The sequence below is a fragment of the Kineosporia sp. R_H_3 genome (genome assembly GCF_002198675.1).
Classification (GTDB): Bacteria; Actinomycetota; Actinomycetes; order Actinomycetales; family Kineosporiaceae; genus R-H-3.
This window is the reverse complement of sequence record NZ_MWLL01000084.1, coordinates 1-52728: the sequence shown is the minus strand read 5'-3', so window position 1 is coordinate 52728 and position 52728 is coordinate 1. Positions and strand designations below refer to the sequence as shown.

The following is a 52728-nucleotide window of genomic DNA, read 5'->3' as shown; positions in this document are numbered from 1 at the left end:
AGGAGAGCAGCTCGACGTGCGACGGCCGCTGCTGCGAACGCGTCACCGCGGCGATCGAGGCCCTCACCCGCCCGTCGCGTGGCCCGTCGGCGCTCCCACCCGCACAGCGGTCGGCGTCCGACGCGTACGTCGGACTCTCGGGCGCGGAGCAGATCACGGCAGCACACCCCGCCTGACCAGGCCTGATAACACTCCGATCATCATGTGTCACACATGAAGTCACTCTAGATACTCGAACAGACACGCTGAGTGAGATTCATCAGTAGAGTTCGACCGTGAACTCCGCCGCGCCGTACGACGTCTCGATCGTCACCGCAGTCCATGACGTGGCCCGCTACCTGCCGGACTTCTTCGCCTCCCTCGAGGCCCAGCGGGACGTGGACCTCACCCGGGTCGAGATCGTCGCAGTGGACGACGGCTCGAACGACGACTCCCTCGCCGTCCTCGAGCGGTACCGGGGCAGGTTCGCGGAGCGCGGGATCCTGCCGATGCAGGTGATCCACCAGGCGAACGCCGGCCAGGGGCCCGCCCGCAACAACGGGATCGACCACGCCCTCGGCGAGTGGCTGACGTTCACCGACCCCGACGACATGCTCGACCCCGGGTACCTCGCGAGCGTGCTCCGGTTCGTCGCGGCGCACCCCGAGGTCGAGATGGTCGCGACGAACCGCGTCGTCTACCTCGAGGTCACCGGCGAGACCACCGACACCCACGCGCTGCGCGGCATGTTCGCCGGGCCGGACCGGGTCGTCGACCTCGACCGGGCGCCGACGTACTTCCACGGGCACGTCGGGGCCGGCTTCGTCCGGCGCGACCGGCTCGCCGCCCTCGGGCTGAGGTTCGACGGCCGGGTCCGGCCCAACTTCGAGGACGGCCACTTCTGCACGAAGTACCTCCTCGGCTGCCCGGCGCCCACCCTCGGCCTCGTCGGCTCGGCGAAGTACGTCTACCGCCAGCGGGCCGACGGGTCCTCGACGATGCAGCGCAGCTTCATGCAGCCCGAGCGCTACGTCGTCGTCCCGCGCCGCGGGTACCTCGACGTCCTCGAGCACGCCCGCGCCGTCCACGGCCGCGTGCCCGAGTGGGTGCAGAACTTCGTGCTGTACGAGCTGTCCTGGCTCTTCAGCGCCGAGGCCGGCCACGGCGGGACGGCGACCGCCGCGGTCGGTGACGTGGCCCGTGAGTTCGTCGGGCTGCTCCGCGAGATCCGCGCCCTGCTCGACCCGCACGTCATCGACGGGTTCCGGGTGCGGTGGCTGGACGCCGCCTGGCGGCAGATCCTCCTGCACGGCCTCGGGGAGGAGCCGTGGCGGGCGGCCTACGCCGTGGCCGACGAGGTCGACGTGCGGCAGAACCTCGCACGGGTCGTCGTCCGCTGGACCGGGCCCGAACCGGCCGTCGAGTACCTGTGCGAGGGCGCCGTGGTCGAGCCCACGCACACCAAGGTGCGGTCCGTCGTCTTCTTCGACCACGCCCTGCTCCACGAGCGGGTCTCCTGGCTGCCGGCGGACACCACGAACCGGGTCCGGGTCGACGGTCGCTACCTCGAGCTGCGGCCGTGGTGGACCGGCGCGGCGCCCACGACCTTCGAGACCGACCCGCCGCCGCGACGCGCGCCCGACGCCCCGCCCACCGGCCGGTCGTCCGTGTGGCACGCGACCCGGCGGCGAGCCGTCGAGGCACGGCGCGGTCACGAGTTCGACGGCGCCTGGGTCCTCATGGACCGCATCACCGACGCGGACGACAACGCCGAGCGGCTCTTCGAGTACCTGCGCGAGAACCGGCCCGACATCAACGCCTGGTTCACCGTCGCCGCGGGGACGCCGGACCACGCCCGGCTCGCCGCCGGCCGGCACGGCGACCGGGTCGTCGCCCACGGCTCCCCGGAGTGGGAGGTGCTCATGCTGCACTGCCGGCACCTCGTGTCGTCGCACATCGACGTCCCGGTGCACCGCCCGCCGCAGATCCTCCGGCTGCTCGGCACGACCGTCCCGCCCTGGCGCTTCACGTTCCTCCAGCACGGGGTCATCAAGGACGACCTGTCCGGCTGGCTGAACCCCAAGAAGGTCGACCTGTTCGTCACGAGCACCCAGGACGAGTACGACTCCGTCGCCGGCGACGGGACCTCGTACGTCTACACCGGACGCGAGGTGCGCCTCACCGGCCTGCCCCGCTTCGACCGGCTCCGCCGGATCGCCCGCTCGGTCGCGCCGCAGGACCGCACCATGGTCCTCGTCGCCCCGACCTGGCGGCAGTGGCTGCAGAAGCCACGCGGCGCGGACCTGGCCGTGCGCGTGGTGGACGACTTCTTCACGAGCGAGTACGTCGAGCAGTGGTTCGGTCTCCTGCGCTCCCCGGAGCTCGCCGACACGCTCGCCCGCAACGGCCTCCAGCTCGGCTTCCTGCCGCACCCCAACCTGCAGCACGTGCTCCCGCGGATGGAGCTGCCCGCCCACGTCACCCCGCTGACGTTCGAGGGCGCGGGTGTGCAGCGGCTCTTCGCCTCGGCGGCGGCCCTGGTCACCGACTACTCGTCGATGGCGTTCAACGCCGCCTACGTCGACCGCCCGGTGCTCTACTTCCAGTTCGACCACGACCGGGTCATGGCCGGCGGCCACCTCGGCCGGGCCGGCTACTTCACGTACCCGACGCACGGGTTCGGCCCGGTCACCCGGACGCTCCCCGACGCCGTGGCGGCGCTCACCGGCATCATCGGCGCAGGCTGCGTGCCCGCCCCGCAGTACGCCGACCGGATCGGCAGGGCGTTCCCGGCCCGCGACGGCCGCTGCTGCGAGCGGGTCACGGCCGAGATCGAACGGCTCGACCAGGCCGCCCCGCGGGCGCCGCGGCGGGCGTCCGACCGCCCCGTGGTCCCGCTGAGGCAGCGTTCGGCGGTAGAACGGACCCTGCAGCCCACCCGATGAGCGCCCCGCGCCGACGTGAGAAGACTAGAGACGTGGACACCTCCCGCACCGCCCCTGCCCTGACGACCGCTCACGACGTCTCGATCGTCGCCGCGGTGCACGACGTCGCGGAGCACCTGCCGCAGTTCCTCGCCTCGCTCGACGCGCAGACCGGGGTCGAGCACTCCCGCGTGCAGGTCGTGCTCGTCGACGACGGCTCGAGCGACGCGTCGCTGTCCGTGGCGCGGGCCTGGGAGCAGGGGACGGCGTTCGACGTCACCGTCCTCACCCGGCTCGAGGGCGGCCGGGCCGCGGCCCGCACGCTCGGCCTCGCGCAGGCGACCGGCACGTGGGTGACCTTCCCCGACCCGGCGGACGTGCTCGCCCCGGACTACCTCGACCGGGTGCTCTCGTTCGTCCGGGCGCACCCGGCGGTCGAGCTGGTCATGACGAACGCGGTCCTGCGGGACGGCGACGGCACCACCCGGGACAGCCACCCGCTGCGCGGCCGGTTCGGCGCCGGCGACCGGGTGCTCGACCTGGGCGGCAGCCCGGACGTCTTCTGCACGGGGGTGCGCAGCACGTTCTTCCGGCGCGAACGGATCGAGCGCGGCGGCGTCCGGTTCGACCCTGCCGTCCGCCCGGGGTTCGGCTCGGCGCACTTCGCCGCCGTCTACCTCATGTCCTGCCCGGAGCCGGTGGCCGGTCTCGTCGCCTCGGCCCGCTACGAGGAGCGCGACCTGCGCGGCCGCTCGGTCCCCGCGGTCTACGCCGACCCCGACCAGTACCTCGTCGTGCCCCGCGCCGGCTACCTCGACCTGCTCGACCTGGCCCGCGAGCGCTACGGCGAGGTCCCGGAGTGGATCCAGGCACTCGTCGTCCACGAGCTCGCGGGCTTCCTCGCGGCGGCGTCCGCGGCGAGCGGCGCACCCGCACCGGAGGAGGCCGTCGCGCGGGAGTTCCTCGAGTCGCTCCGCGACATCCGCTCCCGGCTCGACGACCACGTCATCGCGGGGTACCAGGCGTCGGCGCTCGACGGCACGGCGCGGCAGGTGCTCCGCTGGGGCCTGCTCGACACCCCGTGGCGCAGCGGCTGCGCCGTCGTCGAGAAGGTGGACGACGCCCAGCGGCTCGTGCGGATCGCGACCCGGTTCACAGGCCCGGAACCGGCGTACGAGTACGTCGTCGACGGGGTCGCGGTGCCGCCCAGGCACACCAAGCTGCGGTCGCTGCGCTACTTCGGTGCCGACCTCGTCCACGAGCGGATCGTCTGGGTCCCGTCCGGGGCGGCCGTCCGGGTGCGGTGCGAGGGCACGCTCGTCGAGATCCGGGACAGCTGGCCGGGTGCCGCCCCGACCTTCGTCGACCCGATCACCCGGGTGCGCACCCCGAAGGCCCGCGAGACCCTCCTCGGTGTCGCGACGAGGCAGCCGCGCCGGGCCGCCGTCGCGGCCCGGCGGCGCGCGCTCCGCAAGCTCGCCGCCTCGCCCGCCGTCCGGCGCCGCTACGGCAAGGCGTGGGTGCTCATGGACCGGGTCCAGAACGCCGACGACAACGCCGAGCACCTGTTCACGTACCTGCGGGACAACCGCCCGGAGATCAACGCCTGGTTCACCGTCGAGGCGGGTTCGCCCGACTACAAGCGGCTGCGCTCCGGGCCGCACGGCAACCGCGTCGTCGCGCACGGGTCGACGCAGTGGCTGCTCCTCATGCTCAACTGCAAGCACCTCGTCTCGTCGCACATCGACGTGCCGGTGCACCGGCCGCCCGCCGTGCTCGAGCTGCTCAAGCCGGGCCGCCCGAAGTGGCGCTTCACGTTCCTCCAGCACGGCGTCATCAAGGACGACATCTCCGCCTGGCTCAACCCCAAGCTCGTCGACCTCTTCGTGACGAGCACGCCGGGCGAGTACGCGTCGATCGTCGGCGACGGGTCGCCGTACGTCTACACCGACAAGGAGACCGTCCTCACCGGGCTGCCGCGGTTCGACCGGCTGCAGCGCACGAGCGAGGCCCTCTCCCCGCAGGACCGCACCCTCGTGCTCCTCGCACCGACCTGGCGGGAGTGGCTCCAGGCGCCGCGGACGTCGTTCGCGGACCCCCGCCGGCAGGTCCGGGCCGACTTCCTCGAGACCGACTACGCGAAGGCCTGGCTCGGGCTGCTCAGATCCCCCGACCTCGCGGCCCTCGCGGCGGAGCACGGGCTGCGCATCGGGTTCCTCCCGCACCCGAACCTCCAGCCGCTGCTCCCGACGCTCGACCTGCCGGCGCACGTCGAGGCGCTCACCTTCGAAGGGGCGGGCGCGCAGCGGCTCTTCGCCTCCGCCGCGACGCTCGTCACCGACTACTCCTCGATGGCGTTCAACGCCGCGTACGTCGACCGGCCGGTCGTGTACTTCCAGTTCGACCGCGAGCTCGTCGCGGCCGGCGGGCACCTCGGCCGGGCCGGCTACTTCGACTACGAGCGGGACGGCTTCGGCCCGGTGACGCGCACCGTCGAGGAGACGGTCGCGGCGGTCCGCGCGGACGTCGAGCGCGGCCGCACCCCGGCCCCGGAGTACCTGCAACGCATCGCGTCGACGTTCGTGCTGCGCGACGGCCGGTGCTGCGAGCGCGTCACGGCGGCGATCGAGGCGCTGTCCCTTCCAGCGGGCCGCCCGGCCCGCCGGGTCGACCTCGACGTCGCGGAGCAGGTCCCGACCGCCTGACCACGCCGCCGGGCCGACGGACCGGCCCGGTCGGCCGAGCACCCGGACGATGCACGCGTCGAAAGCGGGCAGGACCTAGGTCTGGTACCCCGGGGGGTACCCTGGATCCATGGCTGATCGCATCATGAAGGTCGTCGTCGTCGGCGGCGTCGCAGGCGGCATGAGCTTCGCGGCCCGGGCCCGCCGGCTGTCGGAGGAGGCCGAGATCGTCGTCCTCGAGCGGGACGAGTACGTCTCGTTCGCCAACTGCGGCCTTCCGTACCACCTCGCCGGCGAGATCCCCGACCGTGCGTCGCTGCTCCTGCACACCCCCGCCTCGCTCGCCGCGAGCCTCGCGCTCGACGTCCGCACCGGGCACGAGGTGGTGTCCGTCGACACCGCGAACCGGTCGGTCCGGGTGCTGCGGCGTGCCGACGGCACCGAGTACGACGAGGCCTACGACGCGCTCGTGCTCTCGACGGGAGCCACCCCGCTCGTGCCGCCGATCCCCGGTGTCGACCTGCCGCAGGTCCGCGTGCTGCGGACCGTCCCGGACGTCGACGGCCTCCGCGCCCTCGTCGAGGCCGGCGCCCGGCGCGCGGTCGTCGCGGGTGCGGGCTTCATCGGGCTCGAGGTCGCCGAGGCGCTGCGCCACCGCGGGCTCGAGGTCGCCGTCGTCGACCTCGCGGACCAGGTGCTCCCGCCCCTCGACCCGGAGATGGCGGTCGCCGTCGAGCAGGCCCTCGTCGGGGCCGGCGTCGACGTCCGGACGAGCACGTCCGTGACGGCGGTCGAGCCGGACGACGGCACGCCCGCGGACGGTACGGCGGACGACGGCCCGCGGGGCGCCGTCCGGGTGCGGCTGTCCGACGGCGCGGTGCTGCCCGCCGACCTCGTGCTCCTGTCGGTCGGGGTCCGCCCCGAGACGACGCTCGCCCGGGCCGCCGGGCTCACGCTCGGCGAGCGCGGCACGGTTCACGTCGACGAGCACCTGCGCACGTCCGACCCGCACGTCTACGCCGTCGGTGACGCCGTCGAGGTCGTCGACGCCGTGACCGGCGCCCCGGCCGCCGTCCCGCTCGCCGGGCCGGCGAACCGGCAGGGCCGGGCCGCGGCCAACCACCTCTTCGGCCGCCGGGGCGGGCGCACGCCCGTCCTCGGGACGGCGATCGTCCGGGTATTCGACACCGTGGCCGCCTCGACCGGCCGCAGCGAGAAGGCGCTGCGGCAGGCCGGGATCGCGCACCACGTCGTCCACCTGCACCCCGGGCACCACGCCGGCTACTACCCCGGCGCCCGGGCGCTCCACCTCAAGCTCGTGTTCGCCCCCGACGGGCGGGTCCTCGGCGCGCAGGCGACCGGCAGCGAGGGCGTCGACAAGCGGATCGACGTCGTCGCGACCGCGATCCGCGCCGGAATGACCGTCGAGGACCTCGCCGAGCTCGAGCTCGCGTACGCACCGCCGTTCGGCTCCGCCAAGGACCCGGTGAACATGGCCGGCTTCATGGCGTCCAACGTGCTCGCGGGCGACCTCACGGTCTGGCGCGGCCGTGACCTCGGCACGCTGCCCGGCGGCGCCGTCCTGCTCGACGCCCGCTCCCCGAAGGAGTTCGCGGCGGGTCACCTGCCCGGGGCGCTGAACATCCCGCACACCGACCTGCGGGCCCGGCTCGCGGAGGTGCCCGCCGGCGTCCCGGTCCGGGTCTACTGCGCGTCCGGCTTCCGGTCCTACCTCGCCCTGCGCGTGCTGCGGCAGAGCGGCTGGGACGACGTCGCCTCGCTCTCCGGCGGCCTGGCGACCTTCCGCCTCGAGCGCCCCGACGTCACGCTCGAGACCGGCGCACCGGATCGTCCTCTGGTGGGTTCGGCACCGCACTCGCGCTGAGAAGCGTCTGCGACCCACCAGAGGACGCCCGGCAGTCGGACGGGTCCGCACGACCTCCGCCCGGCCTGGGACGATCGAGGTGATGCTCAAGTCTGCGCCCGGGCCGCTCGACCCGGCCCACCGTCGCGCCCTCGTCGTCGTCCTCGGGGCCCTCGCCGGGCTCGCGCCGCTGTGCACCGACCTGTACCTGCCGGTGCTGCCGCAGCTCGCGAAGGACCTCGCCGCCCCGACGTCGCAGGCCCAGCTGACGATCACCGCCGTCCTGCTCGGGCTGGCGACGGGGCAGGTCGTCGCCGGGCCGCTCAGCGACCGGTTCGGACGGCGCCCGCTCCTGCTCGGCGGCCTGCTCGCGTTCGTCGTCGCGAACCTCGTGAGTGCCGTCGTGGACGACGTGACGGTGCTCGTCGTCGTCCGGCTCCTCGCCGGGCTCGCCGCGTCCGCGACGGTCGTCACGACGCGCGCGGTCATCGCGGACGCGTTCCCCGCCGCCGAGGCCGCCCGTGGCTACGCGGCGCTCGCGGCGGTCATGGGCATCGCCCCGATCGCGGCCCCGTTGGCGGGCGGGCTGCTCACCTACGTCACCGGCTGGCGCGGGATGTTCGTCGTCCTCGCCGCGATCGGCGCGCTGCTCGCCGCCGTCGCGCACGTGCGGATCCCGGAGACGCTCGCCGTCGGTGACCGGCGACCGGCCCGGCCGCGGGACGTCGCGGCCGGCCTCGTCGACTGTTTGCGCTCCCGGCGGTTCGTCGCCTACATGGCCGCGATCGGGTTCTCCGGCGGGCTGCTCTTCACGTACATCGCGTCGTCCTCGTTCGTCCTCCAGGACCTGCACGGTCTCTCGGCGCGGCAGTACAGCCTCGACTTCGCGGCCAACGCGACGGGCATCCTCGCCCTCGTCTTCGTCAGCCGCCACCTCGTCACCCGGACCGGGCCCGGCCCGCTGCTGCGCGCGGGGCAGGCCGTCGCGGCCGCCGGGGCGCTCGTGCTGCTCGCGAGCGAGCTGCTCGGCGGCAGCCTCATCGGCGTCCTCGTCGGGTTCTTCCTCGCCGTCTCGAGCGTCGGCCTCATCCACTCCAACGCGACGGCGCTCGGGATGGCCGCGGCCCCCGGCGGTGCCGGCGCGGCGTCGGGGATGCTCGGCATCATGGGCTTCGCCGTCGGCTCGCTCGTCGCACCGCTCGGCGGGCTCGGCGGCTCGGGCCTCGCGATGGCGGTCGTCATGGCCGCGTGCGCCCTCCTCGCCCCGACGGTGACGACGGTGCTCCTGCGCCGGCCCGCCTGATCAGCGCAGCCCGAGCGCGCGGATCGCGTTCTCCTTGAGGATCAGCGGCCGCACGTCGTCCTTGATCTGCAGCGTCTCGAAGTCGGCGAGCCAGCGGTCCGGGGTGACCACCGGGAAGTCCGACCCGAAGAGCACCTTGTGCTTGAGCAGACTGTTGGCGTACTGCACGAGCTGCGGCGGGAAGTACTTCGGCGACCAGCCCGACAGGTCGATGTAGACGTTCGCCTTGTGCGTCGCGACCGAGAGCGCCTCGTCCTGCCAGGGGAACGACGGGTGGGCGATGATGACGGTCATGCCCGGGAAGTCGGCGGCGACGTCGTCGAGGCACAGCGGGTTGGAGTACTTGAGCCGGATCCCGCCGCCACCAGGGGTTCCCGCGCCGATCCCGGTCTGCCCGCTGTGGAAGAGCGCCGGCACGCCGAGCTCCTCGATCACCTCGTAGAGCGGGTACGCGAGCCGGTCGTCGGGGAAGAACCCCTGCAGGCTCGGGTGGAACTTGAACCCGCGGGCCCCGTGCTCCTTGACGAGCCGGCGCGCGGCCCGGACCCCGGCCGCACCGCGGTGCGGGTCGATGCTCGCGAACGGGACGAGCACGTCCGGGTGCCGGGCCGCGGCGGCGGCGACGTCCTCGTTGGCGATCGGCGGGTGCCCGAGCACGGACTCGGCGTCGACGGTGAAGACGACGGCCGCCATCCGCCGCTCGCGGTAGTAGGCCGCGAGGTCGTCGACCGACGGGGTGCGGCCGTCGGCCATCGCCCCCTTGAAGTACTTCGCGGACGCCGCCATGAGCTCCGGCGGCAGGCTCTCGTGGCCGTGGTCGTCGATCTCGGCGTGGGTGTGGACGTCGATCGCCACGAGGGCGTCGAGGTCCAGGGTGGTCGGGGCGGTCACGGGAGTCCCTCCTCGGAGTCCTTCGCGGCGAGCAGGCCGACGACGAGCCGGTCCCGGGCCGCGGCGACGTCGGCGTCGTCCCGCCCGGCGAGCTCGGCCTCGACACCGGCGACGAGCAGGTCGACGAGCGCCGGCGTGAGCTCGGGGGTGCCGAGGTCGTCCCACAGTCTCGCGGTGCCGGGGCCGAGGTGCCGCAGCACGTGGCCGAGGCCGCCCGCGCCGATCCCGGACAGGTGCTGGTTGACGAACGGCCCGAGCACGGCCCAGCGCAGCCCCGGCCCGTTGGACAGCGCCACGTCGACGTCGGTGACGGACGCGACGCCGCTCTCCACGAGCGAGTAGGCCTCCCGCCACAGCGCCGCCTGGAGCCGGTTCGCGAGATGCCCGGGCACCTCGCGGCGCACGTGCACCGGCCGCTTCCCGAGCCACGTGTACACGGCCATCGCGGTGTCGACCGCGCCCGCCGAGGTCCGCGCCCCGGGGACGACCTCGACGAGCGGCACGACGTGGACCGGGTTGAACGGGTGCCCGACGAGCACCCGTTCCGGGTGCACCGTGCACAGCTCCTGGATGCTGCTCGGCGTGAGGTTCGACGAGCTGCTCGCGAGCACGGCGTGCGCGGGGGCGGCGGCGTCGAGGTCGGCGAAGAGCCGCTGCTTCAGCGCGAGGTCCTCGGGGCCGTTCTCCTGCACGAGGTCCGCGCCGTCGACGGCCTCGAGCGGGTCGGTCGTGAAGGTCAGCAGGTCGAGGTCCGGCTCGTCCGGTGCGCCGAGCAGGCGCATCGTCGGCCAGTGCGCGGCGACGGCGTCGAGCAGCCGCCGCCGGGCGCCGTCCGCCGGGTCGGTCGCCGCGACCCGGACGCCACGGGCGAGCAACGTCGCGACCCAGCCGGCCCCGATGACCCCGGTCCCGACGACCGCCGCCCGCCGCAGCGGGCGGCCGTCCACGCCGGCGGTCACGCGCCGGCCCGCCGGCGGTGCGCCTCGTCGACGTACGGGGCGAGGGCGTCCGGGTCGGCGAGCGCGTCGCGGCTGGCGACCGTGTCCGGGTCGACCCCCTGGAGGATCCGCTTGACGGGCAGCTCGAGCTTCTTGCCCGTGCGGCTGCGGGGGACCGCGGCCACCCCGACGACGGAGTCCGGGACGTGCCGCGGGGACAGGTTCGTCCGCAGCGCGTCGACGACGCGCCGGCGCAGCCCGTCGTCGAGTCCCTGACCGTCGCGGGGCACGACGAAGAGCACGAGGTCGCCGGGGCCGCCGTCGGGGTCCTCGAGGTGGACGACGAGGCTGTCGACGATCTCGGGGAGCTCCTCGACCACGGCGTAGAAGTCCGCCGTGCCGAGGCGGACGCCACCGCGGTTGAGGGTGGCGTCGGACCGGCCGGTGATGACGCAGCTGCCGGTGGCGGTGAAGCGGATCCAGTCCCCGTGCCGCCACACGCCCGGGATGTCCTCGAAGTACGTCGCGTGGTACCGCGAGCCGTCGGGGTCGCCCCAGAACCCGACCGGCATGGACGGCATCGGGGCGGTGATGACGAGCTCGCCGAGCTCGCCGACGACCGGGGCGTCGTCGAGGTCGAAGGCCGCGGCCGCGACGCCGAGCGCCGCCCCGGACATCTGCCCCGCGACGACCGGCTGCAGCGGGCCGGCCTGGACGATGCCCGTGCAGACGTCGGTCCCGCCGCTGCCGACGTTGAGCAGCACCTGCGGCCCGAACCCGTTCTGCAGCCAGGCGAAACCCTCGAGGGGCAGCGGCGAGCCGGCGCAGCCGATCTGGCGGACAGCCGACAGGTCGACCTCGGCCCAGGGCTCGAGCCCCTCCTTGCGGCAGGCCATGACGTAGCCGGGGCTCACCCCGACGAGGGTCGCGCCCGTCTCGGCGGCGAGCCGCCACTGCGCCATGAGGTCCGGGAACAGCGGGTTGCCGTCGATCATCACCGGGACCGCCCGGGTGAGCAGCGCCGAGACCAGCGCGTTCCACATCATCCACGCGGTCGTCGTGAACCACAGGAGCCGGTCGCCGGGGCGCAGGTCCCAGTGCAGCGCGTGGTTCTTGAGGTGCTCGACGAGGATCCCGCCGTGGCCGTGGACGATCGCCTTCGGCCGGCCGGTCGTCCCGGAGGAGAAGAGGACGTAGAGCGGGTGGTCGAACGGCACCGGGTCGAAGACGAGCGGCGCGGGCCCGTCCGCCGGCGGTGCGAGCAGGTCGTCCCAGCCGACGAGCAGCGGGCCCCCGCCTCCCGGGGCACCGAGCGACGCCGGGTCGAGGGCGCCGTCCCAGTACGGCACCTCGACGACGTGGGTGAGCGTCGGCAGCCCGGCGACGACCTCCGCGACCTCGCCGCACCGTTCGACCGGCTTGGTGCCGTAGACGTACCCCGGCACGGTGAGGAGCACGGCGGGCTCCACCTGGGAGAACCGGTCGACGACGCTGCGCGGGCCGAACTCCGGTGCGCACGAGGCCCACACCGCGCCGAGGCTCGCGGCGGCGAGGAAGGCCACGAGCGTCTCCGGCACGTTCGGCAGGTAGGCGACGACGCGGTCCCCGCGACCGACGCCGAGCCGCTGCAGCCCGGCCCGGGCCCGGGCGACCTGGTCGCGCAGGTCGCCCCACGTGAGCCGCATCGGCTCGCGGGTCTGCGAGTACGCGAGCAGCGCGAGCGCGTCGGCGTCCGCGGCCGGGTCGTCGAGGAGACCGACCATGTGCTCGGCGTAGTTGAGCGTGGAGCCGGTGAACCACTGCGCACCGAAGACCCCGGTCGAGGAGAGGACGCGCTCGTAGGGCGTCCGGAAGCGCACCCCGAAGTACTCGGCCACGGCGCCCCAGAAGCCCTCCAGGTCCTCGACCGACCAGCGCTGCAGCGCGTCGTAGTCGTCGAGGGCCCGGCCGCGGTGCTCCTCGAGCCAGGTGAGGAAGGCCCCGGCCTCGCTCGTCGACCGGGCGTCGTCCGGGACGGGGCGGAGCACGGCGCCCTCGGTGAGCGGACCGGTCGTCGACGGGCCCTGCGAGGTCTGCGCCGTCATCGGGCCCCTCCCACGGCAGGCGTGTCGGTGACCTTCGTCGCGCGGCCGGCGAGGAACGCCTGCATGCGTTCCTTGGCCTCGTCGCTGCCCTGCGCGACCGCGGCCATGAGCGACTCGAGGAGGTAGCCCTCCTGCGGACCGGCGTCCGCGATGCGCGGCAGCGCCTGGAGGACGGCGAACAGCGTCACGGGGGCGACCGTCGCCGCCCGCCGGGCCAGCTCGAGCCCCGTGGTCATCCCCTCCCCCTCGGCGACGAGGTACTGGGTGAGTCCCGCGGCGTGCCCCTCGGCGGCGTCGTAGACGCGACCGGTGAGCATGAGATCGGTCATCCGCGCGACACCGATGAGGCGGGGCAGCCGGACCGAGCCACCGCCGCCGACGAAGATGCCGCGCTGCCCCTCGGGCAGCGCGTAGAACGCCGAAGGCTCCGCGACCCGCAGGTGGGTGGCGGACGCCAGCTCGAGGCCGCCGCCGATGACCGCGCCCTTGAGCACGCTGACGACCGGCAGCCGACCGAGCTGGATCGCCTGGGTGACGCGGTGCCACATCCGCGAGTGGTGGACGCCCTCGACGACGGAGGTCTCGCCGAGCGAGGAGAGATCCAGCCCGGCGCAGAAGTGGTCACCGGTGCCGGCGAGCACGGCCGCGCGGACGCCGTCCGGCGGGTCGAGGAACACCCGCTCCAGGCCGAGGATGGTCTCGTCGTCGATCGCGTTGCGCTTGTGCGGCCGGTCGACGAGGACGACGAGGACCTCACCGTCGACCTCGACCCGCACGGAGGCGGGCAGGCCCGCGACGCTGGTCATGCTTCGACGTTAGACAGTGACTTGACTGCCGTCAACAGATAGTCACACGTTGGGTCGGCGCCCTACAGTGCTCGGGTGAGCGAGGTGCGGGCCGTGAGCGCCGACCCGGCCGGGAGCGGCGAGGCGACCGCCGAGGCCTCGCTGCGGCCGCAGTCGGTGCTCCTCGTGTACTTCGGCGACTTCGTCGCCGACGAGGGGGTGCTCGTCGCGAGCAGCAGCCTCGTCGACCTGCTCGACCGGGTCGGCGTCGGCGAGGCCGCCGCCCGCGCGACGCTCTCCCGGATGACCCGCCGCGGGCTGCTCCGGCGCGAGCTGCGCGGCCGCCGGGCGTACTTCGGGCTCACCGAGCACGGTCTGCGGACCGTCGTCGGCGGTCGTACCCGGGTCCGCGACGACGGCGTGACGACGACGTCGCGCTGGGACGGCGCGTGGACCGTCGTCGCCTTCTCCATGCCGGAGACCTGGCAGCGCGAGCGGCACGACCTGCGCGCCCGGCTCGGCTGGGCCGGGTTCGGCATGGTGCAGGCCGGGCTCTGGGTCGTCCCGCGCCGGGTGGACGTGACGGCGGTCGTGGACGGGCTCGGTCTCGACGACCACCTCCGGGTCTTCGAGGGGACCCCGGCCGGCCCGACGGACGCCGGCCGCCTCGTCGCCGAGGCCTACGACCTCGACGCGCTGGCGCGGCGGTACACCGGGTTCCTCGGGCGCTGGACGGACACCGACGGGGCGCGGACCGGGGCCGACCCGCTGGTGCGCTTCGTCGTCCTCGGGACCGACTGGCTGCAGGTCGTCCGCGACGACCCGAGGCTGCCGCTGGACTTCCTCCCCGACGACTGGCCGGCCGTGCCCGCCGAGACGCTCTACCGCTCCCTGATCGACCGCCTCGCCGCGCCCGCGCTCGACCGGTTCCGGCTCGAGACCGACGTCATCCCCGACCCCGACCGGGCCTGACCGCCGGACGGCGTCAGGACAGCACGACCGCCAGCGTGAGCCCGACGACGAGCACGCTCTGGGCGCTGTGCACGACGATGCCGAACCACGCGCTACGGAAACGGCGCGACGGCAGCGCGAGGAGCACCGTGTCGGCGAGCGCCGCAGGCATCGACCACGGCTGGTGCACGTGGTAGAGCGCGAAGAGCACCCCGTTGACGACCCAGTCGTCGCGGCCGAACGCGGTCTGCATCCGCGGCAGCAGGAAGCCGCGGAACAGCAGCTCCTCACCGAGCACCGTGTTGAAGACGGCGAGGACGACGACCACGGCGAACCAGCCCCAGGCGCCACGCAGCAGCGCCTCGCCCTCCGCGCCGGACAGCAGCAGCCCGAGGTCCCGGTCGGCCGGGACGGGCAACGAGGGCACGAGCTGGAAGAGCGCGGTCCCGGCGAGCAGCGGGAGCAGCCACCACCAGGCCCGCGGCAGCCGCCGACCGGTGCGCTCGTCCGTCGGCCCGCGCAGCCACAGCGCGTCCCGCAGGCCCGCGACGGACCCACCACGCCGCTCCCGCGCGACGAGCAGGACCACCAGGACGAACTGCCACACCAGTCCTGCCGTCATGAGCAGCAGCAACGCCTGGGCGAGCGGGGCCGGGCCGTCGAGCCGGTCGGCGAGCCACGGCGCCGCGACCCAGGAGAGCAGCCCCATCGGGACGGCGGCCGCGGCCCACACGGCGAGCACACCGCCGCGCGTGTACTGGGGGATCCCTTGTGCCGCAGCAGGTCTGCGCAGACCGGAGGTCGTCATCCGTCCAGTGCAGCGGACGGCGGCCGGGCCGGACATCCGGCCGGCCACCGCCCGTACCGGGGGCTGGCCCCACCTCCGACCGGAGGGGCGGGGCCGGAGCCGCTACCGCTTCTTGTTCTTCTTGTCCGGCTCGAAGGTCAGCTTCTGACTGTCGACCCTGCGGAACTTCTTGCCCTTGTCGGTCTTACCGGTCACGTACGAGCCGACGAACAGCCCTTCGTGGACCTCCGTGGCGACGAACTTCGTGCCCTGGTCGGCATCGGCGGTCCGCTCGTTGAAGAACCCCTTGTCCCCGGGTCCGTGCTTCTTCGCCATCCCCGTCGTCCCTTCCCCGTGCACCCCGTGCGGCAGGTGCGACGCACCGGCCACTCTCATGATCAGTCGGGGTTCGGTGCACCGGAAGGGCCGGACGGCGCCGCGCTGTCAACCGGTGTCAACCTGGCCCGGGTCGACGTCCCGGGCGCCTCAGGCGTCGCCGAGCGACCAGTACCGCGCCATGAGCTCGTGCGACCAGGCCGGCTGGCGGATCTCGCCACGCGGGGCGAACTCGCTCATGTACGGCTTGACGTCGAGCACCGGGGTGCCGTTGATCGCGTCGAGGCCCTCGACCGACAGCCGGAGCCCGTCGACGGCGAGCAGCCGGCACCGGGACAGGCCCAGCCGGTTGCGCCGGTTGCGGGCGCGCTGAGCGATGATCCCGACCCGCGGCCAGTCCTCCCGGCCGCGCGGGTGCCGGGAGCCGGTCTCGACGATCTCCTCGTCGACGAGGTGGAACACGAAGACCACCTCGATGTGCGAGAACTCGGCCAGCCCGAGGGTCGCGTCCGGGTCGAACCGGGTGGCGTCCAGCTCGATCACCGCACGCTCACCGCCCCAGTCGTCGTCGATCGCTGCCGTGCGGCCGCCGCGCACGTGGCCGATCGGGGTCATGACGAACTGCTCCTCGCTCATGCCGCCATCCTGCCGCGTGCGAGCAGCCCGGCGGCGCAGGTCGCGGCCAGACCACCCGAGACGACGAGCGGGACGACCCCCTGCCCCGGCCCGAGGTCCCACAGCAGGCCCGCCCAGAGTCCCGCCACGAGGACGGCGCCGCTCGTGAGGCCCTGGAAGACACCCTGCGCCCGGCCCCGGACGGCGTCCGGCACGAGCGAGGACACCCAGGCCTTGCCGACGCCGTCCGTGAACGCCGGGAACAGCCCGTAGACCGCGACGAGCACGAACACCCCGGGACCGCCGTCCACGAGCCCGAGACCGGTGTAGGCGACGGCGAACGCGACGAGCCCGGCGCCGTAGACCACGGCCGGTGGCAGCGCGTCCGCGAGCCGTCCGGCCGGGTACGAGCCGAGCGTGTAGACGGTGTTGAAGAGGACGTACGCGAGGACGACCTGCGTCGTCGAGAAGCCCAGCTCCATGACCCGCAGCAGCACGAGCGTGTCGGGGAAGTTCACCACCGCGAACAGGACGAGCACCGCGATGACCCGCCAGAACCGTTGCGGCAGAACGGACACAGGACGGCCGACCGCGGGCGGCGCGACGGCGGGGACGACGGGGACGACGGACGGGCCGGGCACCGGGACCGGGCGCCGCTCCCTGACGAGGAGCACGAGCAGGGCGGACAGGGTCGCCGGGACGACGGCCCACCAGAGCGCGCGGTGCAGGTCGCCGTCCGTCGCGGCGAGCGCGAGCAGCCCGAGCAGCGGCCCGACGACGGCACCGAGGCTGTCGCCCGCGCGGTGGAACCCGAACGCCCGCCCGAGCGCCTCCGGCGGCACCGAGGCCGCGATGAGCGCGTCCCGCGGCGCCGACCGGACGCCCTTGCCGAGCCGGTCGACGACCCGGCCCACGAGCACGACCGGCCACACCGTCGCCGCGGCGACGACCGCCTTGCCGACCGCCGCGAGCCCGTAGCCGGCCCCGATGAAGACCGTGCGGCCGCGCCGGTCCGACCAGCGGCCCGCGACGTAGCGGCTGAGCCCGGCGGTGACCTCGGCGGCCCCCTCGACGAGCCCGAGGACGACCGGCGGTGCGGCGAGGACGCCGGTGAGCAGCAGCGGCAGCAGGGGGTAGAGCAGCTCGCTCGCCGCGTCCTGCGTCAGGGAGACGAGGGTGAGCACCACGAGGGTGCGGCTGAGCCAGGGCGGTCGGCGCACGCCGCCATTGAACTCCCCGGCCCCGGCGACGGGCGCCGGACCATCGGCGCCGGAGGGCCGGGCTCGCGTCGCGTCCGGCCTCAGACCGCCCGGGCGACGAGCGTGACCCGGCTGACGAGGCCGCCGTCGACGGCCTCGGCGAACCGCGTCCGCGCGCGCCGCTCCGCCCGCAGCGCGCGCCGGCAGGCGGCGCCGAGCCCGTGGGGCGTGCGCGCGACGTGGGACTCGACGACGCGGTCGACCTCCTCGCGCGCGTCCACCCACTGCTCGTCCGGCTCGGGCGGCCCCACGCCCGACTCGACGACGACCCAGCCGGCCGCCTCGACCGTGGCGAGGACGTCCCGCAGGAGCCGCACCTTGGTCCCGACCGGCAGCACGGGATGCCCGGCGGCCCGCGCCTCCCGGACGGCCTGCTGGGCGGAGACGTCCAGCCCCACGTAGTCGGTGAGCGCCAGCACCCCGCCCGCCCGGACGGCGCGGCGCGCCTCCAGGAGCGCACGCGGCACGTCGTCGACGAGCGAGACGACCCCGAGCACGAGGGCCGCCTCGTACGCGCCGTCCGCGAGCGGGAGCCGCATCGCGTCGCCCCGGACCATCGGGACCTCGGGGAACAGCCCGCGGGCGGCGGCCACGGCGTCCGCCGAGGGCTCCACACCGACCGTCGCGACCCCCCGGTACCGGCGCAGCCAGGCGGCAGGGCCGCCGAAGCCGGCGCCGATGTCGACGACCGGCCCGGGGGCGGTCGAGGGCCCGCGGTAGCGGTCGAGCGCGTCCGCGACCCGGTCGAGGAGCGGCCGGTCACCGGTGCCGCGGCAGGCGGCGGCGAGCCGGGCGGTCGTCGGCAGCGCGTCGGCGACCTCGTGCAGCGCGGACGGGTACCAGCCGAACTCGACGTCCGGCTCCGCGCACCACCGGCACAGGGGCGTCGCCGGCACGGTCGTCCGGGCATGGGCGGGGCTCGTCACCCGGCCGCAGTGCCCCGCGGGGCGGCACCGAAACCCGGGGGCGGGCGCCCGCGCCCGGCCCCTAGGGTGGCCGCCATGACGGCCTGGGACGACCCCGCCCGGCGACGCGACGCCGCCGACTGGCTGGCCGAGCGGCTCACCGCCCTCGGGACGCCGCCGACCGGCCCGGCGGAGGTCGTCCACGAGCAGGCCTGGTCGACGGTCCACCGCGTGCCGACGGCCGCCGGGCCGCTGTGGTTCAAGGCGACCGCACCGTCCCTGCGTCACGAGGTGGCCGTGCACGCCGTCGTGTCCGCCCGCCGTCCGGACTGCGTGCCGGCGCTGCTCGCGGCCGACCCGGACCGCGGCTGGATGCTCATGGCCGACGCCGGGGAGCGGCTGCGCGAGATCGTCGCGCGCGAGCGCAGCGTCGACGCGTGGCTCGAGGTGCTGCCGCGCTACGCGGGCCTGCAGCGCGACTGCACGGACGACGTCCCGGCCCTGCTCGCGGCAGGTGCCCCCGACCTGCGGCTCGCCGTCCTGCCGGACGCTTACGCGCAGACCGTCGACGAGGTCGCCGGCGCGCTCGCGGCCGACGCCCCGGACGGCGCCGACCTGGCCCGGCGGGCCGCGGCGGCGACGGACCGGGTCCGCGAGATGTGCGCGGCGCTCGCGGCGTCCGGACCGGCCGAGACGGTCCAGCACGACGACCTCAACGACGGGCAGATCTACCGGGCGGCCGACGGCTACCGGGTGCTCGACTGGGGCGACGCCTGCGTGACCCACCCGTTCCTGTCCCTGTCCGTCGCCGTCGAGGGCGTCATCGCGTGGGGACCGGACGACGTCGAGGGATCGGTCGGCACCGCGCCGTTCGTCGAGGCCTACCTCGCCCCGTTCGGGGACGACGTACCGGCCGCCGGGCGGGAGGCGGCGGTCCGGACGGCGCTGCGGCTCGGCTGGGCGTGCCGGGCCGTGAACGGCCACCGCAGCGGTCTGGAGGAGGTCGGCCGGACGGCGACCCGGCTGCGGATGCTCCTCGACGGCCATCCGTGAACCCGCCCGCCCCAGGAGGCCCCGTGCCCGGCACCGAGACCCTCGACGTGGTCCTCAGCTTCGACTTCGACGCCGAGGAGGTCTGGATCGGCAGCGACCCGGCGAACGCGGACCGGCCCGGCACGCTCTCGCAGGGCACCTACGGCGCCAAGGTCGCGGTACCGGCGATCCTCGCGCTGCTGGACCGGCTCGGGCTGCCCGCGACGTTCTTCGTGCCGGGCCGGGTCGCGGAGCGGCACCCGCACCGGGTCGGGGAGATCGTCGCCGCGGGCCACGAGCTCGGGCACCACGGGTACACCCACACCCATCCGGCCCGGCTGACGCCGGAGCAGGAGGAGGCCGAGCTGGTCCGCGGCCTCGAGGTCCTCCGCGGGTTCGGCGCGGAGGTCACCGGCTACCGCTCGCCCGCCTGGAGCTTCAGCCCGGTGACGCTCGACCTGCTCGTGCGTCACGGGTTCACGTACTCCTCGAACCTCATGGACGACCTCCGGCCGTACCTGCACCCGGGGCACGACCTCGTCGAGCTGCCCGTGCACTGGACGCTCGACGACGCCCCGCACTTCTGGTTCGACAACAGCTCGTGGACGAAGACGATCCGCAGCGCGGCGGAGGTCCGGGCGATCTGGGCCGAGGAGGCGGCCGGCTACCGGGCGCTCGGCGGCCTGTACATGCTCACCATGCACCCGCAGGTCATCGGGCGGCCCGGCCGGCTGCTCATGCTCGAGGCGTTCCTCACCGACCTGCGCGACCAGCCCGGCACGCGCTTCCTCCAGGCGGGGCAGGCGGCGGCACGGGCCCGGGCGGCGCTCGGGACCTGAGACCGACGGCACGCACCGGAACCGCGCGATCTTGCCCGACAGCCCGGGATCGCGCGGCGCCATGACTTATGGTCGGAGCAGTCGACGGGACGCCTGGGGTGGCCGTCCCGACCCGCTTCCTCGAGGACAGGTGCAGTGATGCGTGGCATGCCCGCGTACGGGAACGGTCGTCGCGGGGCGCGACCCGGTCGGCGCAGCCAGGGGCTGCGGCTCGTCGCGCTCGGGGCCGTCGCGGCCCTGACGGCGTGCACCTCGCCGTCCACGGCGGGGTCGAGCGCCCCGAGCACGGCCGGCGTCGCCCAGGCCGGTGCGACGAGCACCCCGTCCGCGACGGCCACCCCCACCGCACCCGCGCCGGTCGTCACCGTCGCCGGCGGGTCCAAGATCGGTTACGGCAAGCGGGTCAGGCTCGCGGTCACCGGCGGGTCGTTCACATCCGTCCAGGTCGCGACGGCGAAGGGCGCCGTCGCGCTCGACGGCGACATCGCCCCCGACGGGGCCACCTGGCTGTCCGAGGAGACCCCGACCCCCGGGACGTCGTACGTCGTCGCGGCGACCGTCAAGGACGCCGTGGGCCAGGACCGCCCGTCGGCCGCGAAGTTCGCCGTCAAGGCGGTCCCGGTCGACCAGAAGCTCGGCTTCACGGTCACCCCCGAGGCCGGCGCGAAGGTCGGGGTCGCCGAGCCGATCGTCGTCCAGTTCCTCACCGCCGTCACCGAGAAGGCCGCGGTCGAGAAGCGTCTCGTCGTCGACGCGCGGACGCCCGCCGGCGAGAGCGTGACGGGCAGCTGGCACTGGCTCAGCGACACCCAGGTCGACTGGCGCCCCAAGGAGTTCTGGACGCCGGGCACGAAGGTCTCGCTGAACATGCGCGTCGGCGGCGTCAAGGCGGCCGCCGGCCGCTACGGCCGCAAGGACTACGCCCAGACCTTCACGATCGGCGCCAAGCGGCTGCTCAAGGTCGACCTCACGACCCACACGGCGAAGCTCTACCACGGCAGCAAGCTCGTCGGGACGTGGCCGACGGGCGGCGGCAAGCGCGGCCTCGAGACGTACAGCGGCACCTACACCGTGCTCAACAAGTCGCAGACCATCCAGATGGACTCGTGCAGCGCCCGGATCACCTGCGACAAGAAGAACCCCGAGTACTACGACCAGGAGGTCTTCTGGGCGACCCGGATCACCCGGTCCGGCACGTTCGTCCACGCCGCCCCCTGGGACGGGCTCATGGGGCGCGCCAACGTGTCCCACGGCTGCGTCCACCTCTCGACGCGGAACGCGCGGATGTTCTTCGAGCAGGCCGTCCCCGGTGACCCGGTCATCGTCTCCCGCAGCGGCCGCGGGCCGCAGGAGCGGATCGCCACCAAGGACCCGGGCCTGTACCCGTGGAACCTGTCCTGGAAGAAGTGGGTCGCCGGGTCGGCGCTGGCCTGACGGTCAGCCGGCAGGCGCCGCGGTCGACCCGCGGACGACGAGCCGCGTCGCGAGCTCGACGTGGTGGGAGTCGATCGTCTCCCCCGCGGCGAGCCGCAACGCGGTCCGCAGCGCGACGGCGCCCATCTCGGAGAGCGGCTGCCGGATCGTCGTGAGCGGCGGCGACGCCATGCGTGCGAGCTGGGTGTCGTCGAACCCCATGACGGACAGGTCCTGCGGGACGCGCATCCCCCGCACCCGGGCCGCCTCGATGACCCCGAGCGCGACCTCGTCGGAGCCGGCGAAGATGGCCGTCGGCGGCTCGGGCAGGTCGAGGAGCTGGGCGCCGCCCTCGAACCCCGACCCGTAGTCGAAGAGCGCCGCCGTGACGTACTCCGGCGGCAGCGGCAGCCCCTGCGCCTCGAGGGCCGCCCGCAGCCCGCCGACCCGCGCCTGGTTGCACGCGGCGGTCGGCGTGCCACCGGCGTAGCCGATCCGCCGGTGCCCGAGGGCGAGCAGGTGCTCGCCCGCGGTCATGCCGCCGGCGAAGTTCGTCGCCCCGACGCTCGTGAGCCGGGCCAGCTGCGGATTGAGGGGGTCGATGACGACGACCGGCACCTTCGCCCGGTCCAGTGCGGCGAGGTGGGTGGCCGTGAGCTCACCGGTGATCGCGACGACGGCGCGCCGGCCGGCCGCGGCGATCCGCCGGGCCCAGGCGCTCGGCGACTCGGGGGTGGGCTGCACCCGGTCGCGGCGCGGCCCGCTGCTCACCGTGATCGTCACGCCGAGCTCGACGGCGGCGTCGAGCACGCCCTGGACCACCTCACCGGTGTAGGCGTGGAGCCCGTAGTCGAAGACGAGCTCGACGGTCGGCGTCCCGTGGCCCTCGGCCCGCCGCGGGGCGGGCGCCACGTACTGGTGCTGCTGGAGCACGTCCTGGACCCGGGCCCGGGTGTCCGCGGCGACGTCGCTGCGCCCGTTGAGCACCTTGCTCACGGTGGCGACGGACACGCCGGCCGACGCGGCGACCGTCGCCAGCGTCGGCCGCCCGCGGCGCGCCCCGTTGTCCACGACCGGCTCGCTACCCGGTGACCGCGACGACGTCGACGGGCGTGTGGAGCCGGCGGCCGTGCCCGACGGTGCGCAGCGCACCGGTGAGCGTGAAGCCGCTGCGGCACGGCAGGTCCTCCGCCGAGGTGCCCACGAGCACCTCGACGTCGCCGGGCTCGACGACGCGCTGCAGGTCCCGGCCGGTGAACGCCGTCCGGTCGGCGTGGACGTGGAACGTCACGTCGGCCGCGGCCCCGGCGGCAAGCGGAACCCGGGCGAAGCCCACGAGCTGCTTGACCGGCCGGGTGACGCTCGCGAGGACGTCGTGCAGGTACAGCTGGACGACCTCGTCACCGGCCCGCCCACCGGTGTTCGCCACGCGGACGGTCACGGCGAGCTCGCCGTCCGTCGGCACCTCGGCGGCGGACAGGCGCAGGTCGGAGACGGCGAACGTCGTGTACGAGCGGCCGTGACCGAACGGGAAGAGCGGCGCGGCGTCGAGGTTGCTGATCCCCGCGCTGTCGGGCGAGCCGAGGGGCGGCACGAGGTACGTGCCGGGCTGCCCGCCGACCCCGCGAGGGATCTGGACGGGGAGCTTGCCGGTCGGCTGGACACGACCGGAGAGTACCCCGGCGACCGCCCCGCCGCCCTCCTCCCCGGGCATGAACGCCTGGACCAGCGCGGCGGCGCGTCCGTGCAGGTCACCGAGCGCGTAGGGCCGCCCGGAGACGACCACGACGACCACCGGGGTGCCCGTCGCGAGGACGGCGTCGAGCAGGTCCTGCTGGACGCCCGGCAGCCGCAGGTCCGGCGCGTCGCAGCCCTCGCCGGAGGTGCCGAGGCCGAACAGGCCGGCCCGGTCCCCGACGAACGCGACGCAGACGTCGGCGCCGCGGGCGGCCTCGACGGCGTCCGCGAAGCCCGACCGGTCCTCGCCGAGGACGTCGCAGCCGCGGGCGTGGACGACGTCGACCCCGCCGGCCGGGTCGCCGCCCGCGAGCTCGGAGCGCAGCGCGTCGACGGCCGAGGTCACGTCGACCCCGAGCCCCTTGTCGGCGTACCGGGGCAGGACGTGGTTGGGGAAGGCGTAGCAGCCCATGAAGGTGCGCGGGTCGTCCGAGCACGGCCCGACGACGGCGACGCGGCGCAGCGCCGGGCGGCCCTCGCCGAGCAGCGGCAGCACGGTGCCCGGGTCGAGGAGGACGACGGACCGCTCGGCGAGCTCGCGGGCGATCGCCCGGTTCGCCGGGGCGTCGAGGTCGACGCCGGCCGCCTTGGCGACCGAGGCCTCGGGGGTCCAGTCCGGGTCGAGCAGCCCGAGCTCGACCTTCTGCCGCAGGTGCCTGCGGACGGCGCGGTCGACGAGGGCCTCGTTGAGGGCGCCGCTGCGCACCCGCTCGACGAGGTTCTGGCCGAAGCCGAGGGTGTCGGGGAGCTCGACGTCGATCCCCGCCGTGAGGGCCTGCGCGCCGGCGTCGTCGAAGTCGGCCGCGACCCGGTGCATCGAGGCGAGGAAGGGCACCGCCCAGTAGTCCGAGACGACCGTTCCGGTGAAGCCCCAGGCGTCGCGCAGGAGCTCGGTGAGCAGCCACGGGTCGGCCCCGGCGGGGACGCCGTCCACGTCCGAGTACGAGTTCATCACCGACCGGGCGCCGCCGAGGGCGATGGCCGTCTCGAACGTCGGGAGGATCATGTCGAGCAGCTCGCGGCGCCCCATCGGGACCGGGCCGTGGTTGCGGGCCCCCCGGGACGCCGAGTACCCGGCGAAGTGCTTCAGGGTGGCGATGACGCCGGCGTTCTCCAGCCCGCGCACGTAGGCGGCGCCGAGCATCCCGACGAGGTACGGGTCCTCCCCCATGGTCTCCTCGACGCGGCCCCACCGGTAGTCGCGGACGACGTCCATGACCGGCGAGAGACCCTGGTGGATCCCGAGCGCGGCCATGTCGTGGCCGATCGCGGCTGCCATCCGCTCGACGAGCTCGGGGTCGAAGGTGGCGGCCCAGGCGATCGCTGCGGGGTAGACGGTCGCGCCGTAGGCGGTGAAGCCGGTGAGGCACTCCTCGTGGACGATCGCCGGGACGCCGAGCGCCGAGCGCTCCAGGACGACGTGCTGCTGCCGGACGACCTCGGCCGCCCCCTCCGCGACCGAGACCGGGCGGCTGCCGTAGACCCGGGTCAGCTGGCCGAGGCCGTGGACGGCGGCGTCCTCAAGCGCGACGGTGCCGCCGGCGGCGAAGACGTCCTGCATGGGGGCGACGTTGAAGGTCTCGCCGGGCTCGTCGGAGCCGTCGAGGGCGAGCGGGTCCGCGGCCTGGCCGGGCGCGTCGGCCGGCGGCTGCCCGGCGTCGGATCCGCCGTCCGGTCCGGCGTCGGCGTGCATGTCGTTGCCGGCCCACCGGCTGCCGAGCTGGCCCACCTTCTCGTCGAGGGTCATGGCGGCCAGCAGCGCCTCCACACGCTCCTCGACGGGGCGGCTCGTGTCCCTCCAGGCCGCCGTGGTGCGGGCGTCGGGGGCGCTGTGCGTGGGGCCTGCCATCGTTGTCTCCTTGCCGGACCGAACATCGAAACTTTTCGAAATGTAGACCGCAGCGACCAAGTCACCCAGGGACCATCGGCACGCTCAGCACTGCTGGGAGTGTTGCGCTTTGGTCGCGATGTCGCAAGAGACCTCCCCGCCTATTGACACATCACCGACCGAAATCTACGTTACGGCTCACGGCAGTCTTTCGAAATGTTTCGCTCCCGCCTCACTGTGGGGATGACTGCCGGGTGGAGCACCCCGTGCCCGCGGCCGGACCGCGGCCCTCACCCCGGAGATCAGCGTGGATCCAAGGACCACCTCTCGGCGCAGCTTCCTCACCTTCGCCGCCGGCCTCCCCGTCGCCGGCGCCACCCTCGCCGCCTGCGGCAGCTCGGGGCCCACGTCGACGAGCAGCAGCGCGGCCGCCGGTGGCGGCTCCGCGGCGGCCGGCAGCGGCGCCACCTACTGGACCCTCACCGGTCAGCCGCAGGAGGACATCCGCAAGGCGACCGTCGCCCGGTTCAACGCGGCCAACGCGAGCACCCAGATCACCCAGACGCTCTTCCAGAACGACGCCTACAAGCAGAAGATCAAGACGGCGCTCGGCGCCGGCCAGGGCCCGACGATCCTGTGGGGCTGGGGCGGCGGCGGCCTGAAGAGCTGGGTGGACGCCGGCCAGGTCGACGACCTCACCTCGTGGTTCGGCGAGAACGCCGACGTCAAGGACAAGCTGTTCCCGGCGGCCTTCGGCGCGGCGACCGTCAACGGCAAGATCTACGCGATGCCGGCCGAGACCGTCACGCCGATCGTGCTCTTCTACAACAAGAAGGTCTTCGAGAAGGTCGGTGTTCAGCCGCCGCAGTCGTGGGGCGACATCCTGGACCTCGTGCCGAAGTTCAACGCGGCGAAGATCGCGCCCTTCTCGCTCGGCGGCCAGTCCCGCTGGACGAACATGATGTGGCTCGAGTTCCTCTTCGACCGGATCGGCGGCCCTGAGGTGTTCCAGGCCGTCTTCGACGGCGAGAAGGACGCGTGGTCCAACCCGGCCGCGATCCAGGCGCTCACCGAGATGCAGAAGCTCATCAAGGCGAACGGCTTCATCAAGGGCTTCTCCTCGATCACCGCCGACTCCAACGCCGACCAGGCCCTGCTGTACACGGGCAAGGCCGCGATGATGGTCCACGGCGCGTGGACGTACGGCGGCATGAAGGGCAGTGGCGGTGACTTCGTCACCGGTGGCAACCTCGGCTACATGAACTTCCCCGGTGTGGACGGCGGCAAGGGCGACCCGAGCGACTCGGTCGGCAACCCGGCGCAGTACCTCTCGATCTCCTCGAAGGCGACGGACGCCGAGAAGGAGACCGCGAAGAAGTTCTTCAAGACCGCCGTCCTCGACGCCGAGGAGCAGAAGGCCTGGATCGGCGCCGGGAACATCCCGATCGTCCAGGGCGCCGACAGCCTCATCGGCGCCGGCGAGGACGCCGACTGGCTCAAGTTCCAGTACTCGATCGCCAGCGGCGCGAAGAGCTTCGCGCAGTCGTGGGACCAGGCGCTGAGCCCGACCGCCGCCGAGGTGCTGCTCGACAACATCGCCAAGCTCTTCCAGCTGTCGATCAGCCCCGAGCAGTTCGCGACCAACCTGAACGCGACGATCGGCCAGTGAGCACGCTCGCTCCGCCCGTCGTGAAGGGCACCCGGTCCGCCAACAGCGGCGGGCGGAGCGGGTCCCTCGGCTGGCTGGTCCTCCCGGCTCTCCTCTTCTTCGTCACCTTCGGGGTCGTCCCGCTGTTCGGCGTCCTCTTCCTGTCGTTCACGCAGTGGGACGGCATCGGCGACATCCACCCCGACGGGCTCAACGCCTGGCGCTCGGTCCTCGGCGACCCGCAGCTGCTGCACTCCCTCGGGGTCACGTTCCTCATCATGATCCTGTCGTGGCTCGTGCAGACCCCGGCCAGCCTGCTGCTCGGCACGTTCCTCGCCGGCCACCAGCGCTACCGCGGGTTCCTCGCGGTCCTCTACTTCATCCCGCTGCTGCTGTCGTCCGCGGCGATCGCCATCACCTGGAAGGCCCTGCTCGACCCGAACTTCGGGCTCGGCGCGGGCCTGGGGCTGTCGTTCCTGCAGCAGGACTGGCTCGGCAAGGACACCCTCGCCGTCGGCGTCGTCGTGTTCATCGTCTCCTGGCAGTTCATCCCGTTCCACTCCCTGATCTACCAGGGCGGCGTCCGGCAGATCCCGCGCTCGATCTACGAGGCCGCCGAGATCGACGGCGCGGGCCGGCTGCGGCAGTTCTTCTCCATCACCCTGCCCCAGCTCAAGTACACGATCATCACGTCCTCGACGCTCATGGTCGTCGGGTCGCTGACCTTCTTCGACCTCATCTTCGTCCTCACCGCAGGCGGCCCCGGCGACGCGACCCGCGTGCTCGCGCTCGACATGTACAAGCGCGGGTTCATGGCCAACCTCATGGGCCCGGCCAGCGCGATCGCCGTGATCCTCGTGCTCGTCGGCCTCGGGATCGCACTGCTGCTGCGGCGCCTCGGCGGCACGGACCAGACGGACAGCATGCTGGAAGGTGCCTGACATGGCCGTGACCACGCCTCCCGCGCCCACCCGGCCCAGCCGCCCCAGCAGCGTCGGCAAGGGCACCAGCACCACCGCGAAGCTGTTACGCCTCAACTGGTTCGGCGGCATCGCGGGCTGGATCTGGCTCGTCATCGGGATGCTCCCGATCTACTGGATCGTCATCTCCAGCTTCAAGAGCCAGAGCAACTTCTTCGCCACCAACCCGCTGCTGCCCCCCGACGAGTGGACCCTCGACAGCTACCGGCTCGTCATCGAGTCCGACTTCATCCGGTACTTCGGCAACAGCGTCGTCGTCACCGTCGGCGCCATCGTCCCGGCCGTCCTCATCTCGTTCATGGCCGCGTTCGCGATCGTCCGCGGCGGCAACGGCTGGTTCCTGCGCCTGTCGAACTCGCTGTTCCTCATGGGCCTGGCGATCCCGCTGCAGGCCGTCATCATCCCCGTCTATCTCATCATCATCCGGCTGCGGCTCTACGACACCCTCACCGCGATGATCCTGCCCTCCATCGCGTTCGCGATCCCGCTGTCCGTGCTCGTGCTCTCGAACTTCATCCGGGACGTGCCGCGCGAGCTCTTCGAGTCCATGCGCCTGGACGGCTGCAGCGAGTGGGGCACCATGTGGCGCCTCGCGTTCCCGCTCACCCGGCCCGCCCTCGTCACAGTGACGATCTACAACGCGCTGGGGGTCTGGAACAACTTCCTGCTCCCCCTCATCCTCACCCAGAACCCCGACCGGCGGACCCTCCCGCTGGCGCTGTGGACGTTCCAGGGCCAGTACGGCGTCAACGTCCCCGCCGTCCTCGCCTCCGTCGTCCTCACCACCCTGCCCATCCTCGTCTTCTACGCCGTCGGACGACGCCAGCTCCTCTCCGGCCTCACCGCCGGTTTCGGCAAGTAGGCCCTCGGCACCACCAGCTCCGAAAGGCATCATGAGCAGCGAACGCACCGCACTCGTCGTCCGCGGCGGGTGGTTCGGCCACCAGCCCGTCGAGGCCACGGGGATGTTCCTGCCGTTCCTGGAGGCGCATGGCTTCCGGGTCGACGTCCACGACTCGCCGGCGCCGTACGCGGACGCCGGCTACATGGCCGGCGTCGACCTTGTCGTCCAGTGCATGACGATGTCGACGATCGAGCCGGACGAGCTCGCAGGGCTGCGCGCCGCCGTGGCGGCCGGCACCGGGATGGCCGGCTGGCACGGCGGCATCGCGGACTCCTACCGCAACAGCTCCGACTACCAGCAGCTCGTCGGCGGGCTGTTCGCCTGCCACCCGGGCAAGGCCCCCGAGGAGTGCGTCGGCGAGCAGTCGGACAACTACGTGCCCTACCGGGTGAACATGCTCCCCGCCGCGGCCGGGCACCCGATCACGCGCGGGATCGAGGACTTCGACCTCGTCACCGAGCAGTACTGGGTGCTCGCCGACGCCTACGTCGACGTCCTCGCGACGACGACGCAGGCGGTGCGGCCGTGGGACGAGTGGGACCGGCCGATCACCTCCCCAGCCGTCTGGACCCGGCGCTGGGGCCGCGGCCGGCTCTTCGTCTGCACGCCCGGGCACCGGGTCGAGGTGCTCGAGAACCCGAACGTCCGGACCCTCGTCGAGCGCGGGATGCTCTGGGCCGCACGGGGTTCCACGGACCCGGACCCGTCCCGCGGCGACGCCGGCGACCTGTCGGTCGCCCCGTGACGCCGCTGCGGGTCGGGGTCGTCGGCGCAGGGAAGATCAGCGGCCAGTACGCGGCGACCCTCACCGGGCTGCCCGACGTCGCGGTGACGGCGGTCGCCGACCTGGACGCGGCACGGGCGCAGGCGTTCGCGGCCGCGGTGGGCGGTGCGGCCGTCCGCACGCTCGACGACCTGCTCGCCGCCGACGACGTGGACGTCGTCCTCAACCTCACGGTGCCCGTGGCGCACGCCGACGTCGCCCTCGCCGCCCTCGCCGCCGGCAAGCACGTCTACGGCGAGAAGCCGCTCGCCGCGACGGGTGCGCAGGCCCGGGCCGTCGTCGAGGCCGCGGCCACGGCCGGCCTGCGGCTCGGCTGCGCCCCCGACACCGTCCTCGGGACAGGTGTCCAGACCGCCCGGGGCGTCGTGACGGCCGGCACGATCGGCGTCCCGCACGCGGCGACCGCGTTCATGACGACGCCCGGCCACGAGCTCTGGCACCCGGACCCGGAGTTCTACTACCGGCCGGGCGGCGGGCCGCTGCTCGACATGGGGCCCTACTACCTCACCGCCCTCGTCCACCTGCTCGGCCCGGTGGACCGCGTCGTCGGGCTCGGTTCCCGGCACGCCGGCACCCGCACGATCGGCAGCGGGCCACGGGCCGGCACGACGTTCGACGTCGAGGTCGACACCCACGTGACGGGCGTGCTGCAGCACGCCGGCGGCGCCCTGACGACGCTCGTCATGTCGTTCGACGCGTGGGCGACCCGGATGCCGCGGATCGAGGTCCACGGCCCCGGCGGCTCGCTGTCGCTGCCCGACCCGAACTACTTCGACGGCACCGTGGAGATCTTCCCGGCCGGTGCCGACGCCTGGCGCGACGTGCGGCCGTCGGCCGGCTACGTCGGCGCCGGCCGCGGGATCGGTGTCGCCGACCTGGCCCGCGGGCTCGCGGACGGCACGCCGCACCGGGCGTCCGCCGACGTCGCGCTGCACGTCCTCGACGTCATGGAGTCGCTCCTCGAGGCGGCCCGCACCGGCGAGGCGGAGACGATCGGGTCGACGTGCAGCGTCCCGGCGGCCGTGCCGGGGCTCGTCGACCTACGCGCCTGCTGACCCCGGGGCCTGCAGGGCCGCGAGCCCGGCGAACACGTCGCGCAGCCGCGGGTAGACCTGCTGCTGAAGGCTGAAGACCGGGTCGTAGGCCGCGGTGACGTCGGGCCGCGGGCCGACGGTCGCGCCGAGGTGTCCCACGGACGCGCAGGTGTCGGCGAGCGCGCCCCCGCCGACGGCGGCCCACGCGAGCGCAGCAGCGCCCCGGGCGCTGATCTCGCGCCCCTCGGCGAGCCGGATCTCGCGGCCGGTGACGTCGGCGACGACCTGCGCCCAGAGCGGGCTGCGGCTCCCGCCGCCCATCGCGCGCAGGCTCGTCACCGGCGTCCCGGCCGCCGCCAGCCCGTCGAGGTGCAGCCGCAGCTCGAAGGCGACCCCCTCGAGCAGGGCGCGGTAGACGTGGGCCCGGGTGTGCGCACCGGTGAGGCCGACGACCGCGCCGCGCGCGGCGGCGTCCCAGTAGGGGGTCTGGGCGGCGTTCCAGTACGGGACGGCGAGCAGACCGTCCGCTCCGGGCGGCAGCGCCGCGGCCGCGGCCTCGAGCACCGGGTCCGGTGCCCCGCCGAGCGCGGGGTCGCCGAGCTCGCGTCGGAACCAGTCCGCGAGGTACGCCGCCGCGTTGAGCACCGTCTCCAGCACGTAGGTCCCGGCCGGAGCCCCCGCGAGGGTGCGGAAGGCCTGCCCCGTGACGTAGCGGTCGGACGGCGTCCCGAGCACCATCGAGGTCCCGAGGTTGAGGTACGCGGCGCCGGGCTCCCCGCCCGTGACGACGCCCGCCCCGAGCCCCGCGGCCTGGCCGTCGCCGATCCCCGCGACGAGCGGGACGGGTGCCGGCAGGCCGATCGCGCGCGCGACGCCCGGGAGCAGGTCGCCGAGGACGGCGCCCGGCGGCACCAGGTCGGGGAGCTGGTCGGGGCGGACCCCGGCGACCGCGAGCAGCTCGGGCGACCACTGCGCGGCCGCGAGGTCGAGCAGGCCGAGGGAGTCGGCCGACCCGGTGCTCGTCGCCCAGCGGCCGGTGAGCCGCTCCGCGAGGAACGCGTGCACCTCGGCGACCCGGGCCGCGGCCCCGAGCATCTGCGGCTCGTGCCGGGCGAGCCACGCGAGCTTGTAGAGCGCCGGGGTCGTGTCCGGCGGCTTGCCGGAGACCGCGAGCACCCGGGGCGAGCCGAACGCGGAGATCTCCGCGCCGGCCCGGGAGTCGAGCCACAGGATCGCGGGCCGCAGCGGGCGACCGTCGGCGTCGAGACAGACGAACGACTCGCGCTGGTGCGTCACGCACAGCGCCCGGACCCGGCCCGGGTCGTCGAGGTCGGCGACGCACCGGCCCAGCGAGGCCAGCGTCGCCGTCCACCACTGCCCGGCGTCCTGCTCGTGCCGGCCCGGGCCGGGGCGGTCGAGGTCCAGCGGCGTCGAGGCCGTCGCCACCTCGTGGCCGCGCGCGTCGAACGCGACGGCCTTGGAGGCCGTCGTCGAGCAGTCGACGGCGAGGACGAGCGGTTCGCCGGTCACACGTCGTCCGTCGGGGCCACGACGACCTTGAGGCCGGTCCGTGCGTGGGCGACCTGGAACGCCTTCTCGGTCTCGGCGAGCCCGAACGTGTGGCTCACCATGCTCCGGACGTCGACGGTCCCCCGCTCGACGAGGGCGGTCGCGCGCGGGTAGACCTCCTTCATCCGCCGCACGAGGGCGATCGTCAGACCCTTGCGCCGTGCGGTGGACGCCGTGAACGTCGTGCTGTCGACGTCGGGGATGCCGGCGAGGACGACGCGCGCCCCGGGCATCGCGGCCTCGATCGCGAGCCCGACGGCGGCGTCCGACCCGACCGCCTCGAACGCGACGTCGACGCCGCGCCCCGACGTGCGCTCCGCGAGCGCAGCGGCGAAGGCGGCCGGCTCGTGCGGCAGGACGGCGTCCGCGCCGAGCCGCAGCGCGGCCTCCGCCCGGTGCGGCAGCGGGTCGACCGCGAGCACGGTCGTGGCGCCGGCGGCCCGCGCGACCTGGAGCAGGCACAGCCCGATCGGGCCGCAGCCCACGACGACGACCGTCGCCCCGGCACGCTGGTGACCGAGGTCGTGCGCGTGGATCGCCACCCCGAGCGGTTCGAGCATCGCGACGTCCGCCGCGGACAGCGCGTCCGGCACCGGGTGCAGCAGGTGGTCGGGCCAGGCGACGAGCTCGCGCAGGGCGCCGTCCGTCGCCCCGTGGCCGAGGAAGCCGACCGTGGGGCAGAGGTTGCGGTGCCCCGCGAGGCACAGCTCGCAGTGCCCGCACGGCACCGCCGGGTCGATCGCGACCCGTTGCCCGGCACGGGGTCCGGAGGCGACCACGCCGCCCGCCTCGTGCCCGACGACGAGCGGGCGGGTCAGCCGGGCGTCGCCGATGCCGCCCTCGGAGTACCAGTGCAGGTCCGAGCCGCAGATCCCCACCGCGGTCACCCGCACGAGCGACTCGCCCTCGCGCGGGACGGGGACCGGCTCCTGCGCGACCCGCAGGTCGCCGGTGCCGTGGAGCCTGGCCGCGAGCATCTGGTCGTCCATGGGTCCCACTCTTCCCCATCGGGCTCGACGGCGCGGCGGGGGTACGGCCGCTAGCGTTCGGGGGACGGGAGGTGCGCATGACCGCGACGGGCACCGTCGGGCGCGACCGCTGGTTCCGCGTCACACCGGTCGGCGACGGCGTGACGCTCGTCGAGGAGCCGTACGGCGGGGACCTGCTCGCGTCGAACATCTGGCACGTCCGGGGCCGCGACCGGGACCTCGTCGTCGACTCCGGCCTCGGGGTGGTGGCCCTGCGCGACACCCAGCCGTGGCTCTTCGAGAACGACCCGGTGCTCGTCCTCACCCACGCGCACCTCGACCACATGGGCGGCGCCCACGAGTTCGCCGACTGCCGGGTGCACGCGGCCGAGGTCGGCGAGGTCCGGCGGCCGGGACCTGCGAGCCTGCGGACGGCCCGGCTCCTGGAGCTGCTGGGCCTGCCCGCCGACCTGGTCACGCCGCAGCCGGCGGTCGCGCTCACCGCGCTGCCGGACGACGACGCGTTCGACCTCGACGCCTACGCGCTGCGCGGCGTGCCGGCCGCCGCCCCGCTCGAGGAGGGTGACGTCGTCGACCTCGGGGACCGCACGCTCACGGTGCTCTCGCTCCCCGGGCACACACCGGGGTCGCTCGCGCTGCTCGACGGCTCGGGCGCGCTCCTCACCGGCGACGTGCTCTACGAGGGCGGGCTCATCGACTCCTGCACCGGCTCGGACGTCGTCGCGTACCGGTCGACGATGGAGCGCCTCCTCGATCTCGACGTCACCCGGATGCTGCCCGGGCACGGCCGGGTGCTCCCGCCCGCCGACGGCCGGGAGATCGCCGCGGCGTACCTCGCCTCGACACGCCCCTGACCGGGCGGACGGCCGGCCCGGCACCCGCGGCGCAACGGTAGGTTCAGGGTGTGCTGGCCCCGATGACGCTCCTCCAGCTGGAGTACTTCGTCGCCGCCGTCGACCACGGGTCGTTCTCCGCCGCGGCGCAGGCGCTGCACATCGCGCAGCCGAGCCTGTCCGACCAGATCCGGCGGCTCGAGCGGCAGCTCGGGGTCGTGCTGTTCGTGCGGACGAACCGCCGGCTCGCGCTCACCGAGGCCGGCCGGCTGCTGCTCCCCCGGGCCCGTACGACGCTGGCCACGGTCGACGACGCGGTGGACGCCGTCCGGCCGGTGCGCACCCTGACCGGCGGCACGGTCTCCTTCGGCACCTTCAGCAGTGCCCACCACTTCCTCCTGGCCGATCTCGTGACGCGGTTCCGGGAGCGCTACCCCGCGGTGCGGGTCCGGGTGCTCGGACGCAACTCGGCCGAGGTCGCGGACGCCGTCCGCGACGGCCGGCTCGAGGCCGGGCTCGTCGCGCTGCCGGTCGACGAGCGCGGGCTCGACGTCACGGCGCCGGTCTGGACGGCGGAGGCGGTCTACGTGAGCGTCGACCCGGCCCGGACGGCGGTCCCGGTCACCGTCGAGCAGCTCGCGCAGGCCCCGCTCGTGCTGCCCGAGGCCCGCTGGGGCGACCAGGACCCGACCCGCCGGCAGCTCGGTGAACGCGCCCGGGCCGCGGGCGTCACGCTCGAGCCGGCCATCGAGGTCGAGCTGCCCGCCGCGGCGCTCGCGCTGGCGGCTCGGGGGGCCGGCGACGCGGTCGTCTCCCGGCCGCTGCTCGGCGAGAACGCCTGGTCCGAGCACCTCACGTGGGCCCCGCTCGACCCGCCGCTCGTCGAGACGTTCGCCTTCGTCACCCGGACCGGGAGCCAGCTCTCGCCGGCCACCCAGGAGATGATCCGGATGGCCGCCGAGCTGCTGCGCCGCCTGCCGTCATAGGCGTCGCCTACCGGACGTGTCGGTGAGTGCCGCTGTACAGGGTCTGTCGCGCCGTCGATAGTCCGACCATGACGCAGAAGACCCCCGCGGCCGTCGTGACCGGTGCGGCCAGCGGCATGGGCCGCTCGGTCGCCGAACGCTTCGTCGCCGAGGGCTGGCAGGTGCTCGCCGTGGACGTCGACGCGAGCGGTCTGTCCGCCGTCGCGGCCGAGGTCGGGGCGGGCTACGTCCCGGTGCCCGTCGACATCCGGGACCGCGCGGCAGTGGCCGCCGCCCTCGGGTCGGCGCACGACGCCGACGGCACGCAGGTGCGGGCCGTCGTCAACGCAGCCGGGATCTACCCGACGACGACGCTCGACGACTTCACCGAGGACGCCTACCGGCGGATCTTCGACATCAACGTCCTCGGCACCCTCAACGTCACCGCGGAGGCGGTCGCGCTGGTGCGGGCGCACGACGGCGGTGGCGCTGTCGTCAACTTCGCGTCGATCGACGCCTTCGCCGTCTCCCGCGGCCAGCTCGTCTACAGCGCCTCGAAGGCCGCCGTCGTCTCGGTCACCCGGTCGCTCGCGATCGAGCTCGCGGGCGACGGCATCAGCGTCAACGCGATCGCCCCCGGCTGGGTGTCGACGCCGGGAACCCTTGCGGGCGGCCGGATCGAGGAGGCCGTCAAGGCGGTCCCGCTCGGCCGCGCCGCGACCCCGGAGGAGATCGCCGACTGGGTCTTCCGGCTCGGCAGCGTCCCCGGCTCGTACCTCACCGGCGAGACCGTCGTCATCAGCGGCGGGCTCGTCATGCGGTAGTCAGCGCGCCAGGTACCCGCCGTCGACGACGATCTCGGTGCCGGTGACGAACGTCGAGTCGTCGCTCGCGAGGAAGAGCACGGTGCCGCTCACCTCGCGGGCGTCGGCCCGCCGTCCCATCGGGGTGAGCGGGACGACGCCCGTGCCCTCGTTCTCGTTCATCGCCGTCCGGACGCCGCCCGGGCAGACGGCGTTGACCCGGATCCGGTCGGCGGCGTGCTCGAGCGCGGCGGTCTTCGTCATCGTGACGAGCGCCGCCTTGCTGGCGCAGTAGGCGACGTACCCGCTCGCCCCGGCGAGGCCGAAGATCGACGAGATGTTGACGATCGAGCCGCCGCCCCGCGCGCGCAGGGCCGGGATCGCGGCCTGCATCCCGAGCAGGGCACCGGTGACGTTGACGGCGATCAGGGCGTTCCAGTCCTCGAGGCGCTCCTCGAGGAGCGGGTTGACGTGGATGATCCCGGCGTTGTTCACGAGGACGTCGAGGCCGCCGAACCGCTCGGCGGCCGCGGCGACGGCTGCGGCCCAGTCCTGCGGGGACGTGACGTCGAGGTGCAGGTAGTCGACGCCCAGGCCCTCGGCCCGCAGCGCCGCTGCGGTCGCCTCGCCGTCGTCGTCGAGGACGTCGCCGGTGATGACGCGGGCGCCTTCCTCGGCGAGCCGGCGCGCGTGCGAGGCGCCCTGGCCGCGGGCGCCCCCGGTGATGAGCGCGACCTTGCCGTCGAGCCGCCCTGCCATGTCAGGCCACCTTCTGCTCGAGCGCGGCGACGACCCTGTCGGTGTCGGCCATCTGCTTGTTCCAGACCACCTTGACGATGTCGATGCGGCTGTCCGGCTGCTGGCCGTCGAAGGCGTGCGCCACCGGGACGCCCAACTCCTGCAACCGGATCAGCCGGGCCACGAGCCGCGCCTGCGCGCCGTACGGCGGCAGCTGCGGGCCCCGAGGAGCGGAGAGCCCGACGAACCACAGCCGCTCCAGGCCGACCGGGACGGTGAGCCCGGCGACCCGCAGCGGCACGCCGTCCTTCCACCGCAGCAGCGCGCTGTCGAGGAACGGCAGCGTCGTCCGGAACCCGGTGGCCCACAGGATCGTGTCGAACTCCTTCGAGGTGCCGTCGGTGAAGTGCACGACCTGGCCGTCGATCCGCGTGATGCCGGGGACGACGGTGACCCGGCCGTGCTGGATCCAGTACGGCAGCAGGTTGTTGACGACCGGCGGTTGGTCGTTGAGGTTGCGGGTCACCGGCTCCGGCAGGCCGCGGTAGACCTCGGGCGGCCCCATGACGACCCGGACCAGGGCCCGGGAGACCCGCTCCTGGAGCACCGGTGGCAGCTTCGCGAGCCAGGTCAGCTCGGCCCGCGGCCGGCCGAAGATCGCCTTCGGCTGGAAGACCCGCCCGCGCCGGACGGAGATCGACACGTCGAGGCGCGCGTTCGCCGCGTCCACGGCGAGGTCGCAGCCGGAGTTGCCGGCGCCGACGACGAGCACCCGGTCGCCCTTGACGTCGTCGAGGCCGCGGTAGCGCCCGGAGTGCACGCCGTGCCCGGTGAAGTCGGCCGCGACGTCGGGCAGGTTCGGGTCCCACAGGTGCCCGTTGGCGACGACGATGCCGTCGTACCGGGTGCGGCCGCCGTCCGACGTCTCGACCCACCAGCCCAGCGCCCCGGCCGGCCCCTCGGGTTCGACCTTCAGCACCTCGGTGCCGAACGTGACGTGCCGGCGCAGGTCGAACCGGTCGGCGAAGGACTCGATGTAGGCGAGCATCTGCTCACGGCTCGGGTACACCGGGTACTCCGGGGGCATCGGGTGGCCCTCGAAGCCGGAGACGTCGCGCGACGTGATGAGGTGCAGCGACTCGTAGTCGGTGTGCCAGTGGCCGCCGACCCGGTCGGTGCGCTCGAAGCAGTCGACGGCGAAGCCCCGGGCGAGGAGCACCTGGAGCGTGCCCAGCCCGGCGGCCCCGGCCCCGACGACGCAGTACCGCGGTGTGGTCATGCCCCCAGGGTCAGCCGGTGGCGGGCGGGCGTCCATGAGCACTTGGCGGCGTCATCCATAGGTAACGCCTTCAGCGGGCTCCAGGGTCCGGCGCACCCGGCGCGCGGCCGCGCGGTCGACCGCGTGGGCAAGGGCCACGACCCCGACGGTCAGGCCGACGAGCGCGGCGAGGGCGGCGAGGGCGCCGAGCGGCTCGGCGACGACGAACGTCGGGATCTCCCGCCGGGGGACGGCGACCGCCCCGACGAAGGCACCGGCGAGACCGAACCAGCTGCCGCGCATGTTCGCCTTGTGCGCGGCGATGTTCCCGCGTCGGGCGGAGACGACGCCGAGCGTGACGGTCACCAGCGTGACGGCCGACAGCACGTGCAGGAGGCTGAGCCGCCCGTCGCGCAGGTCGCGGATCGCGAACGAGCTGCTCGCGACGAAGAGCATGCCGAGCACCCAGACCCAGCCCGTGACACGGTGCGAGACGTCGCCCTTGACGCCCCGGGCCAGCTGGTAGCCGCCGAGCATGAGGCAGGTGATCGCCGCCGCCGCATGGGTGGCGACGAGCAGGGTCCATCCGTTCACGGTGCGGTCTCCGTCTCGTCGAGGGCGTCGATCAGTCGCTGGGTGTCCCGCGCGTAGCGGGCGTACGGGACGCCGCTGCGCTCGACGAGCCCGGCGAACCGCTGCTCCAGCAGCTCCCGGCTCCGGGTCACGGCGTGCTTGCCGTCCGGGGTGAGCGCGACCTGGCGCTTGTTGCCGCCGTCGGGCGCGTGGGCGACCTCGACGAGCCCGGCCTCCTCGAGGACGCCGACCATCCGGCTGACGGACGGCTCGGAGACGTCGAGCGCCTCGGCGAGGGCACGCTGCGTGGTCTGCCCGAGCTCGCCGACGACGACGAGGGCGAGGAACCGGCGGTAGGTCAGGCCCGCCTCGGCCTGGAGGATCCGGTCGGCGGAGCGGTCCAGCCGGGCGGCCAGCCGGTGGAGCGCGAAGCTCAGGTTCCCGTTCACGGGAGTAAATTAGCACAGCAACTTAACAGGGCAAGTCCCTAGAGCGGGCCGTGGTCCCCCATCCGGGCCACGAGCTCCGCCCGGGTCGACACGCCGAGCTTCGTGTACACGTGCCGCAGGTGGTACTCGACCGTCTTGGGGCTGAGGAACAGCGCGGTGGCGGCCTGCCGCGTCGTCCGGCCCTCGGCGAGCAGGACGGCGACCTGCAGCTCGCGGGCCGTGAGCCGTTCGTGCGCGGAGCCGTCGCGACGGGCGGCCACCTCCCCGGTGGCCTCGAGCTCACCCGCGGCGACGGACGCCCAGACCTGGGCGCCGAGCCGCTCGAAGGCGGCGAGCGCCGTCCGGAGCTGGGCCCTCGCGTCGACCCGGCGGCGGGCCCGGCGCAACCGCGCGCCGTACGCCAGCCGGGTGCGGGCCTCCTCGTAGAGGTCCGGGGTCGCGGCGTGCAGGTCGAGCGCCGCGGGGAACCACCGGTCGAGCTCCTCCACCGGCGCGACGAGCCCCAGGGCCCGCGCCGCCCGGGCCCGCGCCCAGGGCAGCCCCTTCACGTCGGCGGCGGCGGCGAACCGCTCGGCCACGTCGCGGGCGGTGGCGGTGTCGCCCGCGCGCAGCAGCGCCTCGACGAGCTCGGGCGCCGGCCGGACGTCGGGATCGGCGAGGTCGAGCCGGGCGAGCAGCGCCTCGAGGCCGGTGAGCCGGGCCAGGGCCGCGTCGACCTCCCCGGTGGAGAACTCGATCTCGGCCAGCGACTGCTCCGCCCAGATCCGGGCGATGTGGACCGGGTGCTCGGCGTAGATCTCCAGGGTTTGCGCGGCGAGCGCCCGGCACGCGTCGGCGTTGCCGCGGCGGGCCTCCAGGCAGGCGTGCCCCGCGACCGCGACGACGAGCATCGTCGTGTGCCCGAGCTCGCGGGCCAGGGCGGCGCACTCCGAGTAGTGCGCCGCGGCGCTGTCCCAGCGGTCGGTCGTCGCGCCGTCCCGGGCCAGCGTGAAGAGCAACCCGGGGAGCGTGCTGATCGCCGACCGCCCGCGGGCCTCGTCCAGCGCCGTCGCGACGAGCCCGCGGACGGCGCCCGTCTCGCGCAGGAACAGCGGGCCGTACATGAGCCACGCCGGCCGGACGTCGGCCCGCTCGGCCGCGGGCAGCGTGTCCAGGAGGGCGGCGCCCTCCCGGACCTGCGCCCCGCCCGGCCGGCCCACGAGGACCTGCGCCATCCCGGCGGCGAGCAGGCCGACGGCCCGCGCCGCGGGCGAGAGGTCCTGCCGGAGAAGGCCGTTGAGCCGCCGGCTCGCGTCGAGGGCGGCCGCGGCCGAGCCCTGGTAGAAGCCGACGCTCATGGCGTCGGCGACGAGCAGGACCGCCCGGGACGGGTCGGTCGGCGCCACCGCGGAGGCGGCCCCGAGCAAGGCGCGCCGGGCCCGGGCCGGGTCGCCGCGCTGCGCCGCGACGTCACCGGTCAGCGCGAGCGCCCGGACCCGGACCTCGGTGGACGCCGGCAGCCTCACCGCCTCGTCGACGAGGTCCACCGCGCGGTCGCCGTCACCGGCCCGCCACGCCGACTCCGCCGCCGAGAGCAGCCGGTCCGCCCGGTCGGCGGGCCCGGTCGCGAGCCGGGCCGCACGCTCGGCGGCCGAGGCCGCGACGGCGTGCGCGCCCCGCCCGGCCGCGGTCGCCGCGACCCGGGCCATCTCCGCCGCGAGCGCGTCGTCCGGGCCGATCGCCGCCTCGCACCGGTGCCAGGCGCGACGGTCGACGTCGTCGGTCGGCAGCGCGTCGGCGACGAGCGCGTGCGCCGCGCGCCGCTCGTCGGGGAACGCCAGCGCGTACGCGGAGGACCGGACGAGCGGGTGCGAGAACTCCAGCCGCGACGGGCCGAGGACGACGAGCCCGGCCCGCTCGGCGTCTGCGAGCGCGTTCAGGTCGAGGCCGGCGGCCGCCGCGACCCGGGTGAGGACGCCGAGGTCCGCGGCGCCCGCGGCCGCGACGAGCAGGAGCCGTCGCGCGTCCGGGCCGAGGGCGGAGATCCGCTCGGCGTACCAAGTGGTGAGCGCCTGCGGGACGGCGACCGGTGCCGGCGACCCGAGCGCCGAGGACAGGCTGCTGCCCGCCTCGTGGACGAGCCCGAGCACCGCGAGCGGGTTCCCGGCCGTGACCTCGTGGAGCAGGCGGCTGCGGTCCGGACCCGCGGGGCGGCCCTCCCGCGCAGCGAGCGCGGCGACGGCGTCCCGGTCGAGCCCTTCGAGGAGGACACCGGGGAGCCCGGCCCCGTCGAGGGCGCCCGGCTCACCGGCGCGGGCCGCGACCAGCACGAACACGGGGTCGGCGAGCAGCCGGCGGCACGCGAACGCGAGAGCGTCGGCCGAGGGCCGGTCGAGCAGGTGGGCGTCGTCGACGAGCACGCCTACCGGGCGGTCCTCGCTCCACCGGACGAGCAGGCTGAGCACGGCGGCACCGACCGCGAGCCGGTCGCCGACCACGCCGCTGCGCAGCGCGAGCGCGACGGCGAGGGCCTCGGCCTGCGGCCCGGGCAGGAGGGCGAGGTCCTCATCCGTCGGCCGCAGCAGCTGGGACAGGCCGCCGAAGGGGACGTCACGCTCCGCCTCGCTGCCGACCGCTTCGAGCAGCCGGACGCCGTCCGCGCGGTCGCGGGCGTACCGCAGCAGGGTCGTCTTGCCGATGCCCGCCTCGCCGGTGACGACCAGTACCCCGGCACGCCCGACCCGGGCCCCGGCGACGAGGCCGTCGATGCGCTGCCGCTCGGCAGCCCTGCCGACGAGCACCGCGCCAGTCTAGGAACCCGGGGGCGGGCCAGGGGGTCGTCGCGCCAGGACCAGGTGGGTCCCCTGATGCGACCGGTGCCCCGCGCGGCCGACGGTAGGGCTACTACCCGTCCCCTTCCGAGGAGCACACGATGACCACGACCGACCCGACCCCCGCCACCACCCAGGGGGCACCGGAGATCGACATGGACGTACTCATGGGGTTCGTCTTCCGGGCCGTCGACGAGGTCGGCGCGGCGCTCAACACGGCGCTCGTCGTCATGGGCGACAAGCTCGGCTACTACCGTCTGCTCGCGGCGCACGGCCCGCTGACGCCGTCCCGCCTCGCGGAGCTCTCCGACACCGGCGAGCACTACGCCCGCGAGTGGCTCAACGCCCAGGCGGCCGGCGGCTGGGTCACGTACGACCCGGCGGCCCGCACCTACACGCTGCCGCCGGAGCACGCGGTCGCGCTCACCGACGAGACGAGCCCGGTCTACCTGCCGGGCTTCTTCCAGATCGCGCACGGCACGGTCCGGGACGCGCCGGGCATCATCGAGGCCGCCCGGTCCGGGGACGGCGTCGGCTGGCACGAGCACAACGACGACGTGCACACCGGCTGCGAGCGGTTCTTCCGCCCCGGGTACCACGCCAACCTCGTCGACGGCTGGCTGCCCGCGCTCGAAGGCGTCGTCCCGAAGCTCACGACGGGCGGCCGGGTGGCCGACGTCGGCTGCGGGCACGGCGCGTCGACGGTCCTCATGGCCCAGGCCTTCCCGGCGTCCCTGTTCGTGGGGTCCGACTACCACGACGGGTCGGTCTCGACGGCGCGCGAGCGGGCAGCGGAGGCCGGTGTCGACGACCGGGTGCGGTTCGAGACGGCCGCGGCCACGGAGTTCTCCGGCGGCCCGTTCGACCTCGTGACGACGTTCGACGCCCTGCACGACATGGGCGACCCGATCGGTGCCGCGCAGCACGTGCTCGCGAACCTCGCCGAGGACGGCACGTGGATGATCGTCGAGCCGGTCGCCGGCGACGCCGTCGAGGACAACCTCAACCCGGTCGGCCGGGCCTACTACGGCTTCTCGACGCTGCTGTGCACGCCGTCCTCGCTGGCCCAGGACGTCGGCATGGCGCTCGGCACCCAGGCCGGTCCGGCCCGGATCCGGGACGTCGTGACGACGGCGGGGTTCACGCGGTTCCGGATCGCGGCGCAGACTCCGTTCAACAACGTCTTCGAGGTGCGTCGCTGACCCGACCGGTCGGCGACGGTGAGGGGCGGGGACGGCCATGACGACGACGGCAGCGGCACCGGCAGCAGCAGTGGCAGCAGCGGTGAAGGACGGCGCAGCGGCGTACAGCCCGGGGAGCCGGGCGCTGCTGCCCGACGCGACCGGTGTCGTCGTCCGCGACGGCGTCGAGATCGCCTGGGAGCGGTTCGGCACGGCGGGGCCGCACGTCGTCCTCCTGCCGACGTGGTCGATCGTCCCCTCGCGGGTCTGGCGGGCCCAGACGGCGTACCTCGCCCGGTACTTCCGGGTGACGACGTTCGACGGCAGGGGCAGCGGGGCCTCGGGGCGCCCCGCAGGTGCGGCGGCGTACTCCGACGACGAGTACGCCGCCGACACCCTGGCCGTGCTCGACGCGGCGGGAGTCGGCGGGGCCGTGCTCGTCGGGCTGTCCCGCGGGGCCTCGTGGGCGGTCATGGTGGCGGCGGCCCGGCCGGACCGGGTGCACGGCATCGTCGCGCTCGGGCCGGCCTGCCGCCTCGACGTCGGCCGCCCGCACGTCGAGCGCGCGGCGTGGGAGGCGCCGCCGGGGCCGCAGCCGGAGGGCTGGTCCCTCTACAACAAGCACGTCTGGCTCGACCCCGGGCCCCGCGGGTTCGACCGCTTCGTCGAGTTCTTCGTCGACCAGATGTTCACCGAGCCGCACTCCAGCAAGCAGATCGAGGACTGCGTCGTCTGGGGCCGCGAGGCCGGCGCACGGGTGCTCGTCGACACGACCGCTGGCCGGCTCGGCTGCGACGGGGCGACGTCGGCGCCGTTCGAGCCGCTCTGCCGGGACCTGCGCTGCCCGGTCCTCGTCGTCCACGGGACCGACGACGCCGTGCAGCCCGTGGCGATCGCGGAACGGCTCGCGGAGCTGACCGGCGGCGAACTGCTCCTCGTCGAGGGCGGCGGGCACGGGCTGCCGGCGCGTGAGCCCGTGCTCGTCAACCACGAGATCAAGGCGTTCGTGGACCGGGTGTCCGGGCCGCCGTCCGCCCCGGCCCGCCGCACCTGGACCCGGGCCCTCGACCGGCCGAAGCGGGCCCTGTTCCTGTCGTCCCCGATCGGGCTCGGGCACGTGCGCCGGGACGCCGCGATCGCCGCGGAGCTGAGGGCCCTGCACCCGGGCCTGCAGGTCGACTGGCTCGCGCAGGACCCGGTGAGCCGCTTCCTCGCGCACCGCGGCGAGCGCGTGCACCCGGCGTCGGCGTACCTGTCGAACGAGAGCCGGCACGTCGAGGACGAGTGCGCCGACCACGACCTCGACGCGTTCGAGGCGATCCGGCGGATGGACGAGATCCTCGTCGCGAACTTCATGCTCTTCGACGAGGTCGCGGCGAGCGGGTACGACCTCGTCGTCGGCGACGAGGCCTGGGAGGTCGACCACTTCCTCCACGAGAACCCCGGTCTCAAGCGGGCGCCGTTCGTGTGGCTCACGGACTTCGTCGGCTGGCTGCCGATGCCGCGCGGCGGCGAGCGGCAGGCCGCGCTGACCGCCGACCACAACGCCGAGATGCTCGAGCACCGGGCGCGCTTCCCCGCGCTGCGCGACCGGTCGGTGTTCGTCGGCGACGCCGAGGACGTCGTCCCGGCGTCGTTCGGGCCGGGGCTGCCGCAGATCGCGGAGTGGACGCGGGCGCAGTTCGACTTCGCCGGGTACGTCAGCGGTCTCGCACCGGTCGGGGACGACGAACGGGCGGCGCTGCGGGAGCGGCTCGGGTACCGGGACGACGAGCGGGTGTGCCTCGTCAGCGTCGGCGGCTCGGCCGTCGGGCTGCCGCTGCTGCGCCGGGTCGCGGACGCCGTCCCCGCGCTGCGCCGGGCCGTCGACGGTCTGCGGGTCGTCCTCGTGACCGGCCCGCGGATCGACCCCGACGCGATCCCCGCCCGGCCGGGCCTGGAGGTGCACGGCTTCCTGCCGGACCTGCACCAGCACCTCGCGGCGTGCGACGTCGCCGTCGTGCAGGGCGGGCTGTCGACGACGATGGAACTCACCGCGAACCGGCGGCCCTTCGTGTACGTGCCGCTGCGCAACCACTTCGAGCAGAACATCCACGTCCGGCACCGCCTCGACCGGTACGGCGCCGGGCGCTGCCTCGACTACGCGCAGGCGTCCGACCCCGACGCCCTCGCCGCCGAGGTCGCCAAGGCCCTGGCGACGCCGGTCACGTCCCGCCCGGTCGCGACGGACGGCGCGGCGAGGGTCGCCCGCTGGCTCGCCGACCTGCTCTGACGTCCCTCGGTCCGGTCCCTCGACCCAGCCCGCCGTCCAGCCCGTGAGACCGCCATACCCCAGGTCGTCACAAGAGCGCTCCAACGCCCGACACGCCGCGTTCGCGGGCCGTTGGTACGTCCTGCGGTACGGCTGTCTCAGGTGCCGGACGCCGTAGGGCCGGCTGTCGGGTCAGGCGCCGGCGAGCGCGTCCCCGGGGCGCAGGACGGCACCGACACCCGGGATCGCCTGGGTCTGCCCGAACTCGACGAGCCGCTGCGCGGCCGTGACGCCGTTCTCGCCGGTCGCGGACATCCGGGCCGCGATGAGCCCGGCGACGAGCGGCGCCGAGAACGACGTGCCGCTCCACCGGGCCATCCCGGAGAACTCCTGCGTCTCACCCTTCCGCGGCGACTCCTCGTACCGGTAGCAGCCGTGCGCGAAGGCGTTGACGAGGTCCTCGCCCGGCGCGTAGACGTCGACCCAGCCGCCGTGGTTGGAGAACCACGCCCGGTCGTCGCCACGGTTCGAGAGCGCCCCGACGGCGACGGTGTTCGCCATCGCGGCGGGCAGGAACGGGTCGCGGACCGAGTCGTTGCCGGCGGACACGACGAGGACGACGCCCTTGTGCCGCGGCAGGATCGTCTCGACGACGTGGCGCAGCGCGAGCATCCCGCTGTTGCCGTACGCGTAGGTCCCGGCCGACAGGCTGATGATGTCGACGCCGTGCCGGAGCAGCTCGACGATCCGCATCGCGATCTCGGTCTCGAAGGCACCACCCGCGAGCTGGAACGTCCGCAGCACGTGGACGTCGGCCCGCGGCGCGATGCAGCGCACGACGCCGGCGATGAAGGTGCCGTGGCCGGTGTACACGGGGATGACGCCCGCGCCGTCGTCCTCCGGCTCGGTCTCGCCTGTGACACCGACCAGCCAGTCGTGGTCAGCACCGGCGTTCGCGAAGAGGCCGGTGTCGATGACGCCGACAAGGACGCCCGCGCCGTCGGGGCTGCCGCTCGCCTGCGGGGGCCACGGCCGCGAGTGCTCGGGCACGTAGTCCGGCTCGGTCGCCGGGCAGCGGGAGCCCGAACCGACCGGAGGCGTGATGGAGAGAAGGTGGTCGACGGATGCGACGTCCGTGCCCACCTGGGCCTCGACCTCGGCGAGCGCTTCGAGGGTGTCGATCTTCTCCGGAAGAGTAATCTGACTGACGCCCGCGAACAGGTTGGGCCTGATGATCTCGAAAGCCGCAAGATCGCTCTCGAACCGGGCCGCCAGGGATCTGATGACGAGGTTGAGGTACCGGTCACGGACCACCAGGCGTCCGCGGCGGAACACGGCCCTCGGGGGCAGGCCAGGTTCCTCGCTCTTGGGGACCTCGGGCCAGTTGGGCGGATCCGTCTGGACCTCGCCCTCGAAGGCCCGCAGGAGCAGTTCCGTCTGCTCTCGCTGGACGGATCGCCTGTCGATCGGCATGGCCGACTCCTTAACCCCGTGTGATCTTGACGCCCGCGATGGGTAAGTCTGTTGTGATCTGGGCAACCTGTCTATCGTCTTTCCCATGCCGACCAGCACAGGACGTCGGCACGTCGTCGATGCGGATGCCCTCCTGGCGCTCGCGATGTCGCGCCCGCTGGACGCCGAGCGCCAGGCCACAGCAGTTCTCGCGACCCGGCCGGCACCGGCCGCCGAGGCCGCGGCACGGCAGGCGCTGGGCATCGTCCTGCGGGACCTGGGAGACACGAAGGGCGCGAAGCGTCATCTCCGGCGGGCGCTCCGGATCCGACGAGCGGCCGGGGAACCGGCCCCGGTCGCAGATGTGCTGTCGACCCTGGGCATCACCCTCGCCCTCGCCGGCGAGGTGACGGAAGGGATCGCCTGCTTCACGGAAGCCTGCTCGCTCGTCGCGGAATCGGACGCCGGCCGCGTCCTCACGCGCTTCGGTTACGTGCTGGCACTGGTGGGCCGCCACGGTGAGGCCTTGAACGCCTTGAACAAAGCAGTACCTCTCCTTCAGCAGGCCCAGGACCGGCTCTGGGAGGCTCGGGCGCGGAACAACCGTGGCCGGGCATGTGTCGCCCTCGGGGACGTCCAGCAGGCCGAAGCCGACTTCGTCTGGGCCGAGGAGTGGTTCGGCATCGAGGGGCAGCAGGTCGAGCAGGCCATCGCCCAGCACAACCGCGGCGCTGCAGCCAGTGCAGCAGGACAGATCCCGCGAGCCCTGGATCTCTTCGACCGCAGCAGCCGCAGGTTCGAGGAGTTCGGCGTCTTCATCCACGAGGCCGCGGTATGGGAGTGCTGGACGTTGCTCGCGGCCGGCCTCGCCGCTGACGCCCAACGCAGGGCGGCATCCGCACTCGGGCAGGTCGAGCGCCGCCGTGGGCAAGGCGCCGTCATCGCCGACCTCGCCCTGTTCGCCGCCCGGGCGTCCGTCGCCGCACGCGCCCCGGATCTGGCCAGGGCTCACGCCCGGCACGCCCAGCGGCTGTTCTCCCGCCAGGGACGCGACGTCTTCGCGGACGTCGCCAAGACCGTTCAGCTCGAGGCCTCACTGCAGGAAGGCCTGCCCCAGGGGGCGGCAGCCGTCCGCGCATCAGCTGAGCTCGCAGAGAGGCTCGATGCCCTGGGCGCGGAGGATGCGCCGCGCGCGCGACTTCTCGCCGCCCGCATCGCGCTCGCCGCCCGCCGTCCCGACGATGCCGTGGTGCAGCTCGTCGCCGCCGCCACCTCCCGCCGCCGCGGCTCCGCCATCGACCGCGTCACCGGCTGGCTCGCCCAGGCCCTGCTCTGCCGCACGATGGACAACCCCCGCGCGATGCTCGCCGCCTGCTCCCGGGGCCTCGATGTCCTCGACGAGTACCGCCTGACCCTCGGCGCCACCGAGGCCCGGGCCACCGCGACGACCCACGGCCGGGAGCTCGTCGAGATCGCGCTGCGGCACGCGGTGGCGACGAACGACGCCCACCAGGCGGTCCGCTGGAACGAGCGGCTGCGCAGCACCCAGTGGCTGCCGTCGTCCGCGCAGGACCGCGCCGACCCCGCCCTCGTCGCCGAGCTGGCCGCCGTCCGGGACGTGAGCCGGCAGCTCGCCGAGCAGCAGGGCGACGAGGCGGCGCTGGCCCGGCTGCGGCGGCGGCGCGACCAGCTCGAGGCGTCGGTCCGGTCCCGGGCGCTGCGCCGCGAGGCCGGCCCGGCGCCCGTCGACGGCGGCCCGGCCGCGCGCACCCGGTTCGCCGACCGCTGGCGGCCGCCGGAGGGCACCGCCCTCGTCGAGCTGTTCGAGCTCGACGGCACCCTGCACGCCGTCACCGCGACGAGCCGGCGCACGAGGCTCCACGAGGTCGGTCCGGCCGACGCCGCGGCGACCGCCGTCCAGCACGGCCAGACGCTGCTGCGCCGCACGGCCCGCGGCGCCGCCCGGCACACCGACCAGCTCCTCGCCGCCGCCGGGCAGCAGCTCCAGACCCGGCTGCTCGGCCCGGCCGCGGCCGAGATCGAGCGCAGCGGCGCGCAGACCGTCGTCCTCGTCGCGACCGCCCGGCACTACGCCGCCCCGTGGACGCTGCTCCCCGTGCTCGCCGACCGCGGCGTCTCGCTGTCGCCGTCCAGCCGGGCCTGGCGACGGGCGGACGCCGCCCGGCCGCCGCGCGACGGGCACGTCGCCCTCGTCTCCGGGCCGGGTCTCGCGACCGGCGGCGGCGAGCTCGGGGCGCTCGCGGCCGCGCACAGGCAACCCGTCGTGCTCACCGGCCAGGACGCCACCGCCGAACGCGCCCTCGCCACGATCGACCGGGCTGCGCTCGCGCACATCGCGGCGCACGGCACGTTCCGCTCGGACAATCCGCAGTTCTCCTCGCTGCGTCTGGCCGACGGCCCGCTCACCGTCTTCGACCTCGAGCGGCTCGAGCGGCCGCCGCACCGGATCGTCCTCGCGAGCTGCGACTCCGGGGTCATGGCCCCGGCCGGTGCCGACGAGCTGCTCGGGCTCGTCACGTGCCTCGTCTCGCTCGGCACCACGGGCGTGCTCGCGCCGATCTCGCCGGTGAACGACGCCGCGACGGTCGGGTTCATGGTCGCCGTCCACGCCGGGCTCGCCGGCGGGCTCGGCCTCGTCGAGGCCGCCCGGCAGGCCCGCGAGAAGCACGCGGACGACGCGCTCGCCCGCGCGACCGCGGCGTCCTTCCTCGTCTTCGGCGCCTGACGACCCGCCACTACACCGTCACGAAGATCCAGACACCTACCCGATCGGGCAGGTCGGGACTGGCCGCCGGGGCCGGGGACCGGGCCCGCCCGGTCGGTTACCGTCACCACACGGGGCAGGACGGGGGAGCACCTCCCGCCGACCTCCGACGACGCCGCACGGGACGACGACGCCCCAGGAGGACCGCGATGAGCGCAGTGCCGGCGGGACGCCCCATGTCCGGAAAGCCCGCTTCGGCTGCTGCGCTCACCCTGCGCAGCGGGGTACCGTCGAAGGGCCGCCGCGAGTCCCGCGGGCGCTGGTTCACTCCGACGAAGGAGGCCGCGATCGTGACGCTGAGCCTCCCAGACCTGCCGGAGACCCCCACGCCTTCGCCGGCGGCGCACGTCCACCGCGACCGGACGACGCGGACGGCCCCCGACGCCCCCGCACCGACCCCGCGGCCGGCGTCCGTCGTGAAGTTCCACGCCCCCGAGATCGTCTTCGGGCACGGCAGCCTCGCCGAGGCCGGGCACTGCGCGCTGCGCCTGGGCGCCCGCCGGCCGTTCGTCGTCACCGACCCCGGCATCGTCGAGGCCGGCTGGGTCGCCGAGCTCGTCGGGCACCTCGGCGCCGTCGGGCTGCCGGCGATCGTGTGGACCGACGTCACCCCGAACCCCAAGGACCACGAGATCGCCGCGGGCTACGAGCGGTACCTCGAGTGCGGCGCCGACGTCATCATCGCGATCGGCGGCGGCTCGTGCATCGACGCCGCGAAGGGCGTGGCGATCCTGTCCGGCAACGGCGGCCGGATCCTCGACTACGCGGGCGTCGACCGCGCGGACCGGCCGATCCCGCCGCTCATGATGATCCCCTCGACGTCGGGGACCGGCGCCGACGTGAGCCAGTTCTGCATCGTCACCGACACCGCCCGCGCGATGAAGGTGACGATCATCGGGCGGGCGCTCGTGCCCGACATCTCGCTCACCGACCCCCGGCTGCTCACGACGATGCCCGACGACCTCAACGCGGCGACCGGGCTCGACGCCCTGACCCACGGGATCGAGGCGTTCGTCTCCCGCGCGCACCACCCGCTCACCGACATCCACGCCCTGTCCGCGGTCCGGCTCATCGGCCGCGACCTGGAGCGCACGATCGTGCAGCCGGACGACGAACCCGCCCGCACCGGGATGGCGCAGGCGAGCCTGGAGGCCGGGCTGGCCTTCACGAACGCGATCCTCGGCGCGACGCACGCGATGAGCCACCAGGTCGGCGGCCTGCTCGACGCGCCGCACGGGGTGTGCAACGGAGTCCTTCTCCCCCATGTGATCCGCTACAACGCCGCGACCGACCCGAGCCGGTTCGCCGTCCTCGCGGACGCCGTCGGGCTGCCGGTGTCGGGCGTGCCCGCGTCCGAGGCCGCGCTCATGCTCGCCGACTGGGTCCGCGCGCTCGGCGACCGGATCGGCGTCCCCAAGGGCCTGCGCGAGCTGGGCGTCAGCGAGGCCGACCTGCCGCGGCTGGCGAGCACGACCCTCGAGGACGCCTGCCTCACGACGAACCCGCGCGACACCGACGCGACCGCCGTCGAGGCGCTCTTCCGGGCCGCCCTGTGAGGAGCCGGCGGTGAGCAGCGCGGACCTCGCCTCGCTCACCGGCGTCCGCTCGGGCAAGAACTCCTACTACCGCGAGTTCCGCCGCAGCTCCGAGCGGCTCGAGGCCGCCGTCCGCTCGCTCGACCACATCTCGGTCGCCCTCGTCCGCACCGTCGAGGGCCCGCGCGCGCTCCTCACGGCCGTCGTCCAGGCCGCCGCCGAGCACCTCCAGGCGCGCTGGGTCGTGCTCGCCGTCGCCGACGGCTGCCTGCCCGAGTCCAGGCCCCGGTTCCTCGGCCTCGACGAGACGGGGCGGGTCGTCGACACCGTCGAGGCGCTGCCCGAGGAGGCCCGGCCGTGGCTGGCCCGGCTGCGCGGCGACCCGCCGGACCGCGCGGAGGCCGAGGAGTCCGGGCTCGTCGTCGTCCCGATGTCGATCGACGGCGTGCCCGTCGGCGGGGTCGCCGGCCGGGCGGCGTCCCGCGAGCTCACCGAGCCGCTCGACCTGTCGGTGCTCCGGATCCTCGTCAACCAGGCGGCCGTCGCGCTCCACACCGCCTCGCTCTACAACTCCAGCGTCGCGCTGCGCACCCGGGCCGACCAGCTCACCCAGGAGGCGAACCAGCACGCCCGCGACCTCGCCGTCCGCAGCCAGGAGCTGCAGAGCGCGCAGGCCCTGCTCATCGCCGCCCGCGAGCGCGAGGCGCTGGACGCCGAGCGGCACCGGATCGCCCGCGAGCTCCACGACAGCGTGACCCAGTACGTGCTCTCGGCGGGGATGGCCGTCGAGGTCGCCCGCGGCGAGCTGGAGGGGACGGACGTCGCCCGCCGGCTCGCCGAGGCCCGGGACCTCACCCAGCACGCGGTCGGCCAGCTCCGGGCGGCGATCTACTCGCTCAACCAGACCGGCGACGGCGACGCACCCGTCCTGCCGCGGCTGCTCGAGCAGGCCTGCGCGCTGCACGCTCGGCCCGGCCTCGCCGTCGACCTGCGGCTCGAGGGCTCCCCCGTGGCGCTGCCGGCGGCCGCGGAGCAGTCGCTGGCCCGGCTCGCCGGCGAGGCGCTCTTCAACGTCTCCGCGCACAGCGGCGCGAACCGCTGCGTCGTGCGGCTCTCCTACGGCGGCAATCAGATCCGGCTCACCGTGGACGACGACGGCACCGGTGACCCGGCGACGCTGCGCACCCTGCTGCGCGTCGAGGAGGCCGGGGACGTCGACGGCCGGCACCGGGGCCTGGTGAACATGGCCAGCCGCGCCGAGGAGCTCGGCGGCAGCTTCGCCGTCCGCCGGTCCCGCCTCGGCGGCGTCCGGACCCTCGTCCAGGTGCCCGTCGTCCGGAGAGCAGCGTCATGACCCAGACCGCCCTGAGCGCGCCGACGAGCACCGACCTCATGCTCGTCGACGACCACGCGATCGTCCGCCAGGGGCTGCGCGCCGTCCTCGAGCGGGAGGACGACCTGCGCGTCGTCGCCGAGGCGTCGTCCCCGGCCGAGGTGCTCGCCGTCCTCGGCCACGCGACGCCGCACGTGCTGCTGCTCGACCTCAAGCTGTCCCCGAACCAGGACACCGAGGGCCTCGACCTGTGCGCCCGGATCACGAGGGAGCACCCGTCGGTCGCCGTCCTCGTGCTGACCACGCTCCTCGACGACCGGCTCGTCCTCGACGCGATCACGAGCGGCGCCAAGGGGTACGTCGTCAAGGACGTCGACACGAGCGAGCTCGTCCGGGCGATCCGCGCCGTCCGGCAGGGCGGCAGCGCGTTCGACGCCCGCAGCGCCGCCGCGATGGTCCGCAGCCTCAACGCCGCCGGCGAGGCCGAGGCCCGCCGGCTCACCGAGCGCGAGCTCGAGGTGCTCCGGATGCTCGCCCAGGGCATGTCGAACCGCACCATCGGCGGCAAGCTCTTCATCTCCGAGACGACCGTGAAGTTCCACGTCGGCAACGTCATGCGCAAGCTCGAGGTCTCGCGCCGCGCGGAGGCGGTCTACGCCGCGAGCAAGCTAGGCCTGATCTGACCGCGCCCCGCCCCGCC

At 74.5% G+C, this 52728-nt stretch carries 41 protein-coding genes; 22 read left to right on the top strand and 19 right to left on the bottom strand.

Annotated features, from left to right (window positions below; genetic code table 11):
- Positions 1-275: 275 nt before the first annotated feature.
- The 4 genes from ECOMGDLI_RS06020 (at position 276) to ECOMGDLI_RS06005 (ending at position 8754) form a co-directional block, all read left to right on the top strand.
- Positions 276-2924, top strand: a complete 2649-nt coding sequence (locus tag ECOMGDLI_RS06020; protein WP_088315088.1) for a CDP-glycerol glycerophosphotransferase family protein — start codon at positions 276-278, stop codon at positions 2922-2924.
- 32 nt (positions 2925-2956) lie between these two features.
- Positions 2957-5608, top strand: a complete 2652-nt coding sequence (locus ECOMGDLI_RS06015) for a CDP-glycerol glycerophosphotransferase family protein (RefSeq protein ID WP_158220911.1) — start codon at positions 2957-2959, stop codon at positions 5606-5608.
- Positions 5609-5717: 109 nt separating this feature from the next.
- The gene (locus ECOMGDLI_RS06010; RefSeq protein ID WP_198954595.1) at positions 5718-7472 is read left to right on the top strand and encodes an FAD-dependent oxidoreductase; all 1755 of its coding nucleotides are present in this window, start codon (positions 5718-5720) and stop codon (positions 7470-7472) included.
- A gap of 82 nt (positions 7473-7554) precedes the next feature.
- The gene (locus ECOMGDLI_RS06005) at positions 7555-8754 is read left to right on the top strand and encodes a Bcr/CflA family efflux MFS transporter (protein WP_143447540.1); all 1200 of its coding nucleotides are present in this window, start codon (positions 7555-7557) and stop codon (positions 8752-8754) included.
- On the opposite strand, the gene ECOMGDLI_RS06000 is transcribed toward ECOMGDLI_RS06005, so the two are convergent.
- The 4 genes from ECOMGDLI_RS06000 to ECOMGDLI_RS05985 are packed head-to-tail and all read right to left on the bottom strand — an operon-like array spanning position 8755 to position 13473.
- Complete coding sequence (locus ECOMGDLI_RS06000) at positions 8755-9627, bottom strand: amidohydrolase family protein (RefSeq protein WP_088315106.1); 873 nt, start codon at positions 9625-9627, stop codon at positions 8755-8757. It abuts the gene before it with no gap.
- 14 nt (positions 9628-9641) lie between these two features.
- Entirely contained in the window at positions 9642-10604 is a 963-nt protein-coding gene (locus ECOMGDLI_RS05995) for a 3-hydroxyacyl-CoA dehydrogenase NAD-binding domain-containing protein (RefSeq protein ID WP_198954594.1), read from the bottom strand.
- A complete protein-coding gene (locus ECOMGDLI_RS05990; RefSeq protein ID WP_088315080.1) occupies positions 10601-12667 on the bottom strand; it encodes an acetoacetate--CoA ligase in 2067 nt (688 codons plus the stop codon). The genes ECOMGDLI_RS05995 and ECOMGDLI_RS05990 overlap by 4 nt, the downstream gene beginning before the upstream one ends.
- On the bottom strand, positions 12664-13473 hold the full coding sequence (locus tag ECOMGDLI_RS05985; protein ID WP_088315078.1) for a crotonase/enoyl-CoA hydratase family protein: 810 nt from the start codon (positions 13471-13473) through the stop codon (positions 12664-12666). The genes ECOMGDLI_RS05990 and ECOMGDLI_RS05985 overlap by 4 nt, the downstream gene beginning before the upstream one ends.
- A gap of 75 nt (positions 13474-13548) precedes the next feature.
- Between ECOMGDLI_RS05985 and ECOMGDLI_RS05980 the strand changes: the two genes are divergently transcribed.
- Entirely contained in the window at positions 13549-14424 is an 876-nt protein-coding gene (locus ECOMGDLI_RS05980) for a PaaX family transcriptional regulator C-terminal domain-containing protein (RefSeq protein ID WP_088315077.1), read from the top strand.
- A gap of 13 nt (positions 14425-14437) precedes the next feature.
- On the opposite strand, the gene ECOMGDLI_RS05975 is transcribed toward ECOMGDLI_RS05980, so the two are convergent.
- The 5 genes from ECOMGDLI_RS05975 to ECOMGDLI_RS05955 all read right to left on the bottom strand — a co-directional run bounded on the left by ECOMGDLI_RS05975 (position 14438) and on the right by ECOMGDLI_RS05955 (position 18326).
- The gene (locus ECOMGDLI_RS05975) at positions 14438-15211 is read right to left on the bottom strand and encodes a CPBP family intramembrane glutamic endopeptidase (protein WP_198954593.1); all 774 of its coding nucleotides are present in this window, start codon (positions 15209-15211) and stop codon (positions 14438-14440) included.
- Positions 15212-15313: 102 nt separating this feature from the next.
- Positions 15314-15526 carry a hypothetical protein gene (locus ECOMGDLI_RS05970; RefSeq protein WP_088315074.1) on the bottom strand — a complete coding sequence of 71 codons (213 nt, stop codon included), beginning with the start codon at positions 15524-15526 and terminating at the stop codon, positions 15314-15316.
- A 150-nt stretch (positions 15527-15676) separates the two neighbouring features.
- Positions 15677-16162 (bottom strand): TrmO family methyltransferase, encoded by a 486-nt coding sequence (locus ECOMGDLI_RS05965; RefSeq protein ID WP_088315072.1) that lies wholly within the window; start codon positions 16160-16162, stop codon positions 15677-15679.
- Positions 16159-17361 (bottom strand): MFS transporter, encoded by a 1203-nt coding sequence (locus ECOMGDLI_RS05960; protein ID WP_088315070.1) that lies wholly within the window; start codon positions 17359-17361, stop codon positions 16159-16161. The genes ECOMGDLI_RS05965 and ECOMGDLI_RS05960 overlap by 4 nt, the downstream gene beginning before the upstream one ends.
- Positions 17362-17441: 80 nt before the next feature.
- Positions 17442-18326, bottom strand: coding sequence for a class I SAM-dependent methyltransferase (locus ECOMGDLI_RS05955; RefSeq protein ID WP_143447539.1), 885 nt, complete (start codon positions 18324-18326; stop codon positions 17442-17444).
- Between the two features lie 75 nt (positions 18327-18401).
- On the opposite strand from ECOMGDLI_RS05955, the gene ECOMGDLI_RS34480 reads away from it, so the two are divergent.
- The 3 genes from ECOMGDLI_RS34480 to ECOMGDLI_RS05945 all read left to right on the top strand — a co-directional run bounded on the left by ECOMGDLI_RS34480 (position 18402) and on the right by ECOMGDLI_RS05945 (position 21610).
- On the top strand, positions 18402-19358 hold the full coding sequence (locus ECOMGDLI_RS34480) for a hypothetical protein (protein WP_158220910.1): 957 nt from the start codon (positions 18402-18404) through the stop codon (positions 19356-19358).
- A 23-nt stretch (positions 19359-19381) separates the two neighbouring features.
- Positions 19382-20176 carry a polysaccharide deacetylase gene (locus ECOMGDLI_RS05950; RefSeq protein ID WP_158220909.1) on the top strand — a complete coding sequence of 265 codons (795 nt, stop codon included), beginning with the start codon at positions 19382-19384 and terminating at the stop codon, positions 20174-20176.
- Positions 20177-20314: 138 nt separating this feature from the next.
- The gene (locus tag ECOMGDLI_RS05945) at positions 20315-21610 is read left to right on the top strand and encodes an Ig-like domain-containing protein (protein ID WP_158220908.1); all 1296 of its coding nucleotides are present in this window, start codon (positions 20315-20317) and stop codon (positions 21608-21610) included.
- A gap of 3 nt (positions 21611-21613) precedes the next feature.
- Here the strand turns inward: ECOMGDLI_RS05945 and ECOMGDLI_RS05940 are convergent, their stop codons facing one another.
- Positions 21614-22660 carry a LacI family DNA-binding transcriptional regulator gene (locus ECOMGDLI_RS05940; protein ID WP_088315100.1) on the bottom strand — a complete coding sequence of 349 codons (1047 nt, stop codon included), beginning with the start codon at positions 22658-22660 and terminating at the stop codon, positions 21614-21616.
- Between the two features lie 10 nt (positions 22661-22670).
- Complete coding sequence (locus ECOMGDLI_RS05935; RefSeq protein WP_198954592.1) at positions 22671-25175, bottom strand: glycoside hydrolase family 3 N-terminal domain-containing protein; 2505 nt, start codon at positions 25173-25175, stop codon at positions 22671-22673.
- 286 nt (positions 25176-25461) lie between these two features.
- Between ECOMGDLI_RS05935 and ECOMGDLI_RS05930 the strand changes: the two genes are divergently transcribed.
- From ECOMGDLI_RS05930 to ECOMGDLI_RS05910, 5 genes are read left to right on the top strand one after another with little or no spacing between them, the layout of a single operon-like run.
- Positions 25462-26823, top strand: a complete 1362-nt coding sequence (locus tag ECOMGDLI_RS05930; RefSeq protein WP_088315060.1) for an extracellular solute-binding protein — start codon at positions 25462-25464, stop codon at positions 26821-26823.
- Positions 26820-27743, top strand: coding sequence for a carbohydrate ABC transporter permease (locus ECOMGDLI_RS05925; protein WP_233153332.1), 924 nt, complete (start codon positions 26820-26822; stop codon positions 27741-27743). Before ECOMGDLI_RS05930 ends, ECOMGDLI_RS05925 begins: the two co-directional genes overlap by 4 nt.
- 1 nt (position 27744) lies before the next feature.
- The gene (locus tag ECOMGDLI_RS05920) at positions 27745-28644 is read left to right on the top strand and encodes a carbohydrate ABC transporter permease (RefSeq protein WP_088315058.1); all 900 of its coding nucleotides are present in this window, start codon (positions 27745-27747) and stop codon (positions 28642-28644) included.
- 31 nt (positions 28645-28675) lie between these two features.
- Positions 28676-29431: a ThuA domain-containing protein gene (locus ECOMGDLI_RS05915; protein ID WP_088315056.1), complete on the top strand. Its 756-nt coding sequence runs from the start codon at positions 28676-28678 to the stop codon at positions 29429-29431.
- Complete coding sequence (locus ECOMGDLI_RS05910) at positions 29428-30525, top strand: Gfo/Idh/MocA family protein (RefSeq protein ID WP_088315054.1); 1098 nt, start codon at positions 29428-29430, stop codon at positions 30523-30525. Before ECOMGDLI_RS05915 ends, ECOMGDLI_RS05910 begins: the two co-directional genes overlap by 4 nt.
- On the opposite strand, the gene ECOMGDLI_RS05905 is transcribed toward ECOMGDLI_RS05910, so the two are convergent.
- Together ECOMGDLI_RS05905 and ECOMGDLI_RS05900 are read right to left on the bottom strand one after the other, a co-directional pair.
- Complete coding sequence (locus ECOMGDLI_RS05905) at positions 30511-32034, bottom strand: FGGY-family carbohydrate kinase (protein ID WP_088315051.1); 1524 nt, start codon at positions 32032-32034, stop codon at positions 30511-30513. The two genes, ECOMGDLI_RS05910 and ECOMGDLI_RS05905, sit on opposite strands and share 15 nt — an antisense overlap.
- Entirely contained in the window at positions 32031-33062 is a 1032-nt protein-coding gene (locus ECOMGDLI_RS05900; protein WP_198954591.1) for a zinc-binding dehydrogenase, read from the bottom strand. The genes ECOMGDLI_RS05905 and ECOMGDLI_RS05900 overlap by 4 nt, the downstream gene beginning before the upstream one ends.
- 77 nt (positions 33063-33139) lie before the next feature.
- Between ECOMGDLI_RS05900 and ECOMGDLI_RS05895 the strand changes: the two genes are divergently transcribed.
- The 3 genes from ECOMGDLI_RS05895 (at position 33140) to ECOMGDLI_RS05885 (ending at position 35684) form a co-directional block, all read left to right on the top strand.
- A complete protein-coding gene (locus ECOMGDLI_RS05895; RefSeq protein WP_088315049.1) occupies positions 33140-33916 on the top strand; it encodes an MBL fold metallo-hydrolase in 777 nt (258 codons plus the stop codon).
- A 62-nt stretch (positions 33917-33978) separates the two neighbouring features.
- Positions 33979-34881, top strand: coding sequence for a LysR family transcriptional regulator (locus ECOMGDLI_RS05890; protein ID WP_198954590.1), 903 nt, complete (start codon positions 33979-33981; stop codon positions 34879-34881).
- Between the two features lie 68 nt (positions 34882-34949).
- Positions 34950-35684 carry an SDR family NAD(P)-dependent oxidoreductase gene (locus ECOMGDLI_RS05885; protein ID WP_088315046.1) on the top strand — a complete coding sequence of 245 codons (735 nt, stop codon included), beginning with the start codon at positions 34950-34952 and terminating at the stop codon, positions 35682-35684.
- On the opposite strand, the gene ECOMGDLI_RS05880 is transcribed toward ECOMGDLI_RS05885, so the two are convergent.
- Genes ECOMGDLI_RS05880 through ECOMGDLI_RS05860 form a run of 5 tightly spaced genes read right to left on the bottom strand, consistent with a single transcriptional unit; the run spans position 35685 to position 41461 of the window.
- On the bottom strand, positions 35685-36422 hold the full coding sequence (locus tag ECOMGDLI_RS05880; protein ID WP_088315044.1) for an SDR family NAD(P)-dependent oxidoreductase: 738 nt from the start codon (positions 36420-36422) through the stop codon (positions 35685-35687).
- 1 nt (position 36423) lies between these two features.
- The gene (locus ECOMGDLI_RS05875) at positions 36424-37680 is read right to left on the bottom strand and encodes an NAD(P)/FAD-dependent oxidoreductase (RefSeq protein WP_088315042.1); all 1257 of its coding nucleotides are present in this window, start codon (positions 37678-37680) and stop codon (positions 36424-36426) included.
- A 51-nt stretch (positions 37681-37731) separates the two neighbouring features.
- Positions 37732-38253, bottom strand: a complete 522-nt coding sequence (locus ECOMGDLI_RS05870; protein WP_088315039.1) for a DUF2306 domain-containing protein — start codon at positions 38251-38253, stop codon at positions 37732-37734.
- Positions 38250-38681: a MarR family winged helix-turn-helix transcriptional regulator gene (locus ECOMGDLI_RS05865; protein ID WP_088315036.1), complete on the bottom strand. Its 432-nt coding sequence runs from the start codon at positions 38679-38681 to the stop codon at positions 38250-38252. Before ECOMGDLI_RS05865 ends, ECOMGDLI_RS05870 begins: the two co-directional genes overlap by 4 nt.
- Before the next feature lie 38 nt (positions 38682-38719).
- A complete protein-coding gene (locus ECOMGDLI_RS05860; RefSeq protein WP_088315033.1) occupies positions 38720-41461 on the bottom strand; it encodes a helix-turn-helix transcriptional regulator in 2742 nt (913 codons plus the stop codon).
- Positions 41462-41592: 131 nt separating this feature from the next.
- Here ECOMGDLI_RS05860 and ECOMGDLI_RS05855 point away from each other — a divergent pair, with 131 nt between their 5' ends.
- Both ECOMGDLI_RS05855 and ECOMGDLI_RS05850 read left to right on the top strand, forming a co-directional pair.
- Positions 41593-42693 carry a trans-aconitate 2-methyltransferase gene (locus ECOMGDLI_RS05855; protein ID WP_088315031.1) on the top strand — a complete coding sequence of 367 codons (1101 nt, stop codon included), beginning with the start codon at positions 41593-41595 and terminating at the stop codon, positions 42691-42693.
- 37 nt (positions 42694-42730) lie between these two features.
- Positions 42731-44944, top strand: a complete 2214-nt coding sequence (locus tag ECOMGDLI_RS05850; protein ID WP_088315029.1) for an alpha/beta hydrolase — start codon at positions 42731-42733, stop codon at positions 44942-44944.
- A 171-nt stretch (positions 44945-45115) separates the two neighbouring features.
- Here ECOMGDLI_RS05850 and ECOMGDLI_RS05845 read toward each other — a convergent pair whose 3' ends face one another.
- Entirely contained in the window at positions 45116-46396 is a 1281-nt protein-coding gene (locus ECOMGDLI_RS05845) for a S8/S53 family peptidase (protein WP_158220907.1), read from the bottom strand.
- 85 nt (positions 46397-46481) lie between these two features.
- Between ECOMGDLI_RS05845 and ECOMGDLI_RS05840 the strand changes: the two genes are divergently transcribed.
- From ECOMGDLI_RS05840 to ECOMGDLI_RS05825, 4 genes are all read left to right on the top strand, one after another.
- Positions 46482-49121 carry a CHAT domain-containing protein gene (locus tag ECOMGDLI_RS05840; protein WP_143447537.1) on the top strand — a complete coding sequence of 880 codons (2640 nt, stop codon included), beginning with the start codon at positions 46482-46484 and terminating at the stop codon, positions 49119-49121.
- A gap of 215 nt (positions 49122-49336) precedes the next feature.
- On the top strand, positions 49337-50716 hold the full coding sequence (locus ECOMGDLI_RS05835; protein ID WP_088315023.1) for an iron-containing alcohol dehydrogenase: 1380 nt from the start codon (positions 49337-49339) through the stop codon (positions 50714-50716).
- A 10-nt stretch (positions 50717-50726) separates the two neighbouring features.
- Positions 50727-52049: a sensor histidine kinase gene (locus tag ECOMGDLI_RS05830; protein WP_088315021.1), complete on the top strand. Its 1323-nt coding sequence runs from the start codon at positions 50727-50729 to the stop codon at positions 52047-52049.
- Positions 52046-52711, top strand: a complete 666-nt coding sequence (locus ECOMGDLI_RS05825) for a response regulator transcription factor (protein WP_088315019.1) — start codon at positions 52046-52048, stop codon at positions 52709-52711. Before ECOMGDLI_RS05830 ends, ECOMGDLI_RS05825 begins: the two co-directional genes overlap by 4 nt.
- The last annotated feature ends 17 nt before the right edge of the window (positions 52712-52728 follow it).

Excerpts from the sequence above, each read along its gene's own strand:
- ECOMGDLI_RS06010 (WP_198954595.1), top strand. The coding sequence starts at position 5,718 with ATGGCTGATCGCATCATGAAGGTCGTCGTCGTCGGCGGCGTCGCAGGC.
- ECOMGDLI_RS05890 (WP_198954590.1), top strand. The coding sequence starts at position 33,979 with ATGACGCTCCTCCAGCTGGAGTACTTCGTCGCCGCCGTCGACCACGGG.
- ECOMGDLI_RS05845 (WP_158220907.1), bottom strand. The coding sequence starts at position 46,396 with ATGCCGATCGACAGGCGATCCGTCCAGCGAGAGCAGACGGAACTGCTC.
- ECOMGDLI_RS06005 (WP_143447540.1), top strand. The coding sequence starts at position 7,555 with ATGCTCAAGTCTGCGCCCGGGCCGCTCGACCCGGCCCACCGTCGCGCC.
- ECOMGDLI_RS05900 (WP_198954591.1), bottom strand. The coding sequence starts at position 33,062 with ATGGACGACCAGATGCTCGCGGCCAGGCTCCACGGCACCGGCGACCTG.
- ECOMGDLI_RS05970 (WP_088315074.1), bottom strand. The coding sequence starts at position 15,526 with ATGGCGAAGAAGCACGGACCCGGGGACAAGGGGTTCTTCAACGAGCGG.
- ECOMGDLI_RS05935 (WP_198954592.1), bottom strand. The coding sequence starts at position 25,175 with ATGGCAGGCCCCACGCACAGCGCCCCCGACGCCCGCACCACGGCGGCC.
- ECOMGDLI_RS05850 (WP_088315029.1), top strand. The coding sequence starts at position 42,731 with ATGACGACGACGGCAGCGGCACCGGCAGCAGCAGTGGCAGCAGCGGTG.
- ECOMGDLI_RS05835 (WP_088315023.1), top strand. The coding sequence starts at position 49,337 with ATGTCCGGAAAGCCCGCTTCGGCTGCTGCGCTCACCCTGCGCAGCGGG.
- ECOMGDLI_RS05965 (WP_088315072.1), bottom strand. The coding sequence starts at position 16,162 with ATGAGCGAGGAGCAGTTCGTCATGACCCCGATCGGCCACGTGCGCGGC.
- ECOMGDLI_RS05990 (WP_088315080.1), bottom strand. The coding sequence starts at position 12,667 with ATGACGGCGCAGACCTCGCAGGGCCCGTCGACGACCGGTCCGCTCACC.
- ECOMGDLI_RS05915 (WP_088315056.1), top strand. The coding sequence starts at position 28,676 with ATGAGCAGCGAACGCACCGCACTCGTCGTCCGCGGCGGGTGGTTCGGC.
- ECOMGDLI_RS05880 (WP_088315044.1), bottom strand. The coding sequence starts at position 36,422 with ATGGCAGGGCGGCTCGACGGCAAGGTCGCGCTCATCACCGGGGGCGCC.
- ECOMGDLI_RS05985 (WP_088315078.1), bottom strand. The coding sequence starts at position 13,473 with ATGACCAGCGTCGCGGGCCTGCCCGCCTCCGTGCGGGTCGAGGTCGAC.
- ECOMGDLI_RS05945 (WP_158220908.1), top strand. The coding sequence starts at position 20,315 with ATGCGTGGCATGCCCGCGTACGGGAACGGTCGTCGCGGGGCGCGACCC.
- ECOMGDLI_RS05825 (WP_088315019.1), top strand. The coding sequence starts at position 52,046 with ATGACCCAGACCGCCCTGAGCGCGCCGACGAGCACCGACCTCATGCTC.
- ECOMGDLI_RS05975 (WP_198954593.1), bottom strand. The coding sequence starts at position 15,211 with ATGACGACCTCCGGTCTGCGCAGACCTGCTGCGGCACAAGGGATCCCC.
- ECOMGDLI_RS05885 (WP_088315046.1), top strand. The coding sequence starts at position 34,950 with ATGACGCAGAAGACCCCCGCGGCCGTCGTGACCGGTGCGGCCAGCGGC.
- ECOMGDLI_RS05895 (WP_088315049.1), top strand. The coding sequence starts at position 33,140 with ATGACCGCGACGGGCACCGTCGGGCGCGACCGCTGGTTCCGCGTCACA.
- ECOMGDLI_RS05855 (WP_088315031.1), top strand. The coding sequence starts at position 41,593 with ATGACCACGACCGACCCGACCCCCGCCACCACCCAGGGGGCACCGGAG.
- ECOMGDLI_RS05875 (WP_088315042.1), bottom strand. The coding sequence starts at position 37,680 with ATGACCACACCGCGGTACTGCGTCGTCGGGGCCGGGGCCGCCGGGCTG.
- ECOMGDLI_RS05840 (WP_143447537.1), top strand. The coding sequence starts at position 46,482 with ATGCCGACCAGCACAGGACGTCGGCACGTCGTCGATGCGGATGCCCTC.
- ECOMGDLI_RS34480 (WP_158220910.1), top strand. The coding sequence starts at position 18,402 with ATGACGGCCTGGGACGACCCCGCCCGGCGACGCGACGCCGCCGACTGG.
- ECOMGDLI_RS05920 (WP_088315058.1), top strand. The coding sequence starts at position 27,745 with ATGGCCGTGACCACGCCTCCCGCGCCCACCCGGCCCAGCCGCCCCAGC.